This window comes from Bacteroides muris (ex Fokt et al. 2023) (assembly GCF_024704895.1).
In the GTDB taxonomy this organism is placed as follows: Bacteria; Bacteroidota; Bacteroidia; order Bacteroidales; family Bacteroidaceae; genus Bacteroides; species Bacteroides muris.
Genome location: NZ_JAMZEE010000025.1, coordinates 1 through 55,510, shown reverse-complemented (window position 1 = coordinate 55,510; position 55,510 = coordinate 1). Strand labels below are relative to the sequence as shown.

Annotated in this window: 58 protein-coding genes, 2 tRNA genes and 1 pseudogene; 27 read left to right on the top strand and 34 right to left on the bottom strand. The window is 47.6% G+C overall.

Translation table 11 applies throughout. From position 1 onward, the window contains the following. Positions 1-89 precede the first annotated feature (89 nt). Both M1B78_RS11310 and M1B78_RS11305 read right to left on the bottom strand, forming a co-directional pair. On the bottom strand, positions 90-1,040 hold the full coding sequence (locus M1B78_RS11310; protein ID WP_257940706.1) for a ComEA family DNA-binding protein: 951 nt from the start codon (positions 1,038-1,040) through the stop codon (positions 90-92). Positions 1,041-1,046: 6 nt separating this feature from the next. Then, positions 1,047-2,414: a sodium-dependent transporter gene (locus tag M1B78_RS11305; protein WP_257940705.1), complete on the bottom strand. Its 1,368-nt coding sequence runs from the start codon at positions 2,412-2,414 to the stop codon at positions 1,047-1,049. Between the two features lie 103 nt (positions 2,415-2,517). Here M1B78_RS11305 and M1B78_RS11300 point away from each other — a divergent pair, with 103 nt between their 5' ends. Beyond that, on the top strand, positions 2,518-2,901 hold the full coding sequence (locus tag M1B78_RS11300) for a VanZ family protein (protein WP_257940704.1): 384 nt from the start codon (positions 2,518-2,520) through the stop codon (positions 2,899-2,901). Positions 2,902-2,903: 2 nt separating this feature from the next. Here the strand turns inward: M1B78_RS11300 and M1B78_RS11295 are convergent, their stop codons facing one another. Next, positions 2,904-4,202: a UDP-N-acetylmuramoyl-tripeptide--D-alanyl-D-alanine ligase gene (locus tag M1B78_RS11295; RefSeq protein ID WP_257940703.1), complete on the bottom strand. Its 1,299-nt coding sequence runs from the start codon at positions 4,200-4,202 to the stop codon at positions 2,904-2,906. A 173-nt stretch (positions 4,203-4,375) separates the two neighbouring features. On the opposite strand from M1B78_RS11295, the gene folP reads away from it, so the two are divergent. The 4 genes from folP (at position 4,376) to M1B78_RS11275 (ending at position 9,040) form a co-directional block, all read left to right on the top strand. Then, positions 4,376-5,227, top strand: a complete 852-nt coding sequence (gene folP / locus M1B78_RS11290; RefSeq protein WP_176468535.1) for a dihydropteroate synthase — start codon at positions 4,376-4,378, stop codon at positions 5,225-5,227. 18 nt (positions 5,228-5,245) lie between these two features. Then, positions 5,246-6,010 carry a diadenylate cyclase CdaA gene (gene cdaA / locus M1B78_RS11285; protein ID WP_136008932.1) on the top strand — a complete coding sequence of 255 codons (765 nt, stop codon included), beginning with the start codon at positions 5,246-5,248 and terminating at the stop codon, positions 6,008-6,010. A gap of 83 nt (positions 6,011-6,093) precedes the next feature. Beyond that, positions 6,094-7,632 (top strand): TldD/PmbA family protein, encoded by a 1,539-nt coding sequence (locus M1B78_RS11280; protein ID WP_136008933.1) that lies wholly within the window; start codon positions 6,094-6,096, stop codon positions 7,630-7,632. 88 nt (positions 7,633-7,720) lie between these two features. Next, positions 7,721-9,040, top strand: coding sequence for a TldD/PmbA family protein (locus tag M1B78_RS11275; protein ID WP_257940702.1), 1,320 nt, complete (start codon positions 7,721-7,723; stop codon positions 9,038-9,040). A gap of 2 nt (positions 9,041-9,042) precedes the next feature. Here M1B78_RS11275 and M1B78_RS11270 read toward each other — a convergent pair whose 3' ends face one another. From M1B78_RS11270 to M1B78_RS11255, 4 genes are read right to left on the bottom strand one after another with little or no spacing between them, the layout of a single operon-like run. After that, positions 9,043-10,059 carry a GNAT family N-acetyltransferase gene (locus M1B78_RS11270; protein WP_257940701.1) on the bottom strand — a complete coding sequence of 339 codons (1,017 nt, stop codon included), beginning with the start codon at positions 10,057-10,059 and terminating at the stop codon, positions 9,043-9,045. Positions 10,060-10,094: 35 nt separating this feature from the next. Further along, the gene (locus M1B78_RS11265) at positions 10,095-11,009 is read right to left on the bottom strand and encodes a DUF2156 domain-containing protein (RefSeq protein ID WP_257940700.1); all 915 of its coding nucleotides are present in this window, start codon (positions 11,007-11,009) and stop codon (positions 10,095-10,097) included. 51 nt (positions 11,010-11,060) lie between these two features. Further along, on the bottom strand, positions 11,061-11,756 hold the full coding sequence (locus tag M1B78_RS11260) for an LrgB family protein (RefSeq protein ID WP_257930915.1): 696 nt from the start codon (positions 11,754-11,756) through the stop codon (positions 11,061-11,063). Next, positions 11,753-12,091, bottom strand: coding sequence for a CidA/LrgA family protein (locus tag M1B78_RS11255; protein ID WP_117600260.1), 339 nt, complete (start codon positions 12,089-12,091; stop codon positions 11,753-11,755). Before M1B78_RS11255 ends, M1B78_RS11260 begins: the two co-directional genes overlap by 4 nt. 314 nt (positions 12,092-12,405) lie before the next feature. Between M1B78_RS11255 and pta the strand changes: the two genes are divergently transcribed. The 3 genes from pta to M1B78_RS11240 all read left to right on the top strand — a co-directional run bounded on the left by pta (position 12,406) and on the right by M1B78_RS11240 (position 16,224). Further along, positions 12,406-13,425, top strand: coding sequence for a phosphate acetyltransferase (gene pta / locus M1B78_RS11250; RefSeq protein ID WP_136008938.1), 1,020 nt, complete (start codon positions 12,406-12,408; stop codon positions 13,423-13,425). A gap of 21 nt (positions 13,426-13,446) precedes the next feature. Continuing rightward, positions 13,447-14,643: an acetate/propionate family kinase gene (locus M1B78_RS11245; RefSeq protein ID WP_257940699.1), complete on the top strand. Its 1,197-nt coding sequence runs from the start codon at positions 13,447-13,449 to the stop codon at positions 14,641-14,643. A gap of 180 nt (positions 14,644-14,823) precedes the next feature. Continuing rightward, on the top strand, positions 14,824-16,224 hold the full coding sequence (locus tag M1B78_RS11240) for an alkaline phosphatase (RefSeq protein WP_257940698.1): 1,401 nt from the start codon (positions 14,824-14,826) through the stop codon (positions 16,222-16,224). Positions 16,225-16,389: 165 nt separating this feature from the next. Here M1B78_RS11240 and M1B78_RS11235 read toward each other — a convergent pair whose 3' ends face one another. The 6 genes from M1B78_RS11235 to efp all read right to left on the bottom strand — a co-directional run bounded on the left by M1B78_RS11235 (position 16,390) and on the right by efp (position 20,613). Beyond that, complete coding sequence (locus tag M1B78_RS11235) at positions 16,390-17,154, bottom strand: UDP-2,3-diacylglucosamine diphosphatase (RefSeq protein WP_257940697.1); 765 nt, start codon at positions 17,152-17,154, stop codon at positions 16,390-16,392. Positions 17,155-17,178: 24 nt separating this feature from the next. Then, positions 17,179-17,490, bottom strand: a complete 312-nt coding sequence (locus tag M1B78_RS11230) for a metal-sulfur cluster assembly factor (RefSeq protein WP_136008943.1) — start codon at positions 17,488-17,490, stop codon at positions 17,179-17,181. Positions 17,491-17,618: 128 nt separating this feature from the next. Then, positions 17,619-17,783: a hypothetical protein gene (locus M1B78_RS11225; protein WP_257940696.1), complete on the bottom strand. Its 165-nt coding sequence runs from the start codon at positions 17,781-17,783 to the stop codon at positions 17,619-17,621. Positions 17,784-18,161: 378 nt separating this feature from the next. Continuing rightward, on the bottom strand, positions 18,162-18,848 hold the full coding sequence (radC, locus tag M1B78_RS11220; protein ID WP_257930910.1) for a RadC family protein: 687 nt from the start codon (positions 18,846-18,848) through the stop codon (positions 18,162-18,164). A 65-nt stretch (positions 18,849-18,913) separates the two neighbouring features. Further along, on the bottom strand, positions 18,914-19,903 hold the full coding sequence (locus tag M1B78_RS11215) for a glycosyltransferase (RefSeq protein WP_176468529.1): 990 nt from the start codon (positions 19,901-19,903) through the stop codon (positions 18,914-18,916). 143 nt (positions 19,904-20,046) lie between these two features. Beyond that, positions 20,047-20,613 (bottom strand): elongation factor P, encoded by a 567-nt coding sequence (gene efp, locus M1B78_RS11210; protein WP_136008946.1) that lies wholly within the window; start codon positions 20,611-20,613, stop codon positions 20,047-20,049. A gap of 192 nt (positions 20,614-20,805) precedes the next feature. Between efp and rpmH the strand changes: the two genes are divergently transcribed. The 7 genes from rpmH (at position 20,806) to M1B78_RS11175 (ending at position 26,568) form a co-directional block, all read left to right on the top strand. Further along, complete coding sequence (rpmH, locus tag M1B78_RS11205) at positions 20,806-20,967, top strand: 50S ribosomal protein L34 (RefSeq protein ID WP_004292199.1); 162 nt, start codon at positions 20,806-20,808, stop codon at positions 20,965-20,967. A 616-nt stretch (positions 20,968-21,583) separates the two neighbouring features. Further along, positions 21,584-22,231: a PASTA domain-containing protein gene (locus M1B78_RS11200; protein ID WP_257940695.1), complete on the top strand. Its 648-nt coding sequence runs from the start codon at positions 21,584-21,586 to the stop codon at positions 22,229-22,231. 53 nt (positions 22,232-22,284) lie between these two features. Then, positions 22,285-23,355 carry an RluA family pseudouridine synthase gene (locus M1B78_RS11195; protein ID WP_257940711.1) on the top strand — a complete coding sequence of 357 codons (1,071 nt, stop codon included), beginning with the start codon at positions 22,285-22,287 and terminating at the stop codon, positions 23,353-23,355. Then, positions 23,352-24,332: a D-alanine--D-alanine ligase gene (locus tag M1B78_RS11190; protein WP_136008948.1), complete on the top strand. Its 981-nt coding sequence runs from the start codon at positions 23,352-23,354 to the stop codon at positions 24,330-24,332. Before M1B78_RS11195 ends, M1B78_RS11190 begins: the two co-directional genes overlap by 4 nt. 5 nt (positions 24,333-24,337) lie before the next feature. Continuing rightward, positions 24,338-25,495 (top strand): acyltransferase, encoded by a 1,158-nt coding sequence (locus M1B78_RS11185; protein WP_257930907.1) that lies wholly within the window; start codon positions 24,338-24,340, stop codon positions 25,493-25,495. A gap of 4 nt (positions 25,496-25,499) precedes the next feature. Continuing rightward, a complete protein-coding gene (locus M1B78_RS11180; protein ID WP_257940694.1) occupies positions 25,500-26,168 on the top strand; it encodes a hypothetical protein in 669 nt (222 codons plus the stop codon). Positions 26,169-26,181: 13 nt separating this feature from the next. After that, positions 26,182-26,568 carry a rhodanese-like domain-containing protein gene (locus M1B78_RS11175; protein WP_136008951.1) on the top strand — a complete coding sequence of 129 codons (387 nt, stop codon included), beginning with the start codon at positions 26,182-26,184 and terminating at the stop codon, positions 26,566-26,568. A gap of 176 nt (positions 26,569-26,744) precedes the next feature. On the opposite strand, the gene M1B78_RS11170 is transcribed toward M1B78_RS11175, so the two are convergent. The 11 genes from M1B78_RS11170 to ribD all read right to left on the bottom strand — a co-directional run bounded on the left by M1B78_RS11170 (position 26,745) and on the right by ribD (position 38,885). Beyond that, on the bottom strand, positions 26,745-27,698 hold the full coding sequence (locus M1B78_RS11170; RefSeq protein ID WP_136008952.1) for an acetylornithine carbamoyltransferase: 954 nt from the start codon (positions 27,696-27,698) through the stop codon (positions 26,745-26,747). Positions 27,699-27,742: 44 nt separating this feature from the next. Beyond that, positions 27,743-28,990 (bottom strand): glutamate-5-semialdehyde dehydrogenase, encoded by a 1,248-nt coding sequence (locus tag M1B78_RS11165; protein ID WP_257940693.1) that lies wholly within the window; start codon positions 28,988-28,990, stop codon positions 27,743-27,745. A gap of 71 nt (positions 28,991-29,061) precedes the next feature. Further along, the gene (proB, locus tag M1B78_RS11160; RefSeq protein ID WP_136008954.1) at positions 29,062-30,216 is read right to left on the bottom strand and encodes a glutamate 5-kinase; all 1,155 of its coding nucleotides are present in this window, start codon (positions 30,214-30,216) and stop codon (positions 29,062-29,064) included. Continuing rightward, a complete protein-coding gene (locus tag M1B78_RS11155; protein ID WP_136008955.1) occupies positions 30,206-30,445 on the bottom strand; it encodes a DUF2007-related protein in 240 nt (79 codons plus the stop codon). The genes proB and M1B78_RS11155 overlap by 11 nt, the downstream gene beginning before the upstream one ends. Positions 30,446-30,520: 75 nt before the next feature. Then, positions 30,521-31,360: a glutamate racemase gene (murI, locus tag M1B78_RS11150; protein ID WP_136008956.1), complete on the bottom strand. Its 840-nt coding sequence runs from the start codon at positions 31,358-31,360 to the stop codon at positions 30,521-30,523. Between the two features lie 109 nt (positions 31,361-31,469). Further along, on the bottom strand, positions 31,470-31,976 hold the full coding sequence (locus tag M1B78_RS11145; protein WP_136008957.1) for an OmpH family outer membrane protein: 507 nt from the start codon (positions 31,974-31,976) through the stop codon (positions 31,470-31,472). A gap of 126 nt (positions 31,977-32,102) precedes the next feature. Beyond that, positions 32,103-32,618 (bottom strand): OmpH family outer membrane protein, encoded by a 516-nt coding sequence (locus tag M1B78_RS11140; protein WP_136008958.1) that lies wholly within the window; start codon positions 32,616-32,618, stop codon positions 32,103-32,105. Between the two features lie 41 nt (positions 32,619-32,659). Beyond that, positions 32,660-35,299 carry an outer membrane protein assembly factor BamA gene (gene bamA, locus M1B78_RS11135; RefSeq protein ID WP_136008959.1) on the bottom strand — a complete coding sequence of 880 codons (2,640 nt, stop codon included), beginning with the start codon at positions 35,297-35,299 and terminating at the stop codon, positions 32,660-32,662. Positions 35,300-35,352: 53 nt separating this feature from the next. Further along, positions 35,353-36,087: an isoprenyl transferase gene (locus M1B78_RS11130; protein WP_136008984.1), complete on the bottom strand. Its 735-nt coding sequence runs from the start codon at positions 36,085-36,087 to the stop codon at positions 35,353-35,355. A 5-nt stretch (positions 36,088-36,092) separates the two neighbouring features. After that, positions 36,093-37,457, bottom strand: coding sequence for a DUF6242 domain-containing protein (locus M1B78_RS11125; protein ID WP_176468522.1), 1,365 nt, complete (start codon positions 37,455-37,457; stop codon positions 36,093-36,095). A 375-nt stretch (positions 37,458-37,832) separates the two neighbouring features. After that, positions 37,833-38,885, bottom strand: a complete 1,053-nt coding sequence (gene ribD / locus M1B78_RS11120; protein WP_257940692.1) for a bifunctional diaminohydroxyphosphoribosylaminopyrimidine deaminase/5-amino-6-(5-phosphoribosylamino)uracil reductase RibD — start codon at positions 38,883-38,885, stop codon at positions 37,833-37,835. Between the two features lie 74 nt (positions 38,886-38,959). Here ribD and prmC point away from each other — a divergent pair, with 74 nt between their 5' ends. The 7 genes from prmC (at position 38,960) to M1B78_RS11085 (ending at position 43,145) form a co-directional block, all read left to right on the top strand. Further along, a complete protein-coding gene (gene prmC / locus M1B78_RS11115) occupies positions 38,960-39,802 on the top strand; it encodes a peptide chain release factor N(5)-glutamine methyltransferase (protein ID WP_257940691.1) in 843 nt (280 codons plus the stop codon). Then, positions 39,793-40,269: a regulatory protein RecX gene (locus tag M1B78_RS11110; RefSeq protein ID WP_176468519.1), complete on the top strand. Its 477-nt coding sequence runs from the start codon at positions 39,793-39,795 to the stop codon at positions 40,267-40,269. Before prmC ends, M1B78_RS11110 begins: the two co-directional genes overlap by 10 nt. Positions 40,270-40,351: 82 nt before the next feature. Next, positions 40,352-40,990, top strand: coding sequence for an orotate phosphoribosyltransferase (gene pyrE, locus M1B78_RS11105; RefSeq protein WP_136008964.1), 639 nt, complete (start codon positions 40,352-40,354; stop codon positions 40,988-40,990). A gap of 94 nt (positions 40,991-41,084) precedes the next feature. Beyond that, positions 41,085-41,495, top strand: a complete 411-nt coding sequence (locus tag M1B78_RS11100) for an SRPBCC family protein (protein WP_136008965.1) — start codon at positions 41,085-41,087, stop codon at positions 41,493-41,495. 28 nt (positions 41,496-41,523) lie between these two features. Then, a complete protein-coding gene (gene argH, locus M1B78_RS11095) occupies positions 41,524-42,864 on the top strand; it encodes an argininosuccinate lyase (RefSeq protein WP_257940690.1) in 1,341 nt (446 codons plus the stop codon). A 102-nt stretch (positions 42,865-42,966) separates the two neighbouring features. Beyond that, a tRNA-Gly gene (locus M1B78_RS11090) sits at positions 42,967-43,039 on the top strand. A gap of 22 nt (positions 43,040-43,061) precedes the next feature. Further along, positions 43,062-43,145: transfer RNA gene (locus M1B78_RS11085), tRNA-Leu, on the top strand. 357 nt (positions 43,146-43,502) lie between these two features. Here M1B78_RS11085 and M1B78_RS11080 read toward each other — a convergent pair. The 4 genes from M1B78_RS11080 to proC form a co-directional block, all read right to left on the bottom strand. Continuing rightward, a complete protein-coding gene (locus M1B78_RS11080; RefSeq protein ID WP_257940689.1) occupies positions 43,503-44,753 on the bottom strand; it encodes an acyloxyacyl hydrolase in 1,251 nt (416 codons plus the stop codon). Positions 44,754-44,971: 218 nt separating this feature from the next. Then, positions 44,972-46,627, bottom strand: a complete 1,656-nt coding sequence (locus M1B78_RS11075) for an AMP-binding protein (protein ID WP_257940688.1) — start codon at positions 46,625-46,627, stop codon at positions 44,972-44,974. 7 nt (positions 46,628-46,634) lie between these two features. Next, entirely contained in the window at positions 46,635-47,189 is a 555-nt protein-coding gene (locus tag M1B78_RS11070; RefSeq protein WP_257940687.1) for a helix-turn-helix domain-containing protein, read from the bottom strand. A gap of 25 nt (positions 47,190-47,214) precedes the next feature. Next, complete coding sequence (proC, locus tag M1B78_RS11065) at positions 47,215-47,988, bottom strand: pyrroline-5-carboxylate reductase (protein WP_136008970.1); 774 nt, start codon at positions 47,986-47,988, stop codon at positions 47,215-47,217. A 140-nt stretch (positions 47,989-48,128) separates the two neighbouring features. Between proC and M1B78_RS11060 the strand changes: the two genes are divergently transcribed. Continuing rightward, complete coding sequence (locus tag M1B78_RS11060) at positions 48,129-48,569, top strand: DUF6078 family protein (protein WP_136008971.1); 441 nt, start codon at positions 48,129-48,131, stop codon at positions 48,567-48,569. 244 nt (positions 48,570-48,813) lie between these two features. Here M1B78_RS11060 and M1B78_RS11055 read toward each other — a convergent pair whose 3' ends face one another. The 5 genes from M1B78_RS11055 to argR are packed head-to-tail and all read right to left on the bottom strand — an operon-like array spanning position 48,814 to position 53,196. Further along, positions 48,814-49,935, bottom strand: a complete 1,122-nt coding sequence (locus tag M1B78_RS11055; protein WP_136008972.1) for an aspartate aminotransferase family protein — start codon at positions 49,933-49,935, stop codon at positions 48,814-48,816. 4 nt (positions 49,936-49,939) lie between these two features. After that, positions 49,940-50,908, bottom strand: coding sequence for an N-acetyl-gamma-glutamyl-phosphate reductase (argC, locus tag M1B78_RS11050; RefSeq protein WP_257940686.1), 969 nt, complete (start codon positions 50,906-50,908; stop codon positions 49,940-49,942). Continuing rightward, complete coding sequence (locus tag M1B78_RS11045) at positions 50,905-52,116, bottom strand: argininosuccinate synthase (RefSeq protein ID WP_257940685.1); 1,212 nt, start codon at positions 52,114-52,116, stop codon at positions 50,905-50,907. Before M1B78_RS11045 ends, argC begins: the two co-directional genes overlap by 4 nt. Positions 52,117-52,129: 13 nt before the next feature. Beyond that, a complete protein-coding gene (locus M1B78_RS11040; RefSeq protein ID WP_005825115.1) occupies positions 52,130-52,687 on the bottom strand; it encodes a GNAT family N-acetyltransferase in 558 nt (185 codons plus the stop codon). Between the two features lie 35 nt (positions 52,688-52,722). After that, positions 52,723-53,196, bottom strand: coding sequence for an arginine repressor (gene argR / locus M1B78_RS11035; protein ID WP_136008975.1), 474 nt, complete (start codon positions 53,194-53,196; stop codon positions 52,723-52,725). 396 nt (positions 53,197-53,592) lie between these two features. On the opposite strand from argR, the pseudogene M1B78_RS11030 reads away from it, so the two are divergent. Next, positions 53,593-53,808: pseudogene (locus tag M1B78_RS11030) on the top strand (helix-turn-helix domain-containing protein); the annotation flags it as partial. 185 nt (positions 53,809-53,993) lie between these two features. On the opposite strand, the gene M1B78_RS11025 reads toward M1B78_RS11030, so the two are convergent. Then, the gene (locus tag M1B78_RS11025) at positions 53,994-54,389 is read right to left on the bottom strand and encodes a hypothetical protein (RefSeq protein ID WP_057254178.1); all 396 of its coding nucleotides are present in this window, start codon (positions 54,387-54,389) and stop codon (positions 53,994-53,996) included. Between the two features lie 97 nt (positions 54,390-54,486). Between M1B78_RS11025 and M1B78_RS11020 the strand changes: the two genes are divergently transcribed. The 3 genes from M1B78_RS11020 to M1B78_RS11010 are packed head-to-tail and all read left to right on the top strand — an operon-like array spanning position 54,487 to position 55,356. After that, positions 54,487-54,756 carry a hypothetical protein gene (locus M1B78_RS11020; RefSeq protein ID WP_257940684.1) on the top strand — a complete coding sequence of 90 codons (270 nt, stop codon included), beginning with the start codon at positions 54,487-54,489 and terminating at the stop codon, positions 54,754-54,756. Positions 54,757-54,760: 4 nt separating this feature from the next. Next, positions 54,761-55,111 (top strand): response regulator transcription factor, encoded by a 351-nt coding sequence (locus tag M1B78_RS11015; protein WP_057254182.1) that lies wholly within the window; start codon positions 54,761-54,763, stop codon positions 55,109-55,111. Positions 55,112-55,131: 20 nt separating this feature from the next. Beyond that, positions 55,132-55,356, top strand: coding sequence for a hypothetical protein (locus M1B78_RS11010; protein WP_257940683.1), 225 nt, complete (start codon positions 55,132-55,134; stop codon positions 55,354-55,356). Positions 55,357-55,510 lie beyond the last annotated feature (154 nt).

Here is a 55,510-nt window from a genome sequence, read left to right as displayed (position 1 = left end):
CCTTCCTGCTTTCAAGGCGTTTCTGCTTGTTAAACGAAATGAGTGGTGAAAAGGTTACATCAGACATTGAAGAATGTTGCATGATGCTGTTATTCAAAGCAAACGTAGTGACTGATTTTCTCCAAATCGGTATCGGAGAATTCCTCGTAAAGTGCAAAAGGTTTCAGACTATGAAGGTTGCCTTTCTTCTTTCGGTATTCTACAATGGCCTTTGCTTGGTAGAAGTTGATGTAAGGATGGTTGCGTAGCCTCTCTAGGCTACTACGGTTCAGGTTGATGAGGCGGATGGCCCGGGTGTCGATGGAAAACCAAGACTGCAATTGGCTGGTGTCCAAATGGATTTCTTGTAGTTGCGTGATGTCGTAGAATCCTCCCAGGCGTTGTCGGTAACTGATGATTAGACGGGCAATGCTGCTACCGATGCCTGGTATTTTCTTCAGCTCTGTGGTGTCGGCGCGGTTCAAGTCGACAAGGGTTCCGGCCGGATATTTTTCCGGTGCAATTCGGGAAGTGGCAGCGCTGTCATTGCTTGCAGGAGAGCTGTACAACCGGGCGGTTCTTGTTTCTGTGTCTTCCGGAGTGATGTGGATATAGGGCAGGAGCGTCTGATATTGTTTTTCTGTCATTCCATATATTTTCCGGAAATCTTCCGCCTTACGGAACTTCCCCCCTTTGCTACGGTAGCGGAGTATGTTTCGCACCATCCATCCGGGCAGTCCCTGTCGACAAAAAGTGACGGAGTCGGCGGTATTGGGATTAAAACGGGCCAGGGAGACAGTTGGAGGGTGCTTTAGGAGAGAAGAATTAAATCTGTTGTCCCATTTTTGTTCCTTTTCTTGTATGGATGCGATGAACGATTCGTATTCTGCCATGGCAGTGGCCTGCCGCCGGATTGCTTCATCGGAGAGGGGGCGGTTTTCTCTTTGGTATATATAAATATACCCGGAGAGAAAGACGAGAATGATGCCGGTAATCAAAACCAGTATTCCGCGTCTTTCTCCTCGGGAGAAATAAAGGAATTCTTTAAAAGGATTCTGCATGATAGCTTATTTTAGAAAACCCAGTTCATTGATAAAAATCAGTGCAATTCCTGTTGGGGCGATGTATCTCAGAATGAATATCAGCAGCTTGTAGACGGATACTTTCAGAGTTCCGTTGTTGCTGACTTCTTCCCATACGATTTTTTTGTCCAGATGCCATCCTATGAAAATGGAAATGAAGAAACCGCCTAACGGCAACATTAGCTTGGCTGTTACAAAGTCGAACAAATCGAACAGGTTTAGCCCGAATACGGTATAGCTCTTGCCGATGCCGAGAGACAGTGAGCAGAAAACTCCCAAGAAAATGCAGCCGGCTGTTACGTATCTGGCTGCCTTGCTGCGTGAAAGCTTGAATTCTTCATGCAGATAGGCGGTTACCACTTCGTGCAGGGAAATGGTGGAAGTAAGTGCTGCCAATGCCAGTAGGATATAGAACATCAGAGATAGCAGGACTGCCAGCCAGGGAATATTGCCGAATGCTTGCTGAAAGACATTGGGTAGGGTGATGAACAATAGACTGGGACCTGCATCCGGTTGGATACCCACAGAGAAGGCGGCAGGGAAGATGATGAATCCTGCTAGGATGGCTACCATGGTGTCGATAGCGGCCACGTTGAGTGCCGTTTTGGACAAGTTTGTATCGTTACGGAAATAGGAAGCATACGTACAGAGACATCCCATCCCAAGACTTAGGGAGAAAAATGCCTGCCCCATAGCTCCAAGGAACACATTGCCGTCCACTTTGCTGAAGTCCGGTTTCAGCAGGAATTCAATGCCTGCTCCTGCACCGGGCAGGGATATGGAGCAGATGGCAAGGATTATCAATAGGACAAACAGCATCGGCATCATGATTTTGGCTGATTTTTCAATACCTTTTTCCACTCCTTTGACAATGATGAGATGGGTGGCCAGCAGGAATAGCACCAGCCAGATGACCGGACGCCAGGGGTTGCTGACAAAGCTGTTGAAGGATGAGATGAAATCGGCTGCCGACTTCCCGGCAAAACTGTTGGTAGCCGCTTCGCCGATAAACTCAAGCGTCCATCCTGCCACAACGGAGTAATATCCCAGAATAAGGAATCCGGCCAGTACGCCCATACGTCCTACCCAGCGCCAATGCGTGCCGGGTGCTAATTTCTGATAAGCCCTTGCCGTATTGGCACGCGAGTGCCTGCCGATGAGGAATTCTGCAATCATGATGGGGATGCCGAGAATGAGCACACAAACCAGGTATACAAGGATAAATGCCGCACCTCCGTGATTCCCGGTCTCAAACGGGAAACGCCAGATGTTACCTAAACCTACTGCGGAGCCTGCCGAGGCAAGTATGACGCCTAATTTGCTTCCGAAGTTAGCTCTGTCACTTTTTGTCATAAAACGTAGATTTTTCTTTCAATTCGTTATTAATACCACCTAAAACATGCAAATATAGAAAATGTTCTGTACTTTTGCGCACAGTTCGTTGATAATTTGGTATATGCTATATTATATTAAGAAATATCCGGTGTCGCTTTTTATTATTCTGACGGTGATTTATCTTTCATTCTTTAAACCGCCTTCTACAGAAATAAGCAAGATTCCCAATATAGACAAGGTGGTGCATATCTGTATGTATTTCGGCATGTCGGGAATGCTGTGGCTGGAGTTTCTTCGCGCTCACCGGAGAGACAACACCCCTTTATGGCATGCATGGGCAGGGGCGTTTGTCTGTCCCGTTTTGTTCAGCGGAATGGTGGAGTTGCTGCAAGAATACTGCACGACATACCGTGGCGGAGACTGGCTGGATTTTGCGGCCAATACCATGGGAGCGGTGCTTGCATCAATGGTCGGCTATTTCATTTTAAGGCCGAGGATGAAATAGGATTATAAATATTCAACTACGGAACTTAGCTTGATTCCGTTCGATCCTTTTATCAGAATTGTTTTCCCACAAGGTTTCTCTCTTTGCAGCTCTGCGATGAGTGCGGTTACATCGGGATAACTCTGATAAGAGTGGCGTGTGGCGGCAAACAATTCCCCTACAAGAGCTACGTTCTTGAATCCGCATTCTTCCAGATAGTCTGTAATCTTCTGGTGCTCGTCGGCACTGTCTTTGCCCAACTCCCGCATATCTCCTAATATCAGCATTTTGTTTTCGGCCTGCATGTTCCGGAAGTTACTGATGGAAGCCATCATGCTGGTGGGATTGGCATTATAGGCATCGATAATCAGAGTGTTGTCCGCTGTTTTTTTCAGTTGTGAACGGTTGTTTTGCGGGGTATATCCAGCCAGTGCTTTATCTATTTTCTCCGGTTCCACACCAAAAAAATGTCCGATGGTGACAGCCGCCAGAGCATTGGGGAAGTTATATTCACCGATAAGCCGAGTCTGTACTTCGTGATATTTGCTTTCATTGCCCGTTTTCCACTCGAAGGTGAGGTAAGGAGAATTGCTGGTGACGTGTCCGTTGATGTACAGCCCGTCCTCATTGCCGTAGGCAATCTGACGGAGTCCGTAGGCTATCTTTTTTAAGCAGGGATTGTCGTTATGGATGAAGATGGTAGCTTCTTTCCGCATCCGCAGATAGTCGTACATCTCTCCTTTGGTCTTGATGACCCCTTCAAAAGAGCCGAATCCTTCCAGATGTGCTTTTCCTACGTTGGTAATTATTCCGTAGTCAGGTTCGGCTATCTCTACCAGCTCCTTGATGTCTCCCGGGTGGCTGGCACCCATTTCCACCACGGCAAGGTCGTGTTCAGGGCGCAGGCGGAGCAAAGTGAGGGGAACACCGATGTGATTGTTCAAATTTCCCAAGGTATAGAGCACGTTGTGAGTTTGCGAAAGTACGGTGGACATCAGCTCCTTGGTAGTAGTCTTTCCGTTTGTACCCGTAATGCCGATGATAGGGGTACGCATTTGCCGACGGTGGTAATTGGCAAGTTGTTGCAAGGTTTTCAAGCTGTTTTCCACCACGATGTATCGTGTATCGCCTTCGGGGGCATAGGCTTCTTCGTCCACTATGGCATAAGCGCTTCCGCTTTCCAGCGCCCGGGAGGCAAAGGCATTTCCGTTGAACGACTCGCCTTTCAGCGCAATGAATAAAGAGCCTTGGGGGCAGTTACGGCTGTCAGTAGTGACACTGGCGCATGCTAGGAATATTTGATGTATAGCTGTTATATCCATGACTTTATAATTAAATCAATCTGGTAATTTGTAGTGAACCATTGTGCAAAGATATAGTTTTAATCTTCTCTCTTCTTGGACACAAGCAAAAAACTTATCAGTTTTATGAGTTTATGTATTTTGAAACCACTTTTTTGTTTACATTTGCAGGTACTATATAGAATAGAGAGCCTATGGAAATTCCAACTACCAAATATATAAATGTCAACGGTTCGTTGCTAGACCTCTCCAAGTCTCGTGTCATGGGCGTACTGAACGTTACTCCTGATTCCTTTTATGCCGGTAGCCGTACACAGACAGAGGTGGAAATTGCACGTCGGGTAAAACAAATAGTTTCGGAGGGAGCGGCCATTATTGACATAGGTGCTTACTCCTCCCGTCCCAATGCCGACAATGTCTCTGCTCGGGAGGAGATGGAACGGTTGCGTATGGGCTTGAAAATACTTTTTGAGATACAGCCGGATGCTGTGGTGTCGGTAGACACTTTCAGGGCGGATGTGGCAAGAATGTGTGTGGAGGAGTATGGTGTTGCCATCATCAATGATATTGCGGCCGGTGAGATGGATGCGGATATGTTCCATACCGTTGCGGCGTTGAACGTACCTTATATTATGATGCACATGCAAGGTACTCCGCAAAGTATGCAACAGCATCCTCATTACGACAATCTTCTGGAAGAGGTTTTCCTGTATTTTGCACGCAAGGTGCAGCAATTACGTGACTTAGGTGTGAAAGACATCATTCTGGACCCCGGTTTCGGCTTTGGAAAGACAATGGAACATAATTATGAATTGCTGTCCCATCTGGAAGAGTTCCGCATTTTTGAGTTGCCCTTGCTGGTAGGTGTTTCACGTAAATCGATGATATACCGCTTGTTGGACATTACTCCTCAGGAGGCGCTGAATGGTACCACGGTGCTCGATACCATCTGTCTGCTGAAAGGTGCTGACATCCTTCGCGTACACGACGTGAAAGAAGCCGTGGAAACCGTACGGATTGTGCAAGCCATGCAAAATAATTCATAACTTATAACTCAATTCGCTGTGTTTTTTGAATTTGGAATAAAAGATTTTATAGATATTCTGTTAGTGGCTTTCTTGCTATATTATACGTATAAGCTGATGAAAGCCTCCGGCTCTATAAATGTGTTTACGGGTATCTTGGTGTTTATCCTGATATGGCTGGTGGTGTCACAAGTGTTGGAGATGAAATTGCTTGGCTCCATCTTCGACAAGCTGGTCAGTGTGGGCGTGTTGGCGCTTATCATTTTGTTTCAGGACGAGATACGGCGCTTCCTGCTGACACTCGGTTCGCATCAGCATGCCAGTGCGCTGGTGCGCTTCTTCACTGGCAATAAGAAAGAGAAGTTGGAGCATGACGATATTATGCCGGTGGTAATGGCATGTATCAGTATGGGAAAACAGAAGGTTGGTGCCTTGATTGTTGTTGAGCATAATCTGCCTTTGGATGATGTGGTGCGTACGGGAGAAATTATCAATGCTGATATAAACCAGCGCTTGATTGAGAATATTTTCTTTAAGAACAGTCCGTTGCACGATGGAGCGATGGTTATCAGTAAGAAACGTATCAAGGCGGCGGGATGTATCCTGCCCGTTTCCCATAATTTGGACATTCCCAAGGAATTGGGGTTGAGGCATCGTGCCGCCATGGGAATCTCCCAGGTGTCTGATGCTCATGCCATCATTGTGTCGGAGGAAACCGGAGGTATTTCAGTGGCTTACAAAGGGCAATTCTATCTGCGCCTGAATGCTGAGGAATTGGAAAGTTTGTTAACAAAGGAAAGCTGAGGTGTGACAAAATCTTCTGCTTTTACGTCATATAACATATGATATAAAACAAAAAAATATCTTATAACTAATAACTGAAAAGGATGGATAGACGAAATTTCTTACGGACGGGAAGTCTGGCGATGTTAGGTTCGCTGGCGGTACCCTCGTTGGCTATGCCTGCGTCAGTACGCGGAGCTTTAGGAGGAGCAGATAATCAGTCTGCCGTAGCTTCGGCAATGGCTCATTTTGGCGTAACAGAGGCTGACTTGAAGAAAGTGATGGTTGCCGCTCTGGAAAAAGGCGGTAATTATGCCGACCTTTATTTTGAACACACATTCAACAACAGTGTGGTTCTGATGGACGGCAAAGTAAACAGATGCGGTTCTAACATAGACTTCGGTATGGGCGTGCGCGTATTGGCGGGCGACCAGACAGGCTATGCTTATGTAGAGGGAGTAACTTTGGAAGAAATGTTGCGTGCTGCCCGGACTGCAGCCCGTATTGCTTCTTCGGGCAAGGCAGGCAAGCCGGTGGGGCTGACGGAAAAGACAATTGCCAAAAGCCGCTATGCTGTCGCCGAACCTTGGGAGGACGTAAGTATCAAGACTAAAATCCCCTATCTGGAAAAACTGAACGAAAAGATTTTCTCTTTGGATAATCGGGTGCGCAAGGTGCAGGCATCACTTTCAGATACTACCTCGCACGTGCTTTTCTGCAATTCCGAGGGTGTGAGCTACTATGATTATCGCCCGATGGTCTCTTTTGCGGCTGTCTGTATCATGGAAGAAAATGGAAAGATGGAGAACGGTTATGCTGCTCGTTCTTACCGTAAGGGATTTGAATTCCTGACGGACGACATCGTGGATATTCTTGCACGTGAGGCGGTGGATAAGACTGCTATCTTGTTCAAGGCTGTGAAACCCAAAGGTGGCGAAATGCCTGTCGTGATGGGGGCAGGCGGTTCGGGTATCTTGTTGCACGAAGCCATAGGACATGCTTTTGAAGCCGATTTCAACCGGAAACGTACTTCCATCTTCTGCGACCTCCTTGGAAAGAAGATTTGCAACGAACATATCAATGTGGTGGACGACGGTACCATCGCCTTCAATCGCGGCTCTGTAAACTTTGATGATGAAGGAGTGGAAGGACAAAAGACCTATATCGTGAAAGAGGGAATACTGACCAGTTACCTGCATGACCGTATTAGTGCCAAGCACTATGGTGTGGCTCCTACCGGAAACGGACGTCGCGATACTTTCCGCAATACTCCTATTCCTCGTATGCGTGCCACTTACATGGAAGCAGGCAACGTGAAAGAGGAAGACATTATCTCCACCGTGAAGAATGGTATCTATTGCGACCAGTTCACTAACGGCCAGGTACAAATCGGTGCCGGAGACTTTACCTTCTTCGTTAAATCGGGTTACTTGATTGAAGACGGCAAACTGACGCAACCTGTCAAGGATATCAACATCATCGGAAACGGTCCGAAGGCATTGGCAGACATTACGATGGTGGCAAGCAATGATAAGATTGACAACGGTACATGGACGTGTGGCAAAGATGGTCAGTCTTGTCCCGTTACCTGTGGTATGCCGTCGGCACTGGTCAGCAAACTGACTGTGGGAGGTGAAAGTTAAATATTAATGGAGAATTGATAGCTGATGATTGATAATGTTTCTTTCATTGTCAACTATCAACTGTCAACTATCACTATCAATTAAGGATATGATTACAGACGACAATAAAAAATTGGCACAATGGGCTATGGAGTATGCCTTGAAGAACGGCTGCCAAGCAGCCAAACTGGTGCTGTATACGAACTCTAATTCTTCTTTCGAGCTGCGTGACGGCAAGATGGACCGTTTGCAGCAGGCTACGGAAAACGGATTGGGACTGAATCTTTATGTGGACGGACGTTTCGGCTCGTTCTCTACCAATCGCTTGAACAAAAAAGAATTGGAAACACTGATTAAGAACGGTATCGATTCTACCCGTTATCTGGCAGTGGATGAGTCGCGCATCTTGGCCGATCCGGCGCGTTACTATAAAGGGGGAAAACCCGATTTGCAACTTTTTGACAAGACGCTCTACAATCTCAACCCCGATGACAAAGTGGAACTGGCCAAGGTTGCGGCCGGAGAAGTGATGGGCAAAGACGAACGTGTTATTTCGGTAGATTCTTCCTACAGCGACGGTGAAAGTTCTTCTTACCGCTTGATAAGCAATGGCTTTGAAGGAGAATCGAAAAGCACTTGGTTCTCTGTGTCGGCCAGCGTTTCCATAAAGGGAGAAGGAGAGGCGCGTCCGCAGGATTATTGGTATGGTTCATCCTTGTTCTATGATAAACTGACCAAAACGGGAATCGGTGCCAAGGCATTGGAACGCGTATTGCGCAAGTTGGGACAGAAGAAAGCAAAGTCGGGTAAATATGCAATGGTGGTTGATCCTATGAATGTGGGAAATCTGCTCAGCCCGATGCTAAGTGCATTGTACGGTAGTGCTCTGCAGCAAAAAAACTCCTTCCTGATGGATAAGCTGGATGCGAAAGTGGCTTCCAGTCTCTTCACGTTGCGTGACGAGCCGCATGCTATCGGTGCAAACGGTTCACGCTATTTTGACAACGAAGGGGTGGCCACACAGCCGCGTGCTATCTTTGACGGAGGAGTATTGAAAACTTATTTCATTGATACTTACAATGCCAAAAAAATGGGTGTGGCTCCTACCATCAGTTCGCCTTCGCGCCTGATTCTGACACCGGGCGACAAAGACCTGAAGGGGTTGGTGGCCGATGTGCAGCAAGGAATCTTGGTTACCGGTTTCAATGGAGGAAACAGCAACAGCAGCACCGGAGATTTCTCTTACGGTATAGAGGGTTTCTTAATTGAAAACGGACAGCTGACACAGCCCGTCAACGAGATGAATGTGACGGGTAATATGATTACGTTGTGGAATTCTCTGGCAGCCGTGGGTAATGACCCGCAGCCGAACCGCTCATGGCAGATTCCTTCGCTGGTATTCGATGGGGTTAACTTCAGCGGATTGTAATGCTAGTTCAGCATCAGGCTCATATATGGGCTTGATGTTGTAAATATCTTTTCGGTGAGTTCGCCGATTGTAAGTGCCAAGTGGCTGCCCGGCAGACGCTTGGCACTATTCATACATTTACCATTGTTCAGGTAGTAGTAGCCGTTATTGGCACTGACCTGTTCATCGGTAAGATGAATGTTGAGTTTCAGTTCCGGATGGGCTGCGGCATGGATTTGCAACATGGTTTTGGCATTGATGATGCGTGCCATGCCCAAAAGTTGGCTTTCATCGGTAGCGGGAGGAGTGAGAACCCGGACGGACGGGAGATTCAGGCTTTGGCAGATAAGTTGAAGCAGTAAGGTTTTTGTTGCAGGAGTATCTGACACGATTTCTCCAATGCGCCAGTAGTCTTTCCTTATAGGATAGGTAATGGCCAAAGCTGTGATTTCCTCTCCTTTGTTCAAAGTGCAAACGGAGCCCTTCTCCAGTTGCAAATCGGCAATGATAACCCGGAAATCCTCCTCCGTATGCTGGATGCAGCAAGGGCACTCCCGTAATTTCCGATTGAAATATTCATATTTTTTTTCAGTATATTCGGCAGACATTTCCAGGGTGAAGCCCGTGTCGGCTGCCGGTGTGTCGGAAGCGATGAATGTCTCTTCGGTATAACGGAATACGGGGGCATAACCGCTCCGGGCATAGTAGTCGAACAGCCACGGTTCTGCCGGTATCAGGGTAGACAAGGAGGCATTATTGTGCAACATCCGTGCAAAGGCTTGCGATAACAGCTCTTGCATTACGCCCCGATTACGGTAATCAGGATGTGTGCAGGCGCCTGATATATAGGCTGTATGAATATCTTCTCCTTCGAACGTCATAGGATAAGGCAACATCTGTAGGGCGGCAATCACTTCTTCACCGCTCTGGATGGCAATATTGACATCATTGTTGTAGCGGAGTTGAAAATACATTTCAGTAAACTCCTCGCTATCATTGAAACAGAGCTTCCATAAATTCTTTACCTTTTCTTGTATCATCAACCCCTTGTCTTTTTAATCCCTACCTCTTACTTTCACCACTTGATTGCTTCTACCGGTTCATCTCTCAAGCATGCCACGTATTTTTCCAGAATAATGGCAGGCTGGTACGAAAGTTTGGCCTTGCGCAATCCTTCAATACCCAAATCCTCTTCACGGTTGAGGTAGACATACTGTTCAGAGATATGGTTGGCAAATTCATAGTTAATCATTGCGTACGCTCCGTCTATGCTGGTATCGGCCTTTTCCACATGTATCCCAAAAGTATCTTGGTTGATGGGCATTCCGAAAGTGAAGGCGGCAATCTTGCCGTCTACATGCAGGATGCCTCCGGTCAGTCCCAGTTCCTCAAAATTGTGGAGGGCGTAGACCAGTGCGCGACGTTCGTTGCCCGTTCCTTCATGCTGGTCGCAGTTGTTGGCCTTGCACCATTCGGTTTCCAAGTCCATACATTCTTGGATGCGGTCGGGAGTGATGGGGGTATATTCGTAGTTATAGGTGCGCTTGAATTTGTTGACATGATTTCGTTTGGACTGGAATTTCTTTCCGGCAAGCGTGGCGAGATCTGTACGCAGATATAGGTAGTCGGCATAGTCCCGATCTGCTGTGAATTGGAATTTTCCGGGCATGAAGGCTTCCAGTTCCGAGCACATGCTCGAGCATATCCCCAGCAGGCAGAAAGGTTCCCCTTCCCGGTGTGCGTCTTCAACCAGTGCATCTAGTACTTTTTTCAAATTCCCGTTGCCTATCGGCATCATGTACACCGGTTTGCCGTTTGCCCAGAATTTCAGTAAGAGGAAGCCTTCTATGATGGCAAACTTTGTATTGTATAGAAAGCGCCAGCTGCATAGGTTGGAGAATGAGAGGTCGCAATTCCTTCGCGGACTGTTCTGTGTATAGGAAGTGATAAGTTCTTTGTCTTGTAATTCGATATCTTTAAATGCAATCATGCGTTATTTTTAGTTGGTTATGATTATAATAACAAAAATAAGAAGATTTTGTTAGAGTAGCCCTAATAATCGCAGAATAGTTGGAGTCAACAATGCTGTGAAGATACCGTTCAGGGTCAGGCCAAGACTGGCGAATGCGCCGTATTTGCGGCTGATGTCCATGGCTGTGGAAGTTCCTACCGCATGGGCGGCGGCTCCCAAGGAAAGGCCTTGTGCCATAGGGCTGCCAATGTGGGTCAGTTTCATGGTCTTGAAGCCCAGTATTCCACCCAGCAAGCCTACACAGACCACTACGGCGGCGGTGAGTGAGGGAATGCCACCCAGCGACTTGGTTACTTCCATAGCTATCGGTGTAGTGACAGACTTGGGTGCCAGAGAGTAGATAATTTCGTCGGAAGCTCCCATCAGTTTAGCTATCAGCACAACCGAGACAACTCCTACAATGCAGCCGGCAAGTTGTGACAGCATGATGGGGAGCAACTGTTTCTTAATCGTTTCCAATTGGAGGTATAGGGGTACTCCCAAGGCTACAACAGCGGGTTTCAGCCAGAATTCTATCAGATGCCCTCCTTCATTGTAGGTCTCATAACTGATATGCGTCATCTTCAGGAAGACAATAAGGATGGCAATTGTCAGCAGGATAGGATTTAGCAGCATGATGCCGGTCTTTTTCTGCAGAAGTTTGGCCAGAAAGAAAATCCCGAAGGTGACGGCCAATAGGAAAAACTCGTTTTCTAAAAAGTTCATTTGATTTTACGTGTTAGTTGATGAACCCATCCGGTGACTACAATCACCAGCAGGGTGCTGATTATGGAAGCGGTCACTATCGGCCAGAACTCGGAGGCGATAACATCGAAGTAAAGCATGAGGGCTACACCGGGCGGAACAAAGAAGAACCCCAGGTTGGCAACCAGAAAGTCGGACATGCCCTGCACCCAGTGCAGTTTAATCCAACCCAATTTCAAGAACAGGGTGAGCAACAGCATACCGATGATGCTGGAAGGCAGTTTGATGCCTGTTAAGAAAACTATTAGTTCCCCCAGGGCTAAACATCCGAAGAGGATGGCGCATTGACGAATCATAATACCTATTGTTATACGTTGAAAACGCTGCAAAGGTAGGTATTCTATGTATTGTTTGTTACCGTTGTATCCTGATTTTTTTCATGTCGTTGGTAGAGTCGGGCGAGTTGTCCCTGCGGGACGGGTAATTGTTTATTGTAGAGGGATATGTGTACGTACACATGAATGCCGGGAGTACCTAATGTTAAATATTATAATAATTGTCGTTTAGGCAGTAAAAAGAGTGGCGTTTGCAATGTAGATATTGCAAAATTGTGTACTTTTGCGGTGTGAATAGCACATACTGCCGATTCTTAATAGACAATTAAAATATCATGCAAAGATTAATTAACGAAATTGTTGAGCGTGCCAAAGCAAACCGCCAACGAATTGTTCTTCCCGAGGGTACGGAAGAACGTACATTGAAAGCTGCCAATCAAATCCTGACTGACGGAGTAGCCGACTTGATTATCCTTGGAAACCCTGCCGAGATAGAGGCTTGTGCCAAAGAGTGGGGGCTGGGAAACATAAATAAGGCTACTATTATCGACCCGGAAGACCATCCTAAGAAAGAAGAATATGCCCAGTTGCTTTGCGAGCTCCGCAAGAAGAAAGGCATGACCATCGAAGAGGCCCGTAAACTGGTTGTCGACCCGCTTTATCTGGGCTGCCTGATTATAAAGAATGGAGATGCTGATGGCCAGTTGGCAGGTGCACGTAACACTACGGGTAATGTACTTCGCCCTGCTTTGCAGATTATCAAGACCTCTCCCGGTATCACATGTGTCTCGGGTGCTATGTTGCTACTGACTCATGCTCCCGAGTATGGCAAGAACGGTGTTCTTGTGATGGGTGACGTGGCTGTGACTCCGGTGCCCGATGCTTCGCAATTGGCACAGATTGCCGTATGTACGGCTCGCACTGCTCAGGCTGTTGCCGGTCTCGACCCCAAAGTGGCCATGCTGAGTTTCTCTACCAAGGGCTCTGCCAAGCATGAAGTAGTGGACAAAGTGACTGAGGCTTTGAAGATAGCCAAAGAAATGGCTCCTGACATTGCCATCGATGGTGAATTGCAGGCCGATGCCGCCTTGGTGCCGGAAGTAGGTGCAAGCAAGGCTCCGGGTTCTTCCATTGCCGGACATGCCAATGTACTGGTTGTTCCCAGCCTTGAGGTGGGCAATATTTCCTACAAGCTGGTGCAACGTCTGGGACATGCCGATGCCGTAGGTCCCATCCTGCAAGGTATCGCCCGTCCGGTGAACGACCTCTCTCGCGGTTGCTCCATCGAGGATGTCTATCGTATGATTGCCATCACTGCCAACCAGGCCATTGCTGCCAAAAAACTTGCTGAATAATTTAAAAATCTGATAGGTTATATGAAAATCTTAGTATTGAACTGCGGTAGCTCGTCCATCAAATACAAATTGTTTGATATGGACCGGAAAGAAGTTATCGCTCAGGGTGGTATCGAAAAAATTGGTTTGAAGGACTCTTTTCTGAAGTTCACTTTGCCCGGTGGCGAGAAGAAAGTGCTTGAAAAGGACATCCCAGAGCATACCGTAGGTGTGGAATTTATCCTGAACACCTTGACAAGCCCTGAATATGGAGCCATCAAGTCTTTGGATGAAATTAACGCTGTGGGTCACCGTATGGTGCATGGAGGCGAAAAGTTCAGCGAGTCTGTACGGCTGACTCCGGAAGTGCTGGCTGCTTTTACTGCTTGCAATGACTTGGCTCCGCTTCATAATCCTGCCAACTTGAAAGGTGTAAATGCAATTGCTGCCATTCTGCCCAATGTTCCGCAGATTGGTGTATTCGATACAGCTTTCCACCAGACTATGCCGAAGCATGCCTACATGTATGCTGTTCCTTATGAACTTTATGAGAAGTATGGTGTACGCCGTTATGGTTTCCACGGAACTTCCCACCGTTATGTTTCACAACGTATTTGCGAATTCCTTGGCGTGCAGCCAGAGGGAAAGAAAATCATCACTTGTCACATCGGTAACGGTGGCTCTATTACTGCTATCAAAGATGGTAAGTGCATGGACACCAGTATGGGATTGACGCCATTGGAAGGTTTAATGATGGGTACCCGTAGCGGTGACATTGATGCAGGTGCTGTATCGTTCATCATGGAGAAAGAAGGTCTGGATGCTAACGGTATCTCTAATCTGCTGAATAAGAAGAGTGGTGTGTTAGGTATTTTTGGTGAGTCCAGTGATATGCGTGACCTGGAAAATGCGGTAGCTGCCGGTAATCCGAGAGGCATCTTGGCTGAACAAATGTACTTCTATCGCATCAAGAAATATATCGGTGCATACGCTGCTGCATTGGGTGGTGTGGATATCATCGTATTTACGGGCGGTGTCGGAGAAAATCAGGCAAGTGCCCGTTGGGGTGCCTGCGAGGGTCTGGAATTCATGGGTGTGAAACTGGATGCCGAGAAGAACAATGTCCGCGGTGAAGAGATGGTCATCTCTGCCGATGATTCCAAGGTGAAGGTAGTGGTAATCCCCACTGACGAGGAGCTGATGATTGCTTCGGACACGATGGATATTCTGAAGAAGTAATATCGCTGTAATATTTCCCGGTTCCGGCTTCCCGGAGTCCGGATGTGGTTTCGCCCCTGCAAATATGTAATGTATTTGTAGGGGCGAAATGTTTTCCGAATCCTTTAAAATCCTTATCTTTGTTACTTGGTTAAAAACAATAAAGGCAATTTTCCGAATAACTTTAAATAAGAACTGCTTATGAAACGATTAATGTATGTGTTGTTCTTTGTACTGCTGACCAGCGGCATGGCCTATGCCCAGCAGGCGAAGTACGTGTTTTATTTCATCGGTGATGGAATGGGTGTGAACCAGGTGAACGGTACGGAGATGTATCTGGCCGAACAAGAAGGGCGTATCGGTGTAAAGCCTTTGCTGTTTACTACATTCCCGGTTGCCAGCATGGCGACTACTTTTTCTGCCACCAACTCGGTGACCGACTCTTCTGCTGCCGGAACAGCCCTGGCTACCGGTGCGAAAACTTACAATGGTGCCATCGGCATGGACGATAACAAAAGTGTTCTACAGAGTGTGGCCGATAGAGCCAAGAAGTCCGGTAAGAAAGTTGGAGTAACTACCAGCGTCAGCGTAGACCATGCTACTCCCGCTGCATTCTATGCCCACCAGCCGAACCGTAGCATGTATTACGAAATAGCCCTCGACTTGCCGAAAGCCGGTTTCGACTTCTATGCAGGCGGCGGTTTCTTGAAACCGACCACTACTGCCGACAAGAAAGAGGCTCCGAGCATTTTCCCTATCTTTGAAGAAGCCGGTTATACCGTTGCAAGAGGTCTTGACGAATACAAGGCGAAGTCTGCCTGCGCAGATAAGATGATCCTTATCCAGAAAGAAGGTGCAGAGCCTTCTTGCCTGCCTTATGCCATCGACCGCCAGGAAGGTGACTTGACGCTGGCCGAAATTACCGAAAGTGCCATCGCTTTCCTGACCAAAGGCAGTAATAAGGGTTTCTTCCTGATGGTGGAAGGTGGAAAGATTGACTGGGCCTGTCACGGTAACGACCCCGCCACAGTCTTTGAGGAAGTGGTGGACATGGACAATGCCATCAAGGTGGCTTACGAGTTCTATAAGAAGCATCCCAAAGAAACGCTGATTGTGGTAACTGCCGACCATGAAACCGGTGGTATGGGTCTGGGTACCGGTAAGTACGAGCTTCAACTGAAAGCCCTTGCCAAGCAGAAGCAGTCTCAGGATATTCTTTCACGTTCCATCACGGACTTACGTAAGATGCGCAAGGTTATCAACTGGCCGGAAATGAAGGAATTCCTGGCAGAAAAGATGGGTTTCTGGAAAGAGTTGCCGGTGAGCTGGGAGCAGGAGAAGATGCTGCGTGATGCTTACGAAGAATCATTTGTGAACAAGCATGTAGTGTTTGAGGAAAGTCTTTATGCCAAGACTGAGCCCCTGGCCGTTGCCGCCAAGAAGGTGATGAGCCAGATTGCCATGGTAGGCTGGACCGGCGGCGGCCATACAGCCGGATATGTGCCGGTATTCGCAGTAGGTGCAGGCTCCAAGCTGTTTGTGGGTAAGATGGACAACACGGAAATCCCGAAACGCATAGCCAAGGCTGGCGGATACAAATAATATAAATTCACTCAGGTTACGCGGATTCTCACAGATTGGACGCTCTGATATCAAGTATAAGAGGCTAATCTATGAGAATCCGTGCTATTTTTCGGCAATCGGGTCGTTTCTGTAAATCATATATGTGTGGTAGTGGTATGATGGTCGACGATTTGAATATACGTATTATAGCTTTGTCTCTCCCTCCACATAATCTTCGAGGAAGAGGTTCTCGCCGTCGAAGACGGCATACGAGAAGTAGTTTATCCAGTCGCCGAGGATGAGTATACGGGCGGTACTGCTCAGCATCAGGTCCAGCTCGATGTGGCGGTGGCCGTAGATGAAGTAGTTGATGTTGGGATGGCTTTTTAGGTATTCCTTGGTGTAGAGCACCAGATATTCATTGTTTTCTCCCATGTATTCGGGCTCTTTTCCGTCTACGCGCTTCATGCGGCTGTGTTTGGCCCAGTTCAGCCCCAATTCCATGCTCCAGCGGGGGTGCAGGGCAGAGAATAATGTCTGGAGGGTGCGGCTGTGGAACATGGTGCGCAATATCTTGAACTTCTTGTCCGGATCGCCCAATCCGTCACCGTGGGCAAGGTAGAACTCTTTCCCGAAGATTTCGGTGGTCAGCGGTTCGCGGTGTATAATGACGCCGCACTCCTTGGTCAGATAGTCGCCACACCAAAGGTCATGGTTTCCCGTGAAAAAGTGGACTTCCACTCCCAAATCGGTCAGTTCGGACAGTTTGCCCAGAAAGCGAGTGTAGCCTTTGGGCACTACGGTACGGAATTCGTACCAGAAGTCGAACATGTCTCCCAGCAGATATACGGCCGATGCCTTGTGTTTGATGCTGTCCAGGAAATTGACCAGCCGCCGTTCTTGGGTTCGCCCATGTTCGATGGCTCGTGAGCCCAAGTGAGCATCCGAGAGGAAATATACATTTTTCATTATCAACTATCCATTATCAATTAGTTAAAGAAATCCCAGCTCCAGTTTCGCTTCTTCGCTCATCATGTCCTTGTCCCACTCGGGCTCGAAGACGAGATTGATGGTGGCGGAGGTCACCCCGTCGATGGATTCCACTTTCTGGCGCACATCTTCCATGATGAAGTCGGCTGCCGGACAGTTGGGGGCGGTCAGCGTCATGTCGATGGTTGTTTCTCCCAGGTCGGAGACGTCTATTTTGTAAATCAGTCCAAGGTCGTATACGTTGACCGGTATTTCCGGGTCGAATACGGTCTTGAGCATGGAGACTATTTTCTCTTCTATTTCAAATCTGGTCATATTTGTAAGGTCTTATATGTAGGTTTTCAAAGAACAAAGCTATGGAATTTAATTGAAAATGCCAAGTAACGCCCTTCTTTTCATTACTTCGGGGCCACGGCTTTTTCATTTAAAGGAGTTCTCGGGAGTTAGAAGGGGGTATCGCCCTTCGGCCTTAGGAATTGAAGGCCGATGGTTCTGTTGATGTATAGCGATACTGTCTTTCCACCGCAACGTCGGCATCCGACAGAATGACATCCGGCTGTTTCTTTACTGCATGTGCATGCCGGGGAAGCGGTCTCCATCTTCTTCATCTGCCCTCGGACTAGTGTCTTTGAAAGTGAACGACCCGGGTCGTCTGATTGAACAACCCTAGTCGTTCGATTGAACAACTCAGGTCGTTCGATTGAACGACTAGGGTTGTTCACTTATAAAAATATATATCATGTGCTGAATGCGAAAGTATGTCGGGGCTGTGGAACCATCTTGGTTGGCGGCAGAATGGCTTCTCGGGTTTTTGGTTTCCGGCATGCGGGAAACTGAAAATCCGCATGTGCAGTGAAGGGGGGGAGAGAAGTTTCACCGGAAAACCCGATGGATAGGCAGACGGGAGAAGAAGATGAAGGATGTGAAAGGTGAAAAAGCGATGTAGCCTGTGGCGGGATGGTACGGAAAAACGGAAAGGGCTGAGGTCAGATAATCCCTTCGTCATTGAAGCTGTAATACTTTCCGTCCGTGACGATGATGTGGTCGGTCAGGCGTATGTTCATGGTCTGGGCGGCTTTTCTTACAAGCTCCGTAAGGCTGCGGTCGGCATGGCTGGGGGAGGGATTCCCCGATGGGTGGTTGTGGATAAGAACTATTTGTACGGCACGCTGTAGCAGGGCTTCGCGTAGAATGGTGCGGACGTCGGCGGTGGTCTGGTCGATGCCGCCGCGGCTGATGCGTACTTTGTCGATGACTTTAGCGGCTTGGTTCAGGAGCAGCACCCAGAACTCTTCGGTGGGGAGGTCGCAAAGCAGGGGATGGAACAGCTCGTAGATGTCGGCAGAGGAGCGGATGGCGGTACGTTCGGAGCGTTCCTGCAGTTTGCGGCGTTTGCCCAGTTCCAAGGCTGCCATGATGGTGATGCTCTTGGCGGGGCCGAAGCCCTTGAAGCGGGAAAAGTCGCGCACCTCCCATTTGCCCAGTTGGCTGAGGTCGTTGTTGCAGGCGGCAAGTACTCGCTGCATCAGGGCCACGGCGCTTTCCTCCGTATTGCCGGAGCCGATGAGGATGGCTAGCAGTTCAGCGTCGCTCAAGGCTTCCGCTCCTTTTTGCATCATCTTTTCCCGCGGGCGGTCTTCTGCAGCCCACTGGTTGATATTCAGTTTCTCCATTCCTTACCTTTCTTTTTCCGATTTTTCAAATTTGTCTGTCTTCGCCGATTCCTAATCTCTCCTTGTCACTTGTAAAAGTTCTTTTTGAACGCCTCGAACTCATCTTTGCCAAGTATGCAACGGTTCCACCAGGCGCGCAGGAACCCCGTCCCGTATCCGATGAGCTGGATGAAGGAGGCTGCAACGGAGTGGAGCCCGATGCTGAGGCTACGGTTCCGGATAGTGGAGTCGGTGCATACCAGAAGCGCATAAAGAGCGATGGGCAGCAGACTGTACGGACAGAAGGGCGTTCCCAGCAGGAATATGGCCACTCCCAGGGTGAATGCGGCAGGTAGCAGATGGACGGGCTTCAGTGATTCCGGATACTTCTTGTACAGATTGATGCGGGCAATCCCGGAATTGTGTACCTGCTTGAAGAACTTCCGGAAGTCTGTCCGGCGCTTGTGGTACACCCAGGCGCCTGGAAACAGCCGGCATGTATGTCCTCCCTTGAAGATTCGGATGCTGAAGTCGATGTCTTCCCCGAAACGCATCCGCGAGAATCCGCCTAGGGCTTGGTACACTTCCCGCCGCACACCCATGTTGAAGCTGCGCGGGTAGAACTTGTCCATCTTCTTCTTTCCCCCGCGGATGCCGCCGGTGGTGAAGAAGGAGGTCATGGAGTAGTTGATGGCTTTCTGTATGTCTGTGAATGACTCGTGTGCCCGGTCGGGGCCTCCGAAGGCATCGGCGGCTTCATGCTGCAGTTCCTTTTCCACTGCATGGAAATAGCCTTCGGGCAGGATGCAGTCTGAATCCAGTATTATCAGGTATTCGCCCTTGCTTCGTTCCGCCCCGTAGTTGCGGGTCTGCCCGGGGCCGGAGTTGGGCTTGTCATAGTAATGCACGTCCAATAGTTCCTGATGCTTCTCTATGACTGGCTTGCAGGGGATGGAGGACCCGTCCTCCACTACAATCACTTCAAAATCCTTGAAACTTTGTCGCGTCAAGCTATGCAGCAGTTCGTCCACCTCATCGGGGCGGTTGTATACGGGGATGATGACGGAGTATCTCATTGGTATGGCTCTATGTTTTGGTTGTCTCCGCAAAGATATATCATTTAAACTTTGCAGATGAATAAATGGAAAGAAAAATCCCCGGATGCCGAGCGGCACCGGGGATGATATGAAAAGGACATTTGCCTAATTTCCAAAAGGGATTATGCTTTTACTCGGCTTACGTAAGAACCGTCGCGCGTGTCGATTTCGATAGTCTCGCCTTCGTTGATGAACAAGGGAACGCGGACCGTTGCGCCCGATTCCACGGTAGCGGGCTTCAGGGTGTTGGTTGCGGTGTCGCCTTTCAGACCCGGTTCGGTATATGTAATCTTCATCTGAACCTTGATAGGCATATCGGCATAAAGAACAGTTTCGGTAGAGGCATCGGAAACTACGTCTACTACCATACCTTCGAGCAGGAAGTCTACGCCGTTAATCAGGTCGTGGGCGATAGGAATTTGGTCAAAAGTTTCCTGGTTCATGAACAGGAAGTCATCTCCTTCTTTGTAGAGGAACTGGTGGGGACGACGCTCTACACGTACATCTTCCAGTTTCTCACCGATGTTGAAACGACGTTCCAAAACGTAGCCGTTCACCACGTCTTTCAGTTTGGTACGCATGAAGGTGTTACCTTTTCCCGGCTTTACATGCAGGAAGTCGATACAGAAATACAGCTTGCCGTCCATGCGGATGCAAGTTCCGATTTTAATGTCTTGGGCATTAATCATACTTATAGTCTTTAATATTATTATATTAGTATATGCTTCTCGTGCTGGTTTGCGGGTACAAAAGTAATGGAAATCGGTAAAAAACACAAAAACTTTTGAGAGAAAATGAGTTATCTCTTGGTTTATTTGAAAAAAGTACCTATTTTTGCAGCCCGAATTCGTGAGAATAATAACATAAAACAAGATACAGTAATGAAAAGAACATTTCAACCTTCTAACAGAAAGAGAAAGAACAAACACGGTTTCCGTGAGAGAATGGCTACAGCAAACGGCCGCAGAGTATTGGCAGCACGTCGTGCTAAAGGCAGAAAGAAACTGACTGTTTCTGACGAATACAACGGAGTAAAGGCATAATTGCCACCTTTTTCCAAAAGAAATGAGGAAGCTGCAAATAGCGATATTTGCAGCTTCCTGTGTAATAGGGGGGCTCTTAAACGGGAATCAGCCGGAATCTTGTAGATATGCTGGATAGTGAGTGTTTTGGGGCTGGCTTCCTTGATTGATAGTTTCTGTTCTTTTACTGTTGTTCCTTGGTTCCTTTAGTTGGGTATCAGACTGCCGTAATGTTTCCGGGTTGTCGGGAACTCGTTCGTGGCTTACCAGATGTTTGTGTGAATATGTGATAAGAGAATACGGCTTATCTGTAGCTTGTGTCGTTTTTTTGATAAAAATTGCTTATTACATTTTTTTTTACGTATATTGTGCTCGTGGAGTTTCGTATAATTGTTTAAGTGGTTGAACTTGTTTATTATGGGGTACTCTGACATCTTTCCACGGAACGTGTTTTTTGATTGCTGCTATTGTTTTTGTGCTGGTGGTGGTGAGTGCTGCGGTGAGGGAATTCTCTGGTAAGAGCCATGAATAGAAAGGACTATGCCATTTGCATTGATTGCATCCAGAAAATAAATGTAAAACCTATAGGCAGACGATTCTTTTTACGTATCTTTGTCCCGAATAATGCATTATCACTATGACAATAAAAGATTTTTTCTCTTTCCGGCAGAACAGGCTCTTTTGGGCAAACATCCTTGCGATGGTTATCGTGGTAGTAGGATTGCTGTTTGGGGTGTTGAAAGGACTGGATATATATACCCGCCACGGCGAGGCTGTGATAGTGCCCGATGTGAAGGGCATGGGAGTGGAGGAAGCCGGAAAAATATTCCGTAACCACGGTCTGGTCTGCATCGTTTCAGATTCCAGTTATGTCAAGGCTCTTCCTGCCGGCTGCATTCTCGAGTATAATCCGGCAGCCGGGCAAAAAGTAAAGGAAGGACGTACCATCTATCTTACAATCAATAAAATTGAAATTCCCCTGCACGTAGTGCCCGATGTGGCGGACAACAGTTCGTTGCGGCAAGCGGAAGCGCGTATTCTGGCTTCGGGCTTCAAACTGGCCGAGATACAGTATATTTCGGGCGAGAAGGACTGGGTGTATGGCGTGAAGTATAAGGGCCGTCAGCTTTCCATCGGAGAAAAAGTGCCGGTCGGCGCGGTGCTGACGCTGATAGTAGGAGATGGAGGTGTCTTGCAGACAGACTCTCTGGGAACGGAGCCTGTGGGGGATGCCGTTCAACCCATGTCGTCCGAAGACTCTGCAGCAGACGAGTCCTGGTTTTGATAAACATCTGACTTTAATCGTAAATTGTAAATCGTCAAATTGTAAATGCTGTGATGATAGAAGAATTGCCGGATGATATAGATAACGATGAACTGGACGACGTAGAGCCGGTTGGCGACGAGGCGCAACTCTATGAACACTTCCGTATAGTGGTGGACAAGGGGCAGGAGATGATGCGTGTGGACAAGTATCTGTTCGACCGACTGACAAACGCTTCCCGCAACCGTATTCAGAAGGCTTCCGATGCAGGCTTCGTGATGGCCAACGGCAAGGCTGTGAAAAGCAGCTATAAAGTGAAGCCGCTGGATGTCATTACCATGATGATGGACCGTCCACGCTATGAGAATGAGGTTATTCCCGAAGATATTCCGCTTGAGATAGTATATGAGGACAAGTATCTGATGGTAGTGAACAAACCTGCCGGCCTGGTGGTGCATCCCGGTCATGGCAACTATCATGGTACGCTTGTCAACGCCATAGCCTGGCACATGAAGGATAATCCCGATTATGATGCCAATGACCCGCATGTGGGACTGGTGCATCGTATCGACAAGGATACTTCCGGCCTGCTGGTGATAGCCAAGACGCCGGATGCCAAGACAAATCTCGGTAATCAGTTTTTCAACAAGACAACAAAGCGCCGCTACCGTGCGCTGGTCTGGGGAAATGTGGAGCTGGACGAAGGTACCGTTGTCGGCAACATCGGCCGTAATCCCAAAGACCGTATGCAGATGACTGTTCTTCCCGACGACCAGGGAAAACATGCCGTCACTCATTACCGGGTACTCGAGCGTCTGGGATATGTCACTCTGGTGGAATGTATCCTCGAAACGGGACGCACTCATCAAATCCGTGTGCACATGAAGTACATCGGACACATACTTTTCAATGACGAACGTTACGGCGGACATGAAATCCTGAAAGGAACCCACTTCGCCAAATACAAACAATTTGTAAACAACTGCTTCGACGCTTGTCCGCGGCAGGCATTGCATGCCATGACGCTGGGGTTTGTACATCCCGTCACCGGAGAAGAAATGGACTTCACTTCGGAATTGCCCGATGACATGACCCGGCTGATAGATAAATGGAGAGGCTATATCAGTAACAGAGAATTAGAATGAAACGCACGATTGCTATTGTAGCTGGAGGAGATACCTCCGAATTCCACGTCTCCCTGCGTAGTGCACAGGGGATTTACTCCTTCATCGACAAGGAGAAGTATACCTTATATATTATAGAAATGCGCGGACTGGACTGGCATGTACAGCTGCCCGACGGCACCAAGGCTCCGGTAGACCGTAACGACTTCAGCTTCGTGCTGGATGGCGCGAAAGTGACATTCGACTTTGCCTACATCACCATCCACGGGACTCCGGGTGAGGACGGCCGTTTGCAGGGCTATTTCGATATGCTCCACATCCCTTATTCGTGTTGCGGAGTGCTGGCGGCGTCGCTCACTTACGATAAGTTTGCCTGCAACCAGTACCTGAAAGGTTTCGGCGTACGCATTGCCGAATCGTTGCTGCTACGTGGCGGACAGTCGGTGACGGATGAAGACGTGATGGAGAAAATCGGTCTGCCTTGCTTCATTAAGCCCAGCTTGGGAGGTTCCAGTTTCGGCGTGACCAAGGTGACGGCGAAAGAGCAGATACAGCCCGCCATAGCCAAGGCATTTGCAGAAGCGCAGGAAGTATTGGTGGAGGCCTTTATGGACGGAACCGAGATTACCTGCGGCTGTTACAAAACAAAAGACAAGTCCGTAGTGTTTCCCATTACGGAGGTGGTGAGTCATAACGAGTACTTCGATTATGAGGCTAAGTATAACGGTGCGTCTGACGAGATTACTCCTGCCCGCATCTCGGACGATTTGACCCGCAGGGTGCAGGCGCTCACTTCTGCCATTTATGATATACTCGGGGCCTACGGCATTATCCGCGTGGACTATATTATTACCAAAGGTGAAAAGATTAATCTGCTGGAGGTAAATACCACTCCCGGAATGACTGCCACCAGCTTCATTCCCCAGCAGGTTCGCGCTGCCGGGATGGATATGAAGGATGTGATGACAGATATTATAGAAAATAGGTTTAATCATTAATCATTATGAATGCGAGCGTAGAATTTGATGAAATCCGTCCTTATCATGATGAGGAACTTCCTCAGGTTTATGAGGAGCTGATTGCCGATGAGGCATTCCGGCAGGCAGTGGAGGCTGTGATGCCTGGTGTACCTATTGAAGTGTGGTCGCAGAAAATGCGCGCATGTAAAACCAAACTGGAGTTTCAGAAGACTTTCTGTTATCGACTTTTGTGGAAGTTGGCAAAGGAGGCTACGGACGGATTGACTCTGGAGCATACAGCGTTGCCGGTTGACAAGTCGGTGGCGTATACCTATATTTCCAATCATCGCGACATTATTCTTGATTCCGGTTTCTTGTCCATTCTCTTGGTAGACCAGGGCATGGATACGGTAGAGATTGCCATTGGTGACAACCTGTTGATTTATCCGTGGATTAAGAAATTTGTGCGTGTCAACAAGTCCTTCATCGTGCAGCGTGCGTTGACCATGCGCCAGATGCTGGAGGCTTCCGCACGCATGTCCCGCTATATGCACTATACCATTGGCGAGAAGAAACAGTCCATCTGGATTGCACAGCGCGAAGGGCGTGCCAAGGATTCCAACGACCGTACGCAGGATAGTGTGCTGAAGATGCTGGCAATAGGCGGTGAAGGTGACATCATTGACCGTTTAATGGAGATGAATATAGCTCCGCTTGCCATTTCTTATGAATATGACCCTTGCGACTTTCTGAAAGCGCAGGAATTCCAACTGAAACGGGACATTGAAGGCTATAAGAAAACGAAGGCTGATGATTTGCTGAATATGCAGACCGGACTGTTCGGCTATAAAGGGCGGGTACATTTCCAGACGAGTGCTTGCATAAATGACGAATTGGCGAAAATGGACCGTTCGCTTTCGAAGCCCGAACTCTTTGCACGTATGTCTGCGCTGATAGACAAGCGTATTCATGCCAGTTACCGGATGTATCCCAATAATTATGTGGCGCACGACCTTCTCGAGGGGAATGAGGATTTTTCCGACCATTACACTGCCGAGGATAAACAGCGCTTCACAGACTACATGGAACAACAGCTGGAACGCATTTCCATTCCCGATAAGGATGTGGATTTCCTGCGTGGAAAGATGTTGTCGATGTATGCCAACCCGTTGAAGAATTATCTGGCGGCTATAAAAGAATGAATACATGAAGAGGTGCTGTTATTGGTGGCTTTTGCCTTTGTTGGTTTGCCTGTTGGCTGGTTGTGGCGATGATGATTATCATTATCCTTCCGTGAGGTTGGAATTCTTGACTGCCTTTTCGGGGGCTGACGGCTATCTGCGGTCTGTTGTGACGGATGAAGGGGAAACATTGCCGGTAGTGGAGGACAAGACAAAGACGAACATAGAGTCGAACGCCTCGGTACGTGTCATCAGTAATTATGCTTCGGAGGTTACTCCCGACGGAACTGCCGGTGCGGTACTGTATGCTTTGAGCGGTGTTCTCTCTGTTGCTCCCCAGACAGCCGACAAGTTTGAGGAGGGCGTCAAGACGGAGCCTGCTGATGTGCTGGGCATCTGGATGGGACTTGACTATCTCAACATGGTATTGACAGTCAAGGAGAATGGTGAGCATAAGTTTCATTTCGTAGAGGATGAAATAACCGTGGATACCACTGCCGGGTGCAGTGAGGTATACCTGACGCTGTATCATGATGCAAAGGAGGAGGTGGTATCGTATACCAGGCGTGCCTACGTTTCCGTACCTTTGAGGCAGTATGCGGCAGAGGGTATACGGAAGGTTATGGTTCATTTTAGTGTGCACACTTATTCTGGTGACATCAAGGCTTACGATTTTGTTTATAACCCTGACTAAAATGAAATATTTGATGAAGACATTGTTCGCTGGCCTTTGCCTCGTTTTTGCCATCCTATTTTCCTGCGGGCAGAAGGAAGGACAGTTCAAGTCTGTTTCAGTGGATGACTTTTCCACATTGATAGCCAATCCGGAGGTGCAGCTTCTGGACGTGCGCACTGTTGCCGAATACTCGGAAGGACATGTGCCCCACAGTATCAATATCAATGTGCTGGATGAGTCGTTTGAAACGATGGCCGACTCCACTCTGCAGAAAGACAAACCGATTGCGGTATATTGTCGCAGTGGTAAGCGCAGTAAAAAGGCCGCCGCCATACTGAGCAAAAAAGGATATATAATCTATGATCTTGACAAAGGTTTCATCGGTTGGGAAGAAGCGGGGAGGGAAGTGGAAAGGTAATAACGGTTGTGCAGAAACACGGTTCTTTCATTCATTTAAGGGAGTTAGAAGGAATGGAAGAGAGCCGGAGGCGATAGTATCGCCATACATTAACAGAATTATCGGTTTTTAACTCCTGAGCCCGAAGGGCGATAACTCCTTCTAACTCCCTTAGGTGAAAGAACTGTGAGTGATTATTAGATACCTTCAAGCAGTCTTTTCAGCACCACTGTTGCTGAAATCTCCCGATTGGCCGCTTCGGGGATTACGATGGACTGCGGACTTTCTATCACATCATCTGTCACAATCATGTTGCGTCGAACCGGCAGGCAGTGCATGAAGTAGGCATTGTTGGTAACAGCCATCTGGCGCTCGCCTACTGTCCAGGCGCGGTCTTTGCTCAATATTTGTCCATAGTTGTCGCCAGTATAGGCAGCCCAGTTCTTGGCATAGACAAAATCAGCTCCTTCAAAAGCCTTCATCTGGTCATATTCTACGTGGGCATTTCCTACAAATTTGGGGTCGAGTTCATAACCTTCGGGATGCGTAATCACAAAGTCATAATCTGTTGCATTCATCCATTCGGCAAAGGAGTTGGGGACAGCCTGGGGCAATGGACGCGGATGTGGAGCCCATGTCATCACTACTTTGGGGCGTGTCGTCTTCTTATACTCCTCAATGGTTATCAAGTCGGCAAAACTCTGTAACGGATGGCGTGTGGCAGCTTCCATGGAGAATACCGGTCGGCCCGAATGCTTGATGAACTGCTCCAGTATCACTTCGTTGTAATCGTCTTCCTTGCTTTCGAAACGTGCGAAAGAACGTACGCCGATGATGTCGCAATAGCAGCCCATCACGGGAATGGCTTCCAATAAGTGTTCCGGTTTGTCACCGTCCATGATGACGCCACGTTCCGTTTCCAATTTCCAGGCTCCTTGGTTGATATCCAGTACAATCACGTTCATGCCCAGATTCAATGCGGCCTTCTGTGTACTGAGGCGGGTACGCAGGCTGGAGTTGAAGAAAATCATCATCAGCGTTTTGTTACGTCCCAGTTCCACATATTTGAAACGGTCTTTCTTAATCTCGAATGCTTCGTTCAGTGCAGACTTTAGGTTACCTATGTCCTGCACGCAAGTAAAGTTCTTCATATTACAGTCTTTTTAGTGTATCTATATCTTCGTTATATCAGCTGTCAAGGTCTGGTCTGTCCGGAACCTTCGACAATCCATTTGTATGTAGTGATTTCTTCCAGGGCCATCGGACCGCGGGCGTGTAGCTTTTGGGTGCTGATGCCGATTTCGGCACCAAGTCCGAATTGTGCGCCGTCGGTGAAGGAGGTCGGTGCATTGACGTACACACAAGCGGCGTCCACTTCCCGGCAAAACCATTCGGCCCGTGTCTTATCGTCCGTAATGATGCATTCGCTATGCTTGGAACCGTGTTTTCGGATATGTGCCAATGCTTCCTGAAAAGAATTCACGGTTTTAATGGCCATCTTGTAGTCCAGGAACTCTCTGCCGTAGCACTTTTCAGAGGCGAGTCTCAACAAATCGGCGGGATATTTGCCAAGCAGGCTGTGGTAGGCAGGTTCATCGGCAAATATCTCTACATTGCTTGATTGCAGCGGCAGGCATAGGTCGGGCAAATTGGCCAGGCTGTCGGCTTCAATAATCAGGCAATCTAAAGCATTGCATACACTGACGCGGCGTGTCTTGGCATTGGCAATGATGGATGGACCTATGCTTATATCGCCATAGCGGTCGAAGAGCGTATGGCATACGCCGGCGCCAGTCTCTATAACCGGTACTGTGGCATTCTGACGTACGAAGTTTATCAGGCTGCTGCTGCCGCGCGGAATTATCAAATCTACATAATCGTTGGCGTGCAGTAGTTCGGCAGTCGCCTCTCTGTCGGCAGGAAGCAGTTCCACGATGTGTGTATCTACATTGAAATGTTCCAGTACTTCGTGTATCACGCTGATTATGGCACGGTTGGAATAATCTGCATCGCTCCCGCCTTTCAGAATACAGGCATTTCCGCTTTTAAGGCAGAGTGAGAATACATCGAAACTGACGTTGGGACGAGCTTCGTAGATAATGCCTATGACACCAAAAGGCACACTGACCCTTTTTATCTTCAATCCGTTGGGCAATATACTTTCTTTAAGCACCTTTCCCAAAGGAGAAGGGAGGGCAGCTACGTTGCGGATATCCGCAGCAATGTCCTGCAAACGGCTTTTTGTCAGTCTCAGGCGGTCGTATTTAGGGTCGGTAGAAGGCATATGCTCCAAATCCTTCTGGTTTTCACTCAGAATGAAGTCTGTTTTATTTATGGCAGCGTCTGCGACAGACAGTAATATCTGGTTGTTTTTTTTGTCGCTCAATGCTAACATATTACGGCTGGCATCTTGTACGGCGACAAAAGTTTTGTTTAAGTTCATTTCCTCATTGAATATAGGGTGATAAATATGCAAGTATAAATATATATCGTGGGATAATATTCGTCTGTGGTTTATTCTATATATAGGTAGTCGTAGTGCACTACGGATTTCTTTCCATGTTTTCCCATTGTTTCCCGCGCCTGACTGGAGTCGCAGTTGGCTTTTCCCACACCGATGGGTTTACCGTTGAAGTCGATAATCCGTACGATGTCATCCTTCTCGAACTCACCTATAATGTCAGTGATACCTACTGGGAGGATGCTTACTGCTTTGTCCGAGAAAAGCAGTTCGGTGGCACGATGATTGATGTGCAGCTCACCTTTGGCAAACCCTTCACTGTGCGCAATCCATTTCTTGATACTTGATACCGGTTCCGGAGACGGAATGAAGCGGGTATAGTTTAAAGGGTTAGGGATTAAGGATGAGGGATTGTCGTCCGGAGTGATGGGACAGTCCCATCCTTTATCCTTCATCCTTAATCTTTCATTCTTCATTATTTCCACGAGGATGTTGTCCCGCTTCCCGTTAGCTATGATAACTGTGATGCCTTCATCTGCCACTTTACGGGCAATGTTGGTTTTGGTCAGCATGCCACCGCGCCCGAAGCTGGACTTGGAAGTTTGTATGTAGGAGGAGAGGTCCTTGTCTTGTCCTATTTCACGGATAACCCGAGAACCCGGGTCGGTGGGTGAACCGTCATAGATACCATCTATATTGCTGAGAATGATTAGTGCCTGAGCATCCATCATGGAGGCTATCAGACCGGACAGCTCGTCGTTGTCGGTAAACATCAGTTCGCTTACAGAAATGGTGTCGTTTTCGTTGACAATGGGAATAACGCCGTTCTCCAACATTACGGTCATACAGTTTTTTTGGTTGAGGTAATGGCGGCGGGTGGAGAAGTTCTCTTTCATTGTGAGTACTTGTCCTACGGAAATGCCATGCTCCCGGAACAGCTCGTAGTAACGGTTGATGAGCTTGGCTTGTCCCACGGCGGAAAAAAGCTGGCGCTGGTCTACACTATCCAGCTTCTTGGCGGGGCACACTTCGCTACGTCCCGAAGCAACGGCTCCGGAAGAAACTAGTATTATTTCTATGCCGGCTTTGTGTAGCTCGGCTATCTGGTCTACCAAAGCGGACATACGGGTAATGTCGAGAGTACCGTCACGACGTGTCAAAACATTGCTGCCTATCTTGATGGCAATTCTATTGAAATCAATCCCCATTGTGTTTCTTTTCGTATTCGCAGACTACTTCCATGGCAGCTTCGGAGTCTTTCTCATTGACGAGAACGGAAACATCTACCGCAGTGGCAGGCAGTACAACGTTTACTACCATTCCGTCTTTTGTTACAGCTTCAATATCACTATTTCCCAGCAAGCTCTTTACTAGTTCTGCTTCCCACGGTGAACCGGTGAACACCTCAACAAGTTTGCTTTTGTCTTCTTCTTTCATGATGGTATGAATTTAGAGGTTTTTGTCTTACAAAGATAACAAATGTTTTTGTTTTAATGCTTAATGCTGACGGATTTATAGTTCAATCCTCTCAACTCTTATCGATTCATTCAGGAAAGTGGAAGCCGATTCTGTGAATTTCTCCTCCGATTCTGTGGTGCGGTAGACGCATCTTCCGCCTTTGGTGCATTTTCTGTCCATTTCCGGATGGCGGTGAAGATAGTCTTTCAGGCTGTCTGCCACCAGTTCCCCTTGGGTGACGGTTGTGATGCCGTCGGGCATGTATTGCTGTATCTTAGGCAACAGCAACGGGAAGTGCGTGCAGCCCAGGATGACGGTGTCTATTTCCGTGTCTTTGATTAGCAGGTTGTTGATGTTCTTGCGTATGAAGTAGTCGCTACCCTCACCTTGTGCCTCATTGTTTTCTACGAGTGATACCCATAGAGGGCAAGCTTCACCGCTCACTTTTATGTCGGGGAAGAGTTTATGCACTTCCAGCGGATAGGATTCCGACTTGATGGTTCCTGCCGTGGCAAGCACTCCCACATGGCGGCTTTGGGTAATGCTCCCTATACATTCTACAGTCGGACGGATTACTCCCAACACACGGCGCATTGGGTCGAGACGAGGCAAATCATTCATTTGTATGTTGCGCAGGGCTTTTGCCGAAGCTGTATTGCATGCCAGGATGACGAGGTGGCAACCCATCTCGAATAGTTTGGTGACTGCCTGTAAAGTGAATTCATAGACAATCTCGAACGAGCGGGTTCCGTAAGGCGCACGTGCGTTGTCACCCAGATAAATGTAATCATATTGGGGAAGTGCTTCCCGTATCTTGCTTAGGATAGTCAGTCCACCATATCCGGAATCGAATATTCCGATGGGACCGGCTGCAGAAGGTAATGTTTGTTTCATGCGTTCTAAAGGCTATGTGTCATGCAAAGATAATTCAAATTTCTCAGTAATGTATAAAAAATAAGCGCGGACAAAACTATCCGCGCTTGCTCTATTATAAATAATTCTATTATTTAATGCCCAATTGCGTTTTAACTTTGGCGGTTACATCAATGCTCTGTGCTCCAACGAAAGGTATCGGGGTACGAGCCAAGTCGAAAATGTAGACAACGCTTTCAGCTTTGCCCACAGCCTGAATGGCTTCGTCCAGTTTCTGATAGATGGGAGCCATGGCATCTTGCTGTGCTTTCTGCATGCTTTGATAAGCTTCTTGCTGGAACTGTTCTTGACGTTGAGCCATATCTTGCAACTCTTTCTGGCGTCTTTCTGCAATGTTTTTCGGCAGAGAGTCGGCTTGTGCCAGGAATTCCTGATACTTCTTTTGGAATTCTTCGTTGGTACGCTGCATTTCATCCTGGTATTTTTTAGACATGGCGTCTAAGTCAGCTTGAGCTTTGGTAAATTCAGGCATAACAGCGATTACTTCCTGAGAATTCATGTGGGCGAATTTAGCTTGCGCCATAACTCCCAGCGGGAGGGCGAACATAACTACGAGTAGTGCGATTTTTTTAAGCATAATGTTTATTATTTATTTGAATGATTATTCATCGGGGGCAAATATAGCGCAAACTGAACGCAATACAAAATAAGCAAGCTTATTTTTAATCCTGAAGAGTCTATATTCCGAAACAAATGTATGAAATTAATTTGAATATCCCAGTCTTGCAAGTACCTCATTGCTGACGTCAATACTTGGTGAGGCAAAAATGATACTTGATGCGGAAGCACGGTCTACAACTACTGCATATCCGTTCTGTGTAGCAATTTCCTTTACAGCATTGTATATTTCATCTTGAATAGGTTGCATCAGACTTTCACGTTTCTTATATAGCTCGCCTTCCGGACCGAAATATTTGCGGCGCAGTTCGGCTGCCGATTTTTCTTTAGCGACAATCTCTTCCTCCTTTTTGCCTCTCTGTGTTTCAGAAAGGGAAGCAATCTGAGACTGATAGTTCTTGTACAAAGTCTTGGCTTCTTCGGAAATCTTTTCAACTTCACTCTGCCATTGTCTGGAAACTTGTTCCAGTTGTTCGTTGGCACGTTCATAGGCAGGAATATTTTCCAGGATATATTCCATATCAATCAAGGCGAACTTCTGTGCACTGGCTGTTGTGCTTACTGCAAACAGCGTAAAAAGAATCAATAAACTCTTCTTCATAACGATACTGCGTTAATTGTCAATTATCAATCGTCCATTACTTAGAATTCCTGTCCCAAGATGAAGTGGAACTGGCTGCCACCATATTGCGAGGAACCCATTATCTTGTCGAAACCGTAAGCCCAGTCAATACCCATCATACCAATCATCGGGAGGAAGATGCGGACACCGACACCGGCTGAACGCTTCAATTCGAACGGATTGAACTTATTGACATCATGCCATGCATTACCGGCTTCTACAAACGTTAACGCATAAATACTGGTACTTGTTTCGAGCATCAAAGGATATCTTAATTCCAGTCCGAGACGTGTATAGGCATAACCTTCAGAACGGTATGGAGTCAATGAACTGTTCTCATAACCGCGGAGGGCAATACTTTCTGTAGCATAGCTGGAGTAGCCGGTCATACCGTCACCACCTACGTCAAACGTTTCGAACGGAGATTTTTTGTATTTGTTGTAGTGTCCTAGCAGACCGAATTCTACACGTCCCATCAATACCGGAGTACGTTTAACGGTAATCGGGTCCATCAACGGGATATAGATTTTGGATTTGAATTTCCACTTGTGATATTCAATCCACTTGTGCATCTTGTTCATGTCTTCCTGACTGCTGGTGCTGTACTTGCTGTAATCGGTACCGTCAAACAGAGAGAAAGGCGGTGTGATTTGTGCAGACAACGAGAATTCGGAACCTTGGCGTGGATAAATCGGATTGTCGATAGAGCTACGGGACAAGGTCAGGTTGAGGCTGAGGTTGTTACACTTACCGTTGGTAACCGGGAAGTACTGCCAGTCACTCAGAACATAACGTTGATAAGACAACTCGGCTGTGAACTGGAAGTAGTCATCCGGCCATTTCAAACGCTTACCGAACATCACTGCGAGACCATACATCTGGATAGATTTGTCCGGGTCGTAATAATTCTCGTAGTTATTGTAGCTGCCGTAGTTGTACATACCGTAGCCATACATACCGCTATAAAAGCTGTTGTAATAGCTGTTCATGTAGGCCGAATTGTAATAACGGCTACTGATGTCGGTCTGGCGGGAATAGAAAGCTGATACGGAGAACGCGTTCGGGCGTTTACCGCCAAACCACGGGTCATAGAATGAAACGCTGTATGACTGATAGTATTTGGCATTGGTCTGGCCGCTGATGGTCAACGTCTGACCGTCACCTTGCGGGAGAATACCACGGTAGTTCTCACCCGGATGTAGCAGGTTGGACAGAGAGAAGTTGGTGAACTTCAGACTTAACTTACCGATAATACCCGTTTGTCCCCAACCGGCAGAGAACTCTACTTGGTCATTGGCTTTGGATACAAGGTCGTAACCGATGTCTACCGTGCCGTCTTCCGGTCTCGGTTGGATGTCGGGTTGGATTTGTTCGGGGTCGAAGTGTCCCATCTGCTGGATTTCACGCATGGAACGCATCAGGTCCTCACGGCTGAAGAGTTCGCCCGGACGGGTACGGAGTTCACGGCGTACCACGTTTTCATATAAACGGTCGTTACCGTTGATGCTGACTTTGTTGATGGTAGCCTGGCGGCCTTCGTAGATACGCATTTCTAGGTCGATGGAGTCGCCCACGATGTTTACTTCCACCGGTTCGAGGCTGTAGAACAGATAACCGTTGTTGTAGTAGAGGTTGCCGATGGCATCGTCGTCGGTCATTGTACGTTCTTCAAGCAGCTTTTGGTTGTAGACGTCGCCCTTCTTCATCTGGAGGAGGAAGTTCAGTTGTTCGGAAGGATAAAGTGTGTTACCTACCCAAGTTACATTGCGGAGGTAGTATTTCTGTCCTTCCTCAATCTGCATGAAGATGTCCACCGTGCGGTCATCATAAGGCTTGATGCTGTCTGTCACGATAATGGCGTCGCGATAACCCAGTTCGTTGTATTTATCGATGATTAACTGTTTGTCCGCTTCGTAGTTGTCCTCAATGAATTTCTTGGTGCGGAACAGATTGATCAGTTTGCCCTTTTCGTTTGTTTTCTTCATTACACGCTTCAGCTTCTTGGTTGCGAGGACTTCGTTGCCTGTGATGGTGATTTGATGTACTTTCACTTTCTCTTTTTTGTCGATGTCGATGTTGACAATCACTTCATTTTTCTTTTCCGGATCATCCCGTTGAGTGATGATTACATCTGCATTCTTGAAGCCCTTGTCGTCAAAGTATCGTTTTATCAGGGTCTTGGCACGGTCCACCAGATTAGGTGTAATCTGCCCACCCTTTATCATACCGATTCTGCTTTCCAAATCTTCACGCTCCGACTTTTTCACACCGTTGTAGCGGATGTCGGAAACACGCGGACGCATCGTCAGACGAATGGTCAGCCAGATTTTGTCACCCTCAATTTTGTCTGCTGTGATTTCCACGTCCGAGAACAGACCATGGCGCCAGTAGCGCTTACAAGCTTGTGTAATTTCATCACCCGGCACGGTGATGGTCTGCCCTTTGGACAGTCCGGACAATCCGACAATTACATAATCCTCATAGTTTTGGGCTCCTTCAACTTTAATGTCGGCTATTTCATACTTCTTGGGGGTTCCCGAATAGAGTATAACCGGCTTTTCGGCTTCATCGGTGTTGTTTATGTCCTGTGCTGCTGTTGTCAGAGTGCAGCCGAAAAGGCAGACAAACGTTACGAGTATGGAGAAAATACGATAGTGCATCTTTTTATTTACTATTTTACAATTTACTATTTACTATATTGGGTGTCCGTTGATTAATTGATTTGCTCGCTGGTCTTGCCGAACCTGCGTTCGCGTTTCTGATAGTCACATATGGCTTTACGTAGTTCTTCTTCGCGGAAGTCGGGCCAGTAAGTATCACAGAAATAGAGTTCCGAATAGGCGCATTGCCATAGCATGTAGTTGCTGAGGCGGAGTTCGCCTCCGGTGCGTATCAGCAAGTCGGGGTCGGGCATGAAGCTGGTTGTCAGATGGCGGGATATGAGTTCACTGTCAATTTGCTCGGGCTTTAACTCACCTTTCTGTACCAGACCGGCCATTTGTCGGGCAGCTTCCGTTATTTCCCAACGGGAAGAGTAACTCAATGCCAGCACTAGACACATTCCCGTGTTGTGGGAGGTGTGTGCCACACAAGTGATGAGCCGTTGCTGTACGTTGGCAGGCAGTTTTTCAATATCTCCTATTACTCGGAAGCTGATATTGTTCTTCATGAACGTCTCTTCCTCTATGGAGTCGAAGAGCAGTCCCATCAGGGCGGCTACCTCGTCCGACGGACGATTCCAGTTCTCGGTAGAGAACGTATATAAAGTAAGGTATCTGACTCCTAATTTAGCGGCTTCCTCTGCAATGATATGCACAGTTTCCGCACCGGCCTGATGTCCATAGCTACGTTCGTGTCCACGCTGCTTGGCCCACCGTCCGTTACCGTCCATGATAATCGCCACATGCTGTGGTATCCGGTTTAGATCGATTTCTTCCTTGTATGACATCATTATTATTGTATTTCGAAGCCCAATCTGTTAAGACGTCCGCGCCATACCTCATTCTTGGTTCCGTTACCGCCGAATATTACCCAAATGAAGTCCCGTTTGTCTGCCGGGGCCACTGTCTTGTCTTTCGTCGGTTCCACTATGATGGAATACGCTCCTTTACCTTTGAATTCCTGAGGTAGCAGGAATTTGGTTTCTGTCTGGCTCCACGCAATGCCCGTGATGGAGCTGTAGATGGCGTCAAGTTCTCCTCCAAAACAATAGAGCATACCGCCATAGAACATGATGGCGGGGTTCACTATGCTGGGACAATATGTGTCGTACATTGTGTTGTCCAAACTAGCCCAACCTTTGCCGTCCAATGAGAACCAGGGTATTGTCTCTTTTTCACTGACCGGCGGCATTCCTACCAGAATCACCTTCTCTACACCATTGCCGGTTCGGGTCTGGGTTGTGGATATGTTTTCGGTAGGGAATCCTGCCGGTACTTCCTCAAGGATAAGGTTGTCAGCCGTGTTTTCCGCTTCCCAATTCTTTCCGTCTTTACATATATTGAAATATTGCTTTCCGTTGATTTCCACAATGCCCGAAAGCCGGTCAGAGAAACCATTGATGAGGACTATGACATTGTCTCCCAATGTGGTGACTTCTGTCCAAGCGGCGCCATCAGTGGAGCTGAATACTTTTTTGCTTTTCGTCACCATATAGAGTGCATCGTTATACTCTACGGCAGATGTCAGCTTTACATCTGAGGGGAGGTTGCTGACATTAATCTCACTCCAGTTGTATTCATCGGGCGCGGTCGATGTCCTGTAGGCGCTAGTGTTGGAAGTGTAGACAAACAGTTCATCTCCCAGTACAACCGCTTTTTGCTGGCCTAAATTGATGGTATTGGAGAATACATTCCCTCTTTTCTGCATGTCTGTCCAGACGAGTGAGTCCGGGTCTTGCAGATGTACATTAATTTTCAGTTTATATTCTCGGATTGTAATGCCATCGGCGGCATGTGCTTTGAATAGCATGCCGGCATCGTTGTTCATGGCGGGTCTTAAATCTACGGAGTCCGACATGACAAATACCGTGTCGGTAGGCGAACCTGAAGTTATCCAACCGGTAACGTCCATAGTATCAATTAAAATACGGTCGATGATGGTATCCGAACCTACGGGCAAGGAATCCCTGTTATAGATGAGTCTTTTAAGCTGGTCAATTGTAAATTTGTAATGTTTGCCATGTATGGTATCAATACCAAAAGCATGTATAGTAGCATCGGAGCTGAATTCATAATTGTCGTCAGAGTCAAGGCATGAACTTAGAGCAAATGACACAATAAGAAAACTCGCAATTACTGATAGAAACTTTATTCTCATTTTGAAAGTTAGTGTTTATTTACAAGTTGCAAAAATAGGAACATTTTTTTCTATAAACAGCTTTACGTAGAAGTTTTATATAAAATTATAGATAATAAGATTGTTTTTCCCGATAGAAAAGTCCTGGAATGAGGCTGTTGATGATTTTTTACGATGTTTGAAAAACATGTGGCACATAATGTGCCGGTCTGAAGGGACGATTCCATTCAAGGCCTCGTAGCCTCATTTTTCCTTGCCCGCCCCCGTACACTATGATGATACGGAACAGACGCGGAAAGAGGGCGGCGCAAAGCTGATGGCAGACTGTTTGGAAAGTGTGTGCCAATCCGTTCTTGGAATCTTTGGGATAATACTGAACAGGATTGAAGCACGCTTCTAGATTTTGTTTACGGCCGTATAATGGCGAAAATTTCTATTAAAGAAATGTTCTTTCATAAAAGGATGTCTGTCGCTGACTTTGGGTGCTTTGACTCCGGAGCGTAGGAGGCACGGGGCTTCTTCTACAAAGATTTCGTCCCACAGTCCGGCATCAATGAAGGATTGGAGCGTTTGGCTGCCACCCTCTACCAAAAGGGATTGTAATCCGCGTGTATACAGCGTTTCCATGATTTCGGGGAGTATGTTCTGCCGGTAGTCGCTGACCGGCAGATACTCTGTATTCGGTAGCGGAGCGTGCGGGGCTTCTGTAAAAACGAGGGTCGGCACGCTACCGTCAAATAGGTGAAGGTTGGGGGATAGCTTTTGTTGCCGGTCCAGCACGATACGTACCGGTGAATGACCATGCCAATGGCGGACATTCAGGCCGGGATTGTCCAGTTCAGCCGTACGGGTACCTACTAATATGGCACTGTGCTCTGTCCGTTTTTTGTGCACCATCATTGAGGTCAGCGGGCTGGAGAGAATGATTGGTTTGCCGTCCGTGCGGGAGTAATCGATGTATCCGTCTGAAGATTCCGCCCATTTCAAGGTGATGTAGGGGCGTCGCAAAGTATGGAAGGTGATGAACCTGCGGATGAGCTGCCGACATTCTGCTTCCAGCACTCCGACAATAACTTCACGTCCGGAATCCTTCAGTTTCTGTATGCCCCGGCCCGCAACCTTGGAGAAAGGATCTCCGCACCCGATGACGATGCGTGGAATCTGCTTCTCGATGATGAGGTCTGCACATGGAGGAGTTTTGCCATAGTGCGAACACGGTTCCAGGCTGACGTAAATGGTGGACTGCCTCAGTAGGGATGTGTCTTTCACGGAACGGATGGCGTTGACCTCGGCGTGGGCTTCTCCGCAGCGCACATGGTATCCTTCGCCTATGATTTTCCCGTCACATACTATTACTGCTCCTACCATCGGGTTGGGCGCTGCATTGCATTGCCCGTTTCGTGCCAGTTGGATGCACCGCAGCATGTATTTCTCTTCTTCTGAATTCATGTCCTTGCTTATCTTTTGGTTGAATAATCAAAATTAATGATTACTTTTGCAGCCCGAATAAAACCGGACTCCGAATGAATGTAACCGTTTCACATATCCGCAGCGCTTTGCAGGAGTGCTATCCTCCCCGGGAGGCGGCCAACCTTTCGCGTATTGTCTGCTGTGAAATGTTTGGTCAGAGTAATATTGACTATTACCTGGGCAAAGATATGATTTTATCTCCAAACAATGAAAGGGAATTGGAAAGCATTCTTTCCCGTCTGTGCAATTTTGAGCCCATACAGTATGTGCAGGGTGCTGCCCGTTTCCTGGGACGTACTTTTCAGGTGGCGTCGGGGGTACTTATTCCCCGTCCTGAAACGGAAGAACTGGTGGAGGCGATGTTGAAGGAAATCGCTCCGGCTTCCCGTATTCTCGACATTGGTACCGGAAGCGGGTGCATTGCCGTCACTTTGTCTAAGGAGTTGCCGGAGGCGGAAGTAACCGCTTGGGATATTTCCGGAGAAGCTCTTGCCATAGCCGACGGTAATAACCGTTTGCTGCAGGCTTCCGTACAATTTGTACAGCGTGATGTCCTGACGTATCAACCTGCTGAGGATGACTGTTTTGATGTAATCGTCAGTAATCCACCTTATGTTACGGAAACAGAAAAGCGGGACATGGAGCCTAATGTCTTGAACTGGGAACCTTCGGAGGCTTTGTTTGTTCCGGACAGCGACCCGCTCCGTTTCTATCGGTGTATAGGTGAACTGGGACGGAGAATGCTGACGGCCGGCGGCCAACTCTATTTTGAAATTAACCGGGCATTTGGAGAGGCTGTCGCTTCGATGCTTCGCAAGCAAGGCTATGCGAATGTCCGTATCCGAAAAGATATCTCCGGCAACGACCGGTACGTAATTGCAGAACGATGGAAATAACTGAAACAGAAGCTTTGAACAGAGTGGCGGCATATTGCTCCACTGCCGAGCATTGCCGGGCGGAGATTGCAGAAAAACTGCAACGCTGGGGCATTGCCTATGATGCCATAGACCGTATCATCAATCGTTTGGAGCAAGAAAAGTACATTGATGAAGAGCGCTTCTGTCGTGCTTTCATCAACGACAAATACCGTTTTGCCAAATGGGGCAAGATGAAGATAAGGCAGGCGCTCCAGTTGAAAAAGATATCTTCGTCTGTCTATTGGCCCTATTTGAACGAGATTGATGAAGAAGAATACCACTCTGTTCTGCAGAAGCTGCTGGCGGCAAAGCGTAAAAGCGTCCGTGCCGAAAATGAGTATGAACTGAATGGTAAATTGATGCGTTTTGCCTTGAGCAGGGGGTTCGAAATGAAGGATATATGTCGTTGCATAGAGGTTTCAGGGGAAAATGACTACTCCGAATGAAAATTATCGGCTTTCTCTTTTTAATTCTCATTCTGTTTCCGTATTTTTGCGCCATATTTATCATATATAGATTAGTTTTGCTATGAAAACTTTAGAAAGATTGTTTGCAGAGAAGTTGCTGAAGATAAAAGCGATTAAGCTACAACCGGCTAACCCGTTTACTTGGGCATCCGGATGGAAGTCTCCGTTTTATTGTGATAACCGCAAAACCCTTTCTTATCCTTCTCTCCGTAATTTCGTGAAGATTGAAATTACGCGTCTGATTTTGGAACGTTTCGGACAGGTGGATGCCATTGCCGGTGTGGCAACGGGAGCTATTCCGCAAGGTGCCTTGGTGGCCGATGCATTGAGCCTGCCATTTGTATATGTACGCTCCACTCCGAAAGACCATGGACTGGAGAATTTGATTGAAGGTGAACTTCGTCCCGGTATGAAGGTGGTAGTCGTGGAAGATTTGATTTCTACGGGTGGAAGTAGCTTAAAGGCTGTAGAAGCTATCCGTCGTGACGGATGTGAGGTCATCGGTATGGTGGCTGCCTATACTTATGGTTTCCCAGTTGCTGAGAAGGCATTTAAGGATGCCAAAGTACCTTTGGTGACACTGACCAATTACGAGGCTGTACTGGAAGTGGCACTGCGTACGGGCTATATCGAGGAAGGAGATGTGGAGACTCTGAATGAATGGCGTAAAGACCCTGCACATTGGGAATCTGGAAAATAAGAACTTATTTGTAAAAATATTGATATGGATAAAAGAGCCATTCGGATAGATTCTGTCCGGATAGTTCTTTTTTTCTTTTTGAATACGACTGATTATGACGAAATTTGAGAGTGGAGTGAAAGTTGTACCGGCTTCACAAGAAGCTGTTTATGAAAAGCTTTCCGACCTGAGCAATCTGGAGAAAGTGAAAGACCGTTTGCCTGAAAACAATGTGAAGAGTTTTAGTTTTGATGCAGAAAGCATAACGATAGAAGTGGCTCCTGTAGGAAAGATTACGTTACAAATTGTGGAAAAGGAACCTTGCAAGTGTATCAAGTTTGCAACAACCACTTCACCGTTGCCCTTCAATCTGTGGATACAGATTGTACCCGTTACCGAAACTGAATGCAAAATGAAGCTTACCATCGGCATGGATATAAACCCGTTTATGAAGACTATGGTACAAAAGCCTTTGCAGGAAGGACTGGAGAAAATGGCAGATATGTTGGCGATGATACAATATTAATTATTAACTATTAATCATTAGAAACAACGTGGCTCAGAAACTTTGGGAAAAATCCATTCAGGTAAATAAAGATATCGAACGCTTCACGGTAGGCCGTGACCGTGAAATGGACCTTTATTTGGCAAAGCACGATGTGTTGGGTTCCATGGCGCACATCACGATGCTTGAAAGCATTGGTTTGTTGATGAAAGAAGAACTGCGGCAATTGCTGGCCGAATTGAAGGAAATCTATGCAATGGCCGAGCGCGGAGAATTTGTGATAGAAGAGGGAGTGGAAGACGTTCACTCGCAAGTGGAACTTATGCTGACGCGTAACTTGGGTGATATAGGTAAGAAAATACACAGCGGACGTTCGCGTAACGACCAGGTGTTGCTCGATTTGAAGCTCTTTACCCGTACAGAGATAAAGGAGGTGGCGGAAGCTGTGGAACAATTGTTCCATGTGCTGGTTATGCAGAGCGAACGCTACAAGGATGTACTGATGCCGGGCTATACACACTTGCAGATAGCCATGCCGTCTTCTTTCGGACTTTGGTTTGGGGCATACGCCGAGAGCCTGGTGGACGATATGATGTTCCTTCAGGCTGCTTTCAAGATGTGCAACCGCAATCCTTTGGGGTCTGCTGCGGGATACGGTTCCTCATTCCCGCTGAACCGTACGATGACTACCCGTCTTTTGGGATTTGATTCCCTCAACTACAACGTAGTGTATGCCCAGATGGGGCGTGGCAAGATGGAGCGTAATGTAGCTTTTGCCCTTGCCAGTGTGGCCGGAACCATATCGAAATTGGCTTTTGACGCATGTATGTTCAACAGTCAGAACTTCGGTTTTGTGAAGCTGCCGGATGATTGCACTACCGGTTCCAGCATCATGCCTCACAAGAAGAACCCGGACGTCTTTGAGTTGACGCGTGCCAAGTGCAACAAATTGCAGTCCCTTCCCCAGCAGATTATGATGATAGCCAACAATCTTCCTTCCGGCTATTTCCGTGACTTGCAGATTATCAAAGAGGTCTTTCTGCCTGCTTTTCAGGAACTGAAAGACTGTCTGCAGATGACAACTTACATTATGAATGAAATCAATGTAAACGAGCATATTCTTGATGATGACAAGTATCTGCTTATTTTCAGTGTGGAGGAAGTCAACCGTTTGGCACGTGAAGGGATGCCTTTTCGCGATGCCTACAAGAAGGTGGGACTGGATATTGAAGCCGGGAACTTTTCGCATAGCAAAGAAGTACACCATACCCATGAAGGCAGTATAGGAAACCTTTGCAACGATGATATCTCTGCCTTGATGCAGAAAGTGGTAGAGGGCTTCGATTTTGCTACCATGCAAGCTGCAGAGAAAGAGTTGCTGGGCAGGTAAAAGGTTCTACGGGTTCAAGTCCCGGTTCGAGTACTGTACTTTTATAAAAAAAAATTTGGCAGAAACGGGAAAACTGTTTATCTTTGCACCCGTTATCCAAATGCGGAAATAGCTCAGTTGGTAGAGCATAACCTTGCCAAGGTTAGGGTCGCGAGTTCGAGTCTCGTTTTCCGCTCTCTTTTTCCCTTTCTTAGGATGCTCGAATGGTGGAATGGTAGACACGAAGGACTTAAAATCCTTTGGCCATTGCGGCTGTGCGGGTTCAAGTCCCGCTTCGAGTACTCTAAGGGACGAATCGTGTTTTTCACGGTTCGTCCCTTTTCTTTTGTCTCTGTTATTCGTTGGATATGAGTGCTTTAGAAGAAAGAATTTGTTGCGGTTCTGAAACATCCGTATCCAAGCTTTTCTATTTTATTGTACAATAAAGCTAAGAATTTGCAGTATATGAGAATGCTGGATGAACGGAAGACGGTACGCTGTGCAAATGGAGTGGATAAATATTTATAAACCGTAGCGGACAAAGTGTTTTCCTTAATGGAACAAGTTGTTCTTATTGTGGAGAACACTTTGTTTTTCCTTATTGGCATGTGCTTACCGATGAAAGAAAGAATTTATATGAATAGCTTCCTCTTTATTGTTCAGAACAGCTTGGGGCGTTTGTTGTTGAACCGATAGCCGATGCCCAACATCAGATAATTGGGCTCATGAAATTCCCGGAGGTTATATCCTATATGGAGATACGAATTGCGTGTTACGTCTATTTTCAGGGCAAGAATCTGATAGAAAGACTTCATGTCACCACCACCGTGCAGAATGTTGGCCCCCAGACCGATACCTACCGTGAAGTAGGGCATGACAAGTTCTCCGCGGGCGGATAAGCCCAATGCCATCTGCTTCTTGGCGGGCGGAGTATGGAAGCCGTTCTCTTCATCGTACGATTCCTTCATGTTCGCGCTGTGGTCGTATACGCCGTCCAGAGCCACACCGGCACGGAACTTATAACCGAAGTTGTACATGGGTGCAAAGCTGAAACCGAACACGTTGTAAGTGCCGGGTGCGGGTACCTGGCCACTACTGCCCTCATGATCCACTGCTTTCTTTCGCCAGGAGCCGAACAAAGTCAGGTCGTAGCTGACGTGGCGGGGGAATGGAGGAATGATAGGGCGTTGCCATGACTGGGTGAGCTCATCCGCTCTGCGGTTAAAGTTGTATGCTAGCCCCACTTTGCAGTCCACCGTGTTCAGACCGGAGTTGGGATATTGGGTATTTCCGTTGGAAAAGTGGCTTCCGGTAGCTCCTATCATCAGGTCGAATTTGGGGGAGAGCGCCCACTTTAAGTAAAGGTTCACATTGAGATAAGCATTCACTTTCGAGCCGATAATCTGGTTCTCCGGGTTGTCTTGGCCGTCGTAGGGTTTCCAGCCGAAAGATGCGCCGAAGTTCCATTCGTAGTTCAAGGATATGCGGGGGCTGAATCGGGCGATGCGTCCCCCTTGAAACAGGTAGACGGCCAGCGAGTTGCCCAGCTCTTCCGGATTGCCGAAGTTGAAATAGCCGACCCCGATTCCTTGATAGGCTCCTATATAGGCTTGGTCGGCAGCGGTGTGCGGACGGAGTTGGAAGGAGTATTTCAGATGACCGACATAGGCATTTTTCATGGCCTTGTATTGGTGGTTGAAGTACTCCAGAAAAGGGTTGGTCTGAAAAATATATCCGGCACGCCCTTCTACGCCTAATCTATGGATGAAGCGCTGTGAGAAAGGGAGTGTATCCCGTTTGTATTCCGAATGACTATCGGATGTCCACTGCTGGGCGTATATTGTATCAGACAAGGAAAGTGCCGCTCCTAAGAAAGCCAGTATTTTCCATATCTGCATTCTATTTTTCATATGCCGTGTCGGTCTTTCTTGTTTATAAATGTTCCAAGTGAAGTTTAATTTCGTGCAAATATAGTTTTTTCCTCCTTTTGGTGTTCACAATGAGGCAACTGTCTGTAAAAGAGGGGGTAAAACAGAAATCATCAATAGAATGGCAGACTTCAATCTTATCCCCTCCTTATTCATTCGTCCGGATGCTGCCTTATGGTTCAGATGCCGGGTGACGAGTATTATTTCCGGTTGTTCTCCCGGATTTCCACACGGCGGATTTTCCCGCTGATGGTTTTGGGGAGTTCATCGACGAACTCGATGACACGCGGATATTTGTAGGGAGCCGTCACTTTCTTCACGTAGTTCTGTAACTCCTTGGCAAGCTCTTCTCCGGCGCGTGCCTTGTACTCTTTTGCCAACACAATCGTAGCTTTTACCACTTGGCCGCGGATTTCATCGGGCACACCGGTAATGGCACATTCCACTACGGCTGGGTGGGTCATTAATGCACTTTCCACTTCGAACGGGCCGATGCGGTAGCCGCTACTTTTGATGACGTCGTCGGCGCGGCCCACGAACCAGAGGTAGCCGTCTTCGTCTTTCCAGGCTACGTCTCCCGTGTAGTAAATGCCGTTGTTCCATGCCTCGTGGGTGCGGTTGGCATCGCGGTAGTATTCCTTAAACAATCCCAGCGGTTTGCCTTTGCCGGTACGGATTACAATCTGTCCCTGCTCACCGGCTTCCACAGAACGGCCGTCGTTGTCTATCAGGTCTACGTCGTATTGCGGATTTGGCAATCCCATGCTGCCGGGTTTCGGTTCCATCCACGGCATGGTGGCAACGGTAAGGGTCGTTTCGGTCTGTCCGAAGCCCTCCATCAGCTTGATGCCCGTCAACTTCTTGAAGGTATCAAACACGGCGGGGTTCAATGCTTCTCCGGCGATGGTGCAGTATTCCAGGCTGGATAAGTCGTACTTAGTAAGGTCTTCGTGAATGAGGAATCGGAAGATGGTGGGCGGCGCACAAAGCGACGTGACGTGATAATCTTGTATCTTCTCCAGTATGGCTGCGGGAGTGAATTTCTCGTGGTCGTATACAAATACGTTGGCGCCGGCAATCCATTGCCCGTATAGCTTTCCCCACACAGCTTTTCCCCAACCGGTGTCGGCAATGGTGAGGTGTAGGCTGCTCTCTTTCAAGTTGTGCCAGAAGCTGCCGGTGACGATATGTCCCAACGGATAGGTGAAGTCGTGCGCCACCATCTTGGGTTCTCCGGTAGTACCGCTGGTGAAGTACATCAGGGAGATGTCGTCGTTCGTGTTCGGATGTTCCGGTTTCACGAAAGGAGCGGCGGCCTCGATACCTTTGTGGAAGTCTTCGAATCCTTCGGCAACTTCCGGTCCGACGCTTACCAGATGTTTCACGGTAGGAGAGTCCGGCATGGCTGCCGTGATATGGTCGGTGATGATGCTTTCGCCGGCGCAGACTATCATTTTGATGTCTGCGGCGTTGCAACGGTATACGATGTCTTTCTTCGTCAGCAGGTGGGTGGCGGGAATCACCACTGCACCGAGTTTGTGCAGTGCCACAATGCTGAACCAGAATTCGTAACGGCGTTTCAGTATCAGCATCACCATGTCTCCACGGCCGATGCCGAGGCTTTGGAAATAGGAAGCCGTCATGTCTGTGTACCGTTTCATGTCGGCAAAGGTGAACTGCCGGCATTCGCCTTGGTCATTGGTCCACAACAGTGCGGGTTTGTCGGGCTGCTCGGCTGCCCAGGCATCCACCACGTCGTAGCCGAAGTTGAAATTCTCCGGTACGTTTATCTTCAGGTTCTTGATGAAGTCCTCCTGTGAGGTGAAGGATGTTTGAGATAAAAATCTTTCTACCATAACTTTATTACATGATTACTGCCAGGAATTTCACTGTCTTTCCGTCAAGCGCCTTCATGCCGTGCGGCAGTTTGGAGTTGAAGTACAGACTGTCTCCTTCATTTAAGATTAAGTCTTTGCCGTCGATGCTGACCATCATACGGCCTTCCAGTACGAGGTTGAACTCCTGACCGGCATGGCTGTTGTAATGTATCGGCTCGCTGTCCGGCTTCGGTTCTACGGTCACGATGAACGGGTCTGCCGTGCGGCTGATGAAACCGGCTGCCAGCGATTGGTATTTATATGCCTTGGTACGTTCTATACTGGTTCCTTTTTCGGCACGTGTCAGGAAGTAGGAATTCATTTTGGGCTCTTGCCCGAACATCAGTGCGTCCAGTGATATGCCGTAGTGCCGTGCTATCTTCTGCAGCATGCTGACGGAGATGTCGAATTCTCCGGTTTCGGCAAGGCGGTACTCTTCTGCGGAGATGTCGCAGTTGCGGGCGATATCGTCGGCAGTCAGTTCCAATACGTCGCGCAGTCCGCGCAGGCGTTCGGCTATTTGTCTGATCTGTTCGTCCATAATTATATTTGTTTTAAATGGGTTTTCATTTGCTTGCTTTTATCGCTTTTATCACGGTAGAGGTGAAACCTTCGTGCTCCAGTTCGTTGATTCCCTTGATGGTGATTCCTCCGGGGGTGCAGACCTTGTCTATCTCGATGCTGGGGTGCGTGTCATTGTTCAGAATCAGCTCGGCTGCTCCCTTCAGGGACTGTGCTACCATGCGCATGCCGTCTTTGGGGTAGATGCCCAGCTCGATGCCGGCCTGCATGGCTGCCTGGATGTACTTTAGCGCGTAGGCGATGCCGCAGGAGGTCATGGCTGTGGCGGCTGCCATTTTTTCTTCGGGCAGCCATAAGGCCATTCCCATTTCGCAGAAGATGTCCAGCATCAGTTTGCGCTGTTCGTCGGTGGTGTTGTTTCCGGTGATGAGGGTCATGCTCTGCATTTCGCTGATGGCGGTGTTGGGGATGAGGCGGAATACGGGCTGGCCGAGGTTCCCGGTGTAGCCCGCCAATTGCCCGCAGGAGATGCCTGCCGCTACGGACACCACCAGGGTGTCCGCCTCTATGCCCAGCTCCTTGACGACCGGTTCTATCAGCCAGGGCTTCACAGCCAGAATCACCATGTCGGCGCCTTTGGCGGCCGCGCGATTGTCGCGGGTCACTTGCAGGGCGGGAAATGCGGCTTTCAGCCTGTCCAGTTTGCCTTGTGAGGGGTTCGATACGGTGATGCTTGTGGCGGGCACGATACTTCCCTTTGCCATGCCGCGTGCGATGGCACTGCCCATGTTTCCGGCTCCGATGATGGCTGCTTTCATGTCGATGGTTTTATTCTGAATACTTTTCGAAGGGCAAAGATATGTATTTTATCACTGAATGTGACAAGTTTATGGCAAAAAGTAAAGCCGAATGGAAGATTATGGCTATATTTGTCTTCCTAATAATAAAAGAAACGTTTATGGATAACGGGTTTGATTACGGCCTTGTGCCCCCGAAATATGCCCATTGCTTTAATGAGGCCTGTCCGTACGGCAAGCATTGCCTGCGCAGGCTGGCGGCGGTTCATGCACCCGCCGGGGTGGAGTTTGTCACCTGTCTCAATCCTGCGGCCTATCCCATGGGCGACACCCGTTGCAGGCATTTTCGTCCGGCGGACAAGATACGTCTGGCGTGGGGCGTGTCCCGCTTGTGCAACGAAGTGCCCTATGGCATTGCGCGGGGCCTGATGACCCGTGTCCGCCACTCCTTTTCCAAGCCTACTTACTACCGCATCCTGCATCAAGAGCGCCCTCTTTCCGTGGAAGAGCAGGAGAAGATAGCGGCGCTCTTCCTTCGTGAAGGCGTGGAGACGGCTCCCCTTTACGACCGCTATACGGAAAATTACGATTGGAAAGCCTGATTCTGTTACTTCGTTATGTATGAACGGGTTATCGGTTCCACCATTTTTGTCCGGGGTGGAACTCATTTCCCACTACGACTGAAAGCGTTTCCCATAGAAAGGGAAACGCTTTCAGTCGTAGTGGGAAATGGGCTGGGTATGGGAGGCTAAAGACCCGGAGCGATGAGAGAAGGGCATTCCGGGAGTCAGAAGGAGTTAAAGACCGACAACTCTTTCTGACTTCCGGAATGAAAGAGCCGGAATTTTAAAGTACTTTTTTGAAACGTTCCAGGAATTCCCTTGCTTCGTCCATGCCGAGGCAAAGAGGAGGCAGCAGGCGGAGTACGTTCGTGCCGCTTACGCCGGTGAATACATGCTGCTCTTTCAGCAATTTTGTACGCAGTTCTTTGATGGGGGCTTCAAATTCCAGTCCTATCATCAGTCCTCGTCCGCGAACGTCCTTGATTTGCGGGAACTTTCTCAGTTCTGTCATCAGGAAGTCACCGACTTGTGCTGCATTTTCTATCAGATTTTCTTGTTCTATGACGTCCAGCACAGCAAGAGCGGCACTGCAAGCCAGGTGGTTTCCACCGAAAGTGGTTCCAAGTTGCCCGTAGACTGGTGTAAACATTGGACTGATGAGTACACCTGCCATCGGGAAACCGTTGCCGATGCCTTTGGCCACGGTGATGATGTCGGCTTTGATGCCGTTGTATTGATGGGCGAAGAACTTGCCGCTGCGTCCGTATCCGCTTTGGATTTCATCAAGAATCAAGACCGTGTTGTGTTCCGTACAGGTCTGGCGGAGAGCCTGCATGAATTCGTCTGTCGGCAACTGGATGCCTCCTACGCCTTGTATGCCTTCGATGATCACCGCACAGACATCTCCTTTGGACAATTCGGCCTTCATGGCTTCGGTGTCGTTCAGCGGGAGATAGGTGACGTGTCCGCAGTTATTGATGGGAGCGATGATTTTAGGATTGTTCGTCGCTTCCACTGCCAGTGAGGTACGTCCGTGGAATGCTTTCGAGAAGGATATCACACGGGTGCGGCCATTGTGGAAGGAGGCGAGCTTCAAGGCGTTTTCATTGGCCTCGGCACCGCTGTTGATGAGGAACAGCGAGTAGTCGTCATAGCCGCAGGCCTTTCCCAGGCGCTCTGCCACTTGCTGTTGCAGCTTGTTAATTACTGAGTTTGAGTAGAATCCTAACGTAGCAACTTGGTTGCTCACCATCTCTACATAATGTGGATGTGCATGTCCGATTGAGATGACTGCATGGCCACCGTAGAGGTCGAGGTATTCGGTACCGTTCTCGTCCCATACATGGCAGCCTTTTCCTTTGACGATGTTGATGTCAAAGAGGGGATATACGTCGAATAAATTCATTTTTTTAGAATGCAGAAGGTTTCAACCGTAATCCTACGGTCTCTTCCAGGTTAAACATTAAATTCATGTTATGGACAGCTTGTCCGCTGGCACCTTTCAGAAGGTTGTCGATGCAGGAAATGATAAGCAGTTTGTCGCCATGCTTCTCCAGATGGATGAGGCACTTGTTGGTGTTTACCACTTGCTTCAGGTCAATATTCTTCTCCACGATGTGTGTAAAGGAATCTTTGGCGTAGTATTCTTCATACATGCGGACGATTTCTTCCAGGGCCACTTTGGTCTTCACCACTATTGTGGTGAAGATACCGCGCGGGAAGTCGCCACGGTAGGGGATGAAGTCAATATCCGCATCGAAACTGTTCTGCAGCTGTTTGAGCGATTGCTTGATTTCGGGCACATGCTGGTGCTCGAAAGCTTTGTAGACGCTCATGTTGTTGTTGCGCCAACTGAAGTGGCTTGTGGCACCCGGTTTCACGCCGGCACCGGTACTTCCGGTAATGGCATTCACTATGATAACATCGCTCAGCATCAGATGTTTGGCAAGCGGCAGCAAACCCAGCTGTATGCAGGTGGCAAAGCAGCCCGGATTGGCTACGTGCTTCGCTTTGCAGGTGGCACGGCGGTTCAGCTCCGGTAGGCCGTAGATGAAATCATGTTCGGGAGAGGCTATGCGGTAGTCCATGGAGAGGTCGATGATTCTCAGTTCCTCGGGCACGTTGTGGCTTTCGAGGAATTTCTTCGTGTCGCCGTGTGCGGTGCAGAAGAAGAGTACATCAATCTCATCCAACGGCAGTTCGTCGGTGAATACTAAGTCTGTTTCGCCGTACAAGCCTTCGTGTACGTCGGTAATTTTGTTGCCGGCGTTGCTTGAGCTGTTTATGAAAACGATTTCCGCTTCCGGATGGTTGAGCAGCAAACGTATCAGTTCGCCTGCCGTATATCCGGCTCCGCCGATGATTCCTACTTTAATCATATGCCCTCCTTCTCGTCTTTATGATTTGAATAATAAGCGCGCAGTGCCGTAGAGGTTACTTTGATGAAACCTTTGGCGTCTTCTGCCGTCCATCCTTTCTGCATCTCGCCATATTCGCCGAATTTGTTTTTCACAAGGTCGTCTTTGCTTTCTACACCTACGGTAGAGAAGCAGAGCGGGTGAAGTTCAAGGATAGCCGTACCGTTCACGTTACGTTGCGAGGATTCCAGCATGGCTTCGATGTCACGCATTACCGGTTCCAGATATTGGCTTTCGTGCAGGAACATGCCGTACCAGTTGGCTACCTGGTCCTTCCAGTATTGCTGCCATTTGCTCAAGGTATATTTCTCCAGAAACTTGTGTGCACCGATAATCAGCATAGGTGCGGCAGCTTCGAAACCTACGCGACCTTTGATACCGATAATCGTATCGCCTACGTGCATGTCGCGACCAATGCCGTATGCCGCACCAATCTCTTCCACCTTCTGGATGGCTTTGATGGGGTCGTCGAATGTTTCGTCGTTCACAGCTTTCAGTTCCCCTTTCTCAAAAGTGAGGCGCAACTGCTCGCTGCCCTCTTTGGTGCAGTGTTTCAGGTAAGCGCTTTCAGGCAATCCTTGCGCGGAATCCAGAATCTCGCCACCGCAGATGGAGGTGCCCCACAAACCTACGTTATAGGAGTATTTCAGTTTGGTGAAGTCGGCAGCAAAGCCGTGTTCATTCAGATAATCAATCTCTTCCTGGCGGCTCAGTGCCATGTCGCGCGTCAGCGTGATGATTTCCACGCCCGGAGCCATGACGAGGAAAGTCATGTCGAAACGAATCTGGTCGTTACCCGCACCCGTAGAACCGTGGGCGATGGCATCCGCGCCAATTTCGTTGGCATAACGTGCGATGGCCAATGCCTGGAAGATACGTTCGGAACTAACAGAGATAGGATAGGTACCATTACGCAAAACATTGCCGAATACCATGTATTTCAAGCTTTTCTCGTAGTACTCCTGCGTCACGTCGAGGGTGACGTATTCTTTGGCGCCCAGTTTGTAGGCATTCTCTTCATTTGTCTTCAACTGTTTAGCACTGAAGCCACCCGTATTGGCGCAAGCTGCATATACTTCGTACCCTTTTTCTTTGGCAAGGTACATCACCGTAAATGAGGTATCCAAACCGCCGCTGAATGCGACTACCACTTTTTTCTTCTTTTCCATATCCTTAGTATTTTTATATTTTATCCTCTTCGTGCAGCTTCGGGTCGTAAAGCATTGCTGTGCAGATGCAGAATTTACGGTTCTTAGCTACCAATATATCATGGTTGATACAACCTTCGCAACCTTTCCAGAATGATTCGTCATCGGTCAATTCGTTGAAGGTGACAGGCACGTACCCCAACTCGGTATTCATTTTCATAACGGCAGCTCCACTGGTGAGACTGAAAACTTTGGCATTGGGCCAGCGTAGGCGTGCCAGGCGGAAAGAGGCAGTCTTGATACGTTTTGCCAGTCCCAGTCCCCGGTATTTGGGGTGTACTATCAAACCGGAGGTTGCTACATATTGCTTGTTGCCCCAGCTCTCTATGTAGGTGAAACCGGCAAAATCGTCTCCACACAAGGCTATGATGGCCTTTCCTTCTTTCATTTTAGTAGCTACGTATTCGTGCGTGCGTTCTGCGATGCCTGTTCCGCGTACCTTGGCAGCTTCCCGGATGGTATCCAAAATCTTGTCCACGTAAACTTCATGTGAGGCGTCAGCCACCATCACATCAATTTGTTTCGAATCCATTTCTTATTTAATTTCTTGTTTTTTGTTGTTATCTGTCATTTAATGTTCGGGATGATTTGCGCTAGGAAGCTGCGTACCTCGTCATGTGACGCTGCTTCGTGCACCACCAGCATGATGGTGTCATCTCCGGCAATGGTACCCAGAATGGCGGGACACTCCCGGTTGTCGATGTCGTAGGCCATGCTGCTGGCATACCCGGGCCGGGTACGGATGACGGCAATATTGCCTGAAAATTGAAGTGAAACGAATCCGCTTGTCATCAACATTTCACTTGCACTTTGGTCGTTCGAACGTTTATACATGATGTTGTTGGGCAGCACATATACGTATTTGCCGTTCATGTTTGCTGCTTTCGCTACTTTCAGCTGTTTCAAGTCGCGTGACAAGGTGGCTTGTGTCAGTTCAAAGCCTTCCTTGCTCAAGGCTTGCAACAGTTCTTCCTGAGAACTGACGTCTTTGCTTGAGATAATCATCTTGATGGCGTCTAACCGATTGGCTTTTTTCTTCATTTTCTGTATAATTATTCTAAGAGTAGCGCAAAATTAGGGATTATTTCGGAAAGAATATGCAAAAAATGAGAGTTTTTTTATTCTTTTTATACATCGGGTATATTGTATATACTGTTCTTGTTCTCTTTGTTGCAGCCTTGTTTGTCTGTTCTTTTACGTTATTGGGAGAGTTTCTGTATACCTTTGATAAGTATTGATATAATATGGGATAGATATGCAAATGTCAAATCTGACACCCTTTCAATCAAAAACTGTACAAGAAGTAGGGGGATAATCCCCTATTTTTGTATCGTTGAATAGCAACTAAAACAAATTATCATGAAACAATGCTTTTTTGCGGTCGACTTGGGGGCTACCAGTGGGCGCACAATTTTGGGAACTTTTACTTCGAATGGTTTGGAAATGCGTAAAGCTAAGCAATTGCTGGTGGGTACTTCTTTATTGGTGAAAGAAATCTCTTTTATGCTCGACTATAAGTCTACCGAGCATTTCTTTTCCTCGTTTAAGAAACGTACGGGGTTCACTCCATTGGAGTATCGCTCTTATGGTCGGGAAACCGGAGGAGAGGAGGAATGGAATAAAACAAAAAAAGACTTAACTCCTAAAAGTTAAGCCTTTTCTGTCGGAATGAGGCGAGTTATTGTGCACGTATCTGCTTCGCCAAAGAGCTGGTTATTAGAAAATGATAATATGTTGATTCGTTGATTACACATTGAGTTTGTCCCGATTTCGTCCCAGATAGACTTATATGTAGTGTTAATATTTAGGTATTATATACTCCGTTTCTCCAAACTTGATTAACTTGCAGTGGCACATTTTGCATCGTTCTCCTCGGGGGCATCTTTTTTAGTTTCTTTGAGTTGTTCTTGTAATCTGCCAATTTCACGGTTTAATTCTTCATTTCTTATTCTTAATTCTTTGTTTTCTTCTTTTAGATGTTGAAAAAGTACATCTGTGGGATCAGGACTTATGAATTTATCTCCAGTTCCAGTAATAATCCACATAAGGTTAATCTGTGGATATTTGACGAATATATTATTTAGAACTTCAGTGGTTATATCATCCACTAAGTTTGTTAAATAGGATGCTGATTTACCAATATTCATAGAGAAAGCCCTGCGTGATACAGCCATTTCATCGCATATATCAAATAATCGCTGCTGAATAACTGATGTTCCAGACTTCTTTTTCATAATCTTTGTTAATTGATTAATATATTATCTGTTTATGCAATATTATTGAATAGTATATTCGCTATATTTGCATTGTAATTCAAATCACACGAAACAAATGTACAAAGAAATCGAAACTCTTGCAATAGCGAAAAAACGCTATTACTTTAAAAAAGGCTATCGGCAAGTGACTATAGCTCAGAAAGATGAAGTTCGCCGTATTTTGATGTCAACATTGAATATTACGCGTTACACCTATTTTTCGCATTTGCTTAATAATGGCATTGTGGATATTTCCATGTCAAAGTATGAAGTTATCACGGCTATTCTTCAAAAATACGGAGTAACTGATATTTGGGATATTGTTCCGGAGAATCAAAAATTATGATGGTATGACTGCATTATCAGAACGGGAAGCACAGATTGCAGAACGTATAGCTTGGGGGGCTTCCCAAAAAGAGGTGGCTTGTGACCTTGGGATTTCTCGTTATACAGTGGATAATATTCTTCGCAGGATATATCAAAAACTTCATATAGGCAAGATTAATGAATTGTCTGCTTGGTGGTTCTGTACGCATTTCAATATCAGTTTTGAATTGTCTCCTCTAAAACGTACCATTGGTGCAGTTGCCTTGCTGATTTTAGTGATTCTCAATGATTTTACTTCTGGAGATACTTATTGTCGTAATCGGTCAAGAAAGGCCAGGACAGAGGTTTATGTGCGTTTAAAAGAGATTGTTTAATTATTTAAATACTATTAGTTATGACGAGTGAAAATCTGACAATGCACAACAAGGTTCTTGCATACCTTATCGAGATAGTGCACGAAGAGGCGGTTCCGGTGAATGTCGAAATCGGTTCCAGACATGTAGATGCCAACGGCGATACGCAAGTGGATGTATTGCTGGAGTATGAAGAGCCGGACAAGGAGTGTGTCAATGAAGCGATGGTCAGGGCTATCAATGCCATGGTCATAATGAATCAGTAAAGATAGGTTGATGATGACAGTTGTTTTTTTATGGATATTGCTGATTGCGCTGGTGGTCACTTTGATACTATGTGTCTGGCAATGCGGAAAGCATCCGGATCTTACCGAATTCTCTTTCTCTTTGATATTATCGTCTTGATGATAAATATTGGGA

Excerpts from the sequence above, each read along its gene's own strand:
- M1B78_RS11310 (WP_257940706.1), bottom strand. The coding sequence starts at position 1,040 with ATGCAGAATCCTTTTAAAGAATTCCTTTATTTCTCCCGAGGAGAAAGA.
- M1B78_RS11305 (WP_257940705.1), bottom strand. The coding sequence starts at position 2,414 with ATGACAAAAAGTGACAGAGCTAACTTCGGAAGCAAATTAGGCGTCATA.
- M1B78_RS11300 (WP_257940704.1), top strand. The coding sequence starts at position 2,518 with ATGCTATATTATATTAAGAAATATCCGGTGTCGCTTTTTATTATTCTG.
- M1B78_RS11295 (WP_257940703.1), bottom strand. The coding sequence starts at position 4,202 with ATGGATATAACAGCTATACATCAAATATTCCTAGCATGCGCCAGTGTC.
- folP (WP_176468535.1), top strand. The coding sequence starts at position 4,376 with ATGGAAATTCCAACTACCAAATATATAAATGTCAACGGTTCGTTGCTA.
- M1B78_RS11280 (WP_136008933.1), top strand. The coding sequence starts at position 6,094 with ATGGATAGACGAAATTTCTTACGGACGGGAAGTCTGGCGATGTTAGGT.
- M1B78_RS11275 (WP_257940702.1), top strand. The coding sequence starts at position 7,721 with ATGATTACAGACGACAATAAAAAATTGGCACAATGGGCTATGGAGTAT.
- M1B78_RS11270 (WP_257940701.1), bottom strand. The coding sequence starts at position 10,059 with ATGATACAAGAAAAGGTAAAGAATTTATGGAAGCTCTGTTTCAATGAT.
- M1B78_RS11265 (WP_257940700.1), bottom strand. The coding sequence starts at position 11,009 with ATGATTGCATTTAAAGATATCGAATTACAAGACAAAGAACTTATCACT.
- M1B78_RS11260 (WP_257930915.1), bottom strand. The coding sequence starts at position 11,756 with ATGAACTTTTTAGAAAACGAGTTTTTCCTATTGGCCGTCACCTTCGGG.
- M1B78_RS11255 (WP_117600260.1), bottom strand. The coding sequence starts at position 12,091 with ATGATTCGTCAATGCGCCATCCTCTTCGGATGTTTAGCCCTGGGGGAA.
- pta (WP_136008938.1), top strand. The coding sequence starts at position 12,406 with ATGCAAAGATTAATTAACGAAATTGTTGAGCGTGCCAAAGCAAACCGC.
- M1B78_RS11245 (WP_257940699.1), top strand. The coding sequence starts at position 13,447 with ATGAAAATCTTAGTATTGAACTGCGGTAGCTCGTCCATCAAATACAAA.
- M1B78_RS11240 (WP_257940698.1), top strand. The coding sequence starts at position 14,824 with ATGAAACGATTAATGTATGTGTTGTTCTTTGTACTGCTGACCAGCGGC.
- M1B78_RS11235 (WP_257940697.1), bottom strand. The coding sequence starts at position 17,154 with ATGAAAAATGTATATTTCCTCTCGGATGCTCACTTGGGCTCACGAGCC.
- M1B78_RS11230 (WP_136008943.1), bottom strand. The coding sequence starts at position 17,490 with ATGACCAGATTTGAAATAGAAGAGAAAATAGTCTCCATGCTCAAGACC.
- M1B78_RS11225 (WP_257940696.1), bottom strand. The coding sequence starts at position 17,783 with ATGAAGAAGATGGAGACCGCTTCCCCGGCATGCACATGCAGTAAAGAA.
- radC (WP_257930910.1), bottom strand. The coding sequence starts at position 18,848 with ATGGAGAAACTGAATATCAACCAGTGGGCTGCAGAAGACCGCCCGCGG.
- M1B78_RS11215 (WP_176468529.1), bottom strand. The coding sequence starts at position 19,903 with ATGAGATACTCCGTCATCATCCCCGTATACAACCGCCCCGATGAGGTG.
- efp (WP_136008946.1), bottom strand. The coding sequence starts at position 20,613 with ATGATTAATGCCCAAGACATTAAAATCGGAACTTGCATCCGCATGGAC.
- rpmH (WP_004292199.1), top strand. The coding sequence starts at position 20,806 with ATGAAAAGAACATTTCAACCTTCTAACAGAAAGAGAAAGAACAAACAC.
- M1B78_RS11200 (WP_257940695.1), top strand. The coding sequence starts at position 21,584 with ATGACAATAAAAGATTTTTTCTCTTTCCGGCAGAACAGGCTCTTTTGG.
- M1B78_RS11195 (WP_257940711.1), top strand. The coding sequence starts at position 22,285 with ATGATAGAAGAATTGCCGGATGATATAGATAACGATGAACTGGACGAC.
- M1B78_RS11190 (WP_136008948.1), top strand. The coding sequence starts at position 23,352 with ATGAAACGCACGATTGCTATTGTAGCTGGAGGAGATACCTCCGAATTC.
- M1B78_RS11185 (WP_257930907.1), top strand. The coding sequence starts at position 24,338 with ATGAATGCGAGCGTAGAATTTGATGAAATCCGTCCTTATCATGATGAG.
- M1B78_RS11180 (WP_257940694.1), top strand. The coding sequence starts at position 25,500 with ATGAAGAGGTGCTGTTATTGGTGGCTTTTGCCTTTGTTGGTTTGCCTG.
- M1B78_RS11175 (WP_136008951.1), top strand. The coding sequence starts at position 26,182 with ATGAAGACATTGTTCGCTGGCCTTTGCCTCGTTTTTGCCATCCTATTT.
- M1B78_RS11170 (WP_136008952.1), bottom strand. The coding sequence starts at position 27,698 with ATGAAGAACTTTACTTGCGTGCAGGACATAGGTAACCTAAAGTCTGCA.
- M1B78_RS11165 (WP_257940693.1), bottom strand. The coding sequence starts at position 28,990 with ATGAACTTAAACAAAACTTTTGTCGCCGTACAAGATGCCAGCCGTAAT.
- proB (WP_136008954.1), bottom strand. The coding sequence starts at position 30,216 with ATGGGGATTGATTTCAATAGAATTGCCATCAAGATAGGCAGCAATGTT.
- M1B78_RS11155 (WP_136008955.1), bottom strand. The coding sequence starts at position 30,445 with ATGAAAGAAGAAGACAAAAGCAAACTTGTTGAGGTGTTCACCGGTTCA.
- murI (WP_136008956.1), bottom strand. The coding sequence starts at position 31,360 with ATGAAACAAACATTACCTTCTGCAGCCGGTCCCATCGGAATATTCGAT.
- M1B78_RS11145 (WP_136008957.1), bottom strand. The coding sequence starts at position 31,976 with ATGCTTAAAAAAATCGCACTACTCGTAGTTATGTTCGCCCTCCCGCTG.
- M1B78_RS11140 (WP_136008958.1), bottom strand. The coding sequence starts at position 32,618 with ATGAAGAAGAGTTTATTGATTCTTTTTACGCTGTTTGCAGTAAGCACA.
- bamA (WP_136008959.1), bottom strand. The coding sequence starts at position 35,299 with ATGCACTATCGTATTTTCTCCATACTCGTAACGTTTGTCTGCCTTTTC.
- M1B78_RS11130 (WP_136008984.1), bottom strand. The coding sequence starts at position 36,087 with ATGTCATACAAGGAAGAAATCGATCTAAACCGGATACCACAGCATGTG.
- M1B78_RS11125 (WP_176468522.1), bottom strand. The coding sequence starts at position 37,457 with ATGAGAATAAAGTTTCTATCAGTAATTGCGAGTTTTCTTATTGTGTCA.
- ribD (WP_257940692.1), bottom strand. The coding sequence starts at position 38,885 with ATGAATTCAGAAGAAGAGAAATACATGCTGCGGTGCATCCAACTGGCA.
- prmC (WP_257940691.1), top strand. The coding sequence starts at position 38,960 with ATGAATGTAACCGTTTCACATATCCGCAGCGCTTTGCAGGAGTGCTAT.
- M1B78_RS11110 (WP_176468519.1), top strand. The coding sequence starts at position 39,793 with ATGGAAATAACTGAAACAGAAGCTTTGAACAGAGTGGCGGCATATTGC.
- pyrE (WP_136008964.1), top strand. The coding sequence starts at position 40,352 with ATGAAAACTTTAGAAAGATTGTTTGCAGAGAAGTTGCTGAAGATAAAA.
- M1B78_RS11100 (WP_136008965.1), top strand. The coding sequence starts at position 41,085 with ATGACGAAATTTGAGAGTGGAGTGAAAGTTGTACCGGCTTCACAAGAA.
- M1B78_RS11080 (WP_257940689.1), bottom strand. The coding sequence starts at position 44,753 with ATGAAAAATAGAATGCAGATATGGAAAATACTGGCTTTCTTAGGAGCG.
- M1B78_RS11075 (WP_257940688.1), bottom strand. The coding sequence starts at position 46,627 with ATGGTAGAAAGATTTTTATCTCAAACATCCTTCACCTCACAGGAGGAC.
- M1B78_RS11070 (WP_257940687.1), bottom strand. The coding sequence starts at position 47,189 with ATGGACGAACAGATCAGACAAATAGCCGAACGCCTGCGCGGACTGCGC.
- proC (WP_136008970.1), bottom strand. The coding sequence starts at position 47,988 with ATGAAAGCAGCCATCATCGGAGCCGGAAACATGGGCAGTGCCATCGCA.
- M1B78_RS11060 (WP_136008971.1), top strand. The coding sequence starts at position 48,129 with ATGGATAACGGGTTTGATTACGGCCTTGTGCCCCCGAAATATGCCCAT.
- M1B78_RS11055 (WP_136008972.1), bottom strand. The coding sequence starts at position 49,935 with ATGAATTTATTCGACGTATATCCCCTCTTTGACATCAACATCGTCAAA.
- argC (WP_257940686.1), bottom strand. The coding sequence starts at position 50,908 with ATGATTAAAGTAGGAATCATCGGCGGAGCCGGATATACGGCAGGCGAA.
- M1B78_RS11045 (WP_257940685.1), bottom strand. The coding sequence starts at position 52,116 with ATGGAAAAGAAGAAAAAAGTGGTAGTCGCATTCAGCGGCGGTTTGGAT.
- M1B78_RS11040 (WP_005825115.1), bottom strand. The coding sequence starts at position 52,687 with ATGGATTCGAAACAAATTGATGTGATGGTGGCTGACGCCTCACATGAA.
- argR (WP_136008975.1), bottom strand. The coding sequence starts at position 53,196 with ATGAAGAAAAAAGCCAATCGGTTAGACGCCATCAAGATGATTATCTCA.
- M1B78_RS11025 (WP_057254178.1), bottom strand. The coding sequence starts at position 54,389 with ATGAAAAAGAAGTCTGGAACATCAGTTATTCAGCAGCGATTATTTGAT.
- M1B78_RS11020 (WP_257940684.1), top strand. The coding sequence starts at position 54,487 with ATGTACAAAGAAATCGAAACTCTTGCAATAGCGAAAAAACGCTATTAC.
- M1B78_RS11015 (WP_057254182.1), top strand. The coding sequence starts at position 54,761 with ATGACTGCATTATCAGAACGGGAAGCACAGATTGCAGAACGTATAGCT.
- M1B78_RS11010 (WP_257940683.1), top strand. The coding sequence starts at position 55,132 with ATGACGAGTGAAAATCTGACAATGCACAACAAGGTTCTTGCATACCTT.